General features: G+C 50.4%; 59 protein-coding genes and 1 tRNA gene (2 of these 60 cut by a window edge). 36 read left to right on the forward strand and 24 right to left on the reverse strand.

The genetic code is table 11. The features are described 5' to 3' along the window. On the forward strand, window positions 1–47 hold the end of the coding sequence (locus EKM70_RS01625; protein ID WP_125544642.1) for an aldo/keto reductase. 937 nt of this gene lie to the left of the window's left edge; 47 of the gene's 984 nt are visible here — the last part of the coding sequence; its start codon lies off the left edge, out of view; its stop codon occupies window positions 45–47. A 51-nt stretch (window positions 48–98) separates the two neighbouring features. Here the strand turns inward: EKM70_RS01625 and EKM70_RS01630 are convergent, their stop codons facing one another. Continuing rightward, window positions 99–473, reverse strand: coding sequence for a glycine cleavage system protein H (locus EKM70_RS01630; protein WP_125544644.1), 375 nt, complete (start codon window positions 471–473; stop codon window positions 99–101). A 141-nt stretch (window positions 474–614) separates the two neighbouring features. On the opposite strand from EKM70_RS01630, the gene EKM70_RS01635 reads away from it, so the two are divergent. Next, on the forward strand, window positions 615–1,652 hold the full coding sequence (locus EKM70_RS01635) for a lipoate--protein ligase family protein (RefSeq protein WP_125544646.1): 1,038 nt from the start codon (window positions 615–617) through the stop codon (window positions 1,650–1,652). After that, window positions 1,652–1,966 (forward strand): DUF7671 family protein, encoded by a 315-nt coding sequence (locus EKM70_RS01640; RefSeq protein WP_125544648.1) that lies wholly within the window; start codon window positions 1,652–1,654, stop codon window positions 1,964–1,966. Before EKM70_RS01635 ends, EKM70_RS01640 begins: the two co-directional genes overlap by 1 nt. A gap of 401 nt (window positions 1,967–2,367) precedes the next feature. Here the strand turns inward: EKM70_RS01640 and EKM70_RS01645 are convergent, their stop codons facing one another. Next, window positions 2,368–4,017 (reverse strand): peptide ABC transporter substrate-binding protein, encoded by a 1,650-nt coding sequence (locus tag EKM70_RS01645; RefSeq protein WP_225416355.1) that lies wholly within the window; start codon window positions 4,015–4,017, stop codon window positions 2,368–2,370. Window positions 4,018–4,158: 141 nt separating this feature from the next. Here EKM70_RS01645 and mutY point away from each other — a divergent pair, with 141 nt between their 5' ends. The 5 genes from mutY to EKM70_RS01670 all read left to right on the forward strand — a co-directional run bounded on the left by mutY (window position 4,159) and on the right by EKM70_RS01670 (window position 7,159). After that, entirely contained in the window at window positions 4,159–5,298 is a 1,140-nt protein-coding gene (gene mutY / locus EKM70_RS01650) for an A/G-specific adenine glycosylase (RefSeq protein WP_125544650.1), read from the forward strand. Window positions 5,299–5,425: 127 nt separating this feature from the next. Further along, window positions 5,426–5,746 (forward strand): hypothetical protein, encoded by a 321-nt coding sequence (locus EKM70_RS01655; protein ID WP_125544652.1) that lies wholly within the window; start codon window positions 5,426–5,428, stop codon window positions 5,744–5,746. A 10-nt stretch (window positions 5,747–5,756) separates the two neighbouring features. Further along, a complete protein-coding gene (locus EKM70_RS01660; protein WP_125544654.1) occupies window positions 5,757–6,365 on the forward strand; it encodes an alpha/beta hydrolase in 609 nt (202 codons plus the stop codon). 196 nt (window positions 6,366–6,561) lie between these two features. Continuing rightward, on the forward strand, window positions 6,562–6,765 hold the full coding sequence (locus tag EKM70_RS01665; RefSeq protein ID WP_011668621.1) for a cold-shock protein: 204 nt from the start codon (window positions 6,562–6,564) through the stop codon (window positions 6,763–6,765). 151 nt (window positions 6,766–6,916) lie between these two features. Continuing rightward, window positions 6,917–7,159: a cytochrome b5 domain-containing protein gene (locus tag EKM70_RS01670; RefSeq protein ID WP_125544656.1), complete on the forward strand. Its 243-nt coding sequence runs from the start codon at window positions 6,917–6,919 to the stop codon at window positions 7,157–7,159. A 101-nt stretch (window positions 7,160–7,260) separates the two neighbouring features. Here the strand turns inward: EKM70_RS01670 and EKM70_RS01675 are convergent. Beyond that, window positions 7,261–7,334 (reverse strand) — tRNA-Arg (locus EKM70_RS01675). Window positions 7,335–7,563: 229 nt separating this feature from the next. Between EKM70_RS01675 and EKM70_RS11325 the strand changes: the two genes are divergently transcribed. The 3 genes from EKM70_RS11325 (at window position 7,564) to EKM70_RS01685 (ending at window position 8,749) form a co-directional block, all read left to right on the forward strand. Beyond that, the gene (locus EKM70_RS11325) at window positions 7,564–7,713 is read left to right on the forward strand and encodes a hypothetical protein (protein WP_164506294.1); all 150 of its coding nucleotides are present in this window, start codon (window positions 7,564–7,566) and stop codon (window positions 7,711–7,713) included. 171 nt (window positions 7,714–7,884) lie between these two features. Next, complete coding sequence (locus tag EKM70_RS01680; RefSeq protein WP_125544658.1) at window positions 7,885–8,577, forward strand: NAD(P)H-dependent oxidoreductase; 693 nt, start codon at window positions 7,885–7,887, stop codon at window positions 8,575–8,577. Continuing rightward, window positions 8,570–8,749, forward strand: coding sequence for a hypothetical protein (locus tag EKM70_RS01685; protein ID WP_125544660.1), 180 nt, complete (start codon window positions 8,570–8,572; stop codon window positions 8,747–8,749). Before EKM70_RS01680 ends, EKM70_RS01685 begins: the two co-directional genes overlap by 8 nt. A gap of 66 nt (window positions 8,750–8,815) precedes the next feature. Here the strand turns inward: EKM70_RS01685 and thiD are convergent, their stop codons facing one another. Continuing rightward, entirely contained in the window at window positions 8,816–9,631 is an 816-nt protein-coding gene (thiD, locus tag EKM70_RS01690) for a bifunctional hydroxymethylpyrimidine kinase/phosphomethylpyrimidine kinase (protein ID WP_125544662.1), read from the reverse strand. Window positions 9,632–9,736: 105 nt separating this feature from the next. Here thiD and EKM70_RS01695 point away from each other — a divergent pair, with 105 nt between their 5' ends. Both EKM70_RS01695 and codA read left to right on the forward strand, forming a co-directional pair. After that, on the forward strand, window positions 9,737–10,033 hold the full coding sequence (locus EKM70_RS01695) for a hypothetical protein (RefSeq protein ID WP_125544664.1): 297 nt from the start codon (window positions 9,737–9,739) through the stop codon (window positions 10,031–10,033). A gap of 36 nt (window positions 10,034–10,069) precedes the next feature. Further along, the gene (gene codA / locus EKM70_RS01700; protein WP_125544666.1) at window positions 10,070–11,305 is read left to right on the forward strand and encodes a cytosine deaminase; all 1,236 of its coding nucleotides are present in this window, start codon (window positions 10,070–10,072) and stop codon (window positions 11,303–11,305) included. Between the two features lie 102 nt (window positions 11,306–11,407). On the opposite strand, the gene EKM70_RS01705 is transcribed toward codA, so the two are convergent. Continuing rightward, complete coding sequence (locus EKM70_RS01705) at window positions 11,408–11,881, reverse strand: hypothetical protein (protein ID WP_125544668.1); 474 nt, start codon at window positions 11,879–11,881, stop codon at window positions 11,408–11,410. 270 nt (window positions 11,882–12,151) lie between these two features. Here EKM70_RS01705 and EKM70_RS01710 point away from each other — a divergent pair, with 270 nt between their 5' ends. The 4 genes from EKM70_RS01710 to EKM70_RS01725 all read left to right on the forward strand — a co-directional run bounded on the left by EKM70_RS01710 (window position 12,152) and on the right by EKM70_RS01725 (window position 16,304). Further along, window positions 12,152–12,982, forward strand: a complete 831-nt coding sequence (locus EKM70_RS01710) for a ribonuclease H family protein (protein WP_125544670.1) — start codon at window positions 12,152–12,154, stop codon at window positions 12,980–12,982. Window positions 12,983–13,096: 114 nt separating this feature from the next. Beyond that, window positions 13,097–13,546 carry a VOC family protein gene (locus tag EKM70_RS01715; protein WP_125544672.1) on the forward strand — a complete coding sequence of 150 codons (450 nt, stop codon included), beginning with the start codon at window positions 13,097–13,099 and terminating at the stop codon, window positions 13,544–13,546. Window positions 13,547–13,768: 222 nt separating this feature from the next. Further along, window positions 13,769–14,377 (forward strand): sugar O-acetyltransferase, encoded by a 609-nt coding sequence (locus EKM70_RS01720; protein ID WP_125544673.1) that lies wholly within the window; start codon window positions 13,769–13,771, stop codon window positions 14,375–14,377. Between the two features lie 313 nt (window positions 14,378–14,690). Further along, window positions 14,691–16,304, forward strand: coding sequence for a BCCT family transporter (locus EKM70_RS01725; RefSeq protein ID WP_318531962.1), 1,614 nt, complete (start codon window positions 14,691–14,693; stop codon window positions 16,302–16,304). Window positions 16,305–16,481: 177 nt separating this feature from the next. On the opposite strand, the gene EKM70_RS01730 is transcribed toward EKM70_RS01725, so the two are convergent. Next, window positions 16,482–17,792 carry a DUF805 domain-containing protein gene (locus EKM70_RS01730; protein ID WP_164506295.1) on the reverse strand — a complete coding sequence of 437 codons (1,311 nt, stop codon included), beginning with the start codon at window positions 17,790–17,792 and terminating at the stop codon, window positions 16,482–16,484. A gap of 193 nt (window positions 17,793–17,985) precedes the next feature. Between EKM70_RS01730 and EKM70_RS01735 the strand changes: the two genes are divergently transcribed. Continuing rightward, complete coding sequence (locus tag EKM70_RS01735; protein ID WP_125544679.1) at window positions 17,986–18,444, forward strand: universal stress protein; 459 nt, start codon at window positions 17,986–17,988, stop codon at window positions 18,442–18,444. Window positions 18,445–18,536: 92 nt separating this feature from the next. Next, window positions 18,537–19,214, forward strand: coding sequence for an HAD family hydrolase (locus tag EKM70_RS01740; RefSeq protein ID WP_125544681.1), 678 nt, complete (start codon window positions 18,537–18,539; stop codon window positions 19,212–19,214). Here the strand turns inward: EKM70_RS01740 and EKM70_RS01745 are convergent. Further along, the gene (locus EKM70_RS01745) at window positions 19,168–19,560 is read right to left on the reverse strand and encodes a DUF488 domain-containing protein (protein ID WP_125544683.1); all 393 of its coding nucleotides are present in this window, start codon (window positions 19,558–19,560) and stop codon (window positions 19,168–19,170) included. The genes EKM70_RS01740 and EKM70_RS01745 overlap by 47 nt on opposite strands. Before the next feature lie 52 nt (window positions 19,561–19,612). Here EKM70_RS01745 and EKM70_RS01750 point away from each other — a divergent pair, with 52 nt between their 5' ends. Both EKM70_RS01750 and EKM70_RS01755 read left to right on the forward strand, forming a co-directional pair. Further along, entirely contained in the window at window positions 19,613–20,239 is a 627-nt protein-coding gene (locus tag EKM70_RS01750) for a DNA-3-methyladenine glycosylase (RefSeq protein ID WP_125544685.1), read from the forward strand. A 124-nt stretch (window positions 20,240–20,363) separates the two neighbouring features. After that, a complete protein-coding gene (locus tag EKM70_RS01755; RefSeq protein WP_125544687.1) occupies window positions 20,364–20,567 on the forward strand; it encodes a hypothetical protein in 204 nt (67 codons plus the stop codon). A 72-nt stretch (window positions 20,568–20,639) separates the two neighbouring features. Here the strand turns inward: EKM70_RS01755 and EKM70_RS01760 are convergent, their stop codons facing one another. The 4 genes from EKM70_RS01760 to EKM70_RS11335 all read right to left on the reverse strand — a co-directional run bounded on the left by EKM70_RS01760 (window position 20,640) and on the right by EKM70_RS11335 (window position 22,916). Beyond that, on the reverse strand, window positions 20,640–21,359 hold the full coding sequence (locus tag EKM70_RS01760) for a demethylmenaquinone methyltransferase (RefSeq protein WP_125544689.1): 720 nt from the start codon (window positions 21,357–21,359) through the stop codon (window positions 20,640–20,642). A 135-nt stretch (window positions 21,360–21,494) separates the two neighbouring features. Beyond that, on the reverse strand, window positions 21,495–22,289 hold the full coding sequence (gene map, locus EKM70_RS01765) for a type I methionyl aminopeptidase (protein WP_125544691.1): 795 nt from the start codon (window positions 22,287–22,289) through the stop codon (window positions 21,495–21,497). Window positions 22,290–22,479: 190 nt separating this feature from the next. Continuing rightward, on the reverse strand, window positions 22,480–22,641 hold the full coding sequence (locus tag EKM70_RS11330; protein WP_164506296.1) for a hypothetical protein: 162 nt from the start codon (window positions 22,639–22,641) through the stop codon (window positions 22,480–22,482). Window positions 22,642–22,739: 98 nt separating this feature from the next. Continuing rightward, complete coding sequence (locus EKM70_RS11335) at window positions 22,740–22,916, reverse strand: hypothetical protein (RefSeq protein ID WP_164506297.1); 177 nt, start codon at window positions 22,914–22,916, stop codon at window positions 22,740–22,742. A 202-nt stretch (window positions 22,917–23,118) separates the two neighbouring features. Between EKM70_RS11335 and EKM70_RS01770 the strand changes: the two genes are divergently transcribed. Beyond that, window positions 23,119–24,534 carry an MFS transporter gene (locus tag EKM70_RS01770; protein WP_125544693.1) on the forward strand — a complete coding sequence of 472 codons (1,416 nt, stop codon included), beginning with the start codon at window positions 23,119–23,121 and terminating at the stop codon, window positions 24,532–24,534. A 287-nt stretch (window positions 24,535–24,821) separates the two neighbouring features. Here the strand turns inward: EKM70_RS01770 and EKM70_RS01775 are convergent, their stop codons facing one another. Genes EKM70_RS01775 through EKM70_RS01785 form a run of 3 tightly spaced genes read right to left on the reverse strand, consistent with a single transcriptional unit; the run spans window position 24,822 to window position 26,979 of the window. Next, window positions 24,822–25,262 carry an ASCH domain-containing protein gene (locus EKM70_RS01775; RefSeq protein ID WP_125544695.1) on the reverse strand — a complete coding sequence of 147 codons (441 nt, stop codon included), beginning with the start codon at window positions 25,260–25,262 and terminating at the stop codon, window positions 24,822–24,824. A 23-nt stretch (window positions 25,263–25,285) separates the two neighbouring features. After that, the gene (locus EKM70_RS01780; RefSeq protein WP_125544697.1) at window positions 25,286–26,107 is read right to left on the reverse strand and encodes an SDR family NAD(P)-dependent oxidoreductase; all 822 of its coding nucleotides are present in this window, start codon (window positions 26,105–26,107) and stop codon (window positions 25,286–25,288) included. Then, window positions 26,107–26,979, reverse strand: a complete 873-nt coding sequence (locus EKM70_RS01785) for a quinate/shikimate dehydrogenase (RefSeq protein ID WP_125544699.1) — start codon at window positions 26,977–26,979, stop codon at window positions 26,107–26,109. Before EKM70_RS01785 ends, EKM70_RS01780 begins: the two co-directional genes overlap by 1 nt. Before the next feature lie 148 nt (window positions 26,980–27,127). Between EKM70_RS01785 and EKM70_RS01790 the strand changes: the two genes are divergently transcribed. Continuing rightward, window positions 27,128–28,846 (forward strand): phosphoenolpyruvate carboxykinase (ATP), encoded by a 1,719-nt coding sequence (locus tag EKM70_RS01790; protein ID WP_125544701.1) that lies wholly within the window; start codon window positions 27,128–27,130, stop codon window positions 28,844–28,846. A 189-nt stretch (window positions 28,847–29,035) separates the two neighbouring features. Here EKM70_RS01790 and EKM70_RS01795 read toward each other — a convergent pair whose 3' ends face one another. From EKM70_RS01795 to EKM70_RS01805, 3 genes are read right to left on the reverse strand one after another with little or no spacing between them, the layout of a single operon-like run. Beyond that, entirely contained in the window at window positions 29,036–30,001 is a 966-nt protein-coding gene (locus tag EKM70_RS01795; protein ID WP_125544703.1) for an electron transfer flavoprotein subunit alpha/FixB family protein, read from the reverse strand. 13 nt (window positions 30,002–30,014) lie between these two features. Next, window positions 30,015–30,812: an electron transfer flavoprotein subunit beta/FixA family protein gene (locus tag EKM70_RS01800; RefSeq protein ID WP_125544705.1), complete on the reverse strand. Its 798-nt coding sequence runs from the start codon at window positions 30,810–30,812 to the stop codon at window positions 30,015–30,017. A gap of 11 nt (window positions 30,813–30,823) precedes the next feature. Continuing rightward, window positions 30,824–31,945, reverse strand: a complete 1,122-nt coding sequence (locus tag EKM70_RS01805) for an acyl-CoA dehydrogenase family protein (protein ID WP_125544707.1) — start codon at window positions 31,943–31,945, stop codon at window positions 30,824–30,826. A gap of 512 nt (window positions 31,946–32,457) precedes the next feature. Between EKM70_RS01805 and EKM70_RS01810 the strand changes: the two genes are divergently transcribed. The 6 genes from EKM70_RS01810 to EKM70_RS11435 all read left to right on the forward strand — a co-directional run bounded on the left by EKM70_RS01810 (window position 32,458) and on the right by EKM70_RS11435 (window position 40,486). Continuing rightward, window positions 32,458–34,188: a phospho-sugar mutase gene (locus EKM70_RS01810; protein WP_125544709.1), complete on the forward strand. Its 1,731-nt coding sequence runs from the start codon at window positions 32,458–32,460 to the stop codon at window positions 34,186–34,188. A gap of 191 nt (window positions 34,189–34,379) precedes the next feature. Next, entirely contained in the window at window positions 34,380–35,561 is a 1,182-nt protein-coding gene (locus tag EKM70_RS01815) for a galactokinase (protein WP_125544711.1), read from the forward strand. Between the two features lie 13 nt (window positions 35,562–35,574). Continuing rightward, window positions 35,575–36,576 carry a UDP-glucose 4-epimerase GalE gene (gene galE / locus EKM70_RS01820; RefSeq protein WP_125544713.1) on the forward strand — a complete coding sequence of 334 codons (1,002 nt, stop codon included), beginning with the start codon at window positions 35,575–35,577 and terminating at the stop codon, window positions 36,574–36,576. Window positions 36,577–36,578: 2 nt separating this feature from the next. After that, the gene (locus EKM70_RS01825) at window positions 36,579–38,039 is read left to right on the forward strand and encodes a UDP-glucose--hexose-1-phosphate uridylyltransferase (protein WP_125544715.1); all 1,461 of its coding nucleotides are present in this window, start codon (window positions 36,579–36,581) and stop codon (window positions 38,037–38,039) included. An 18-nt stretch (window positions 38,040–38,057) separates the two neighbouring features. Further along, complete coding sequence (locus EKM70_RS01830; protein ID WP_125544717.1) at window positions 38,058–39,077, forward strand: LacI family DNA-binding transcriptional regulator; 1,020 nt, start codon at window positions 38,058–38,060, stop codon at window positions 39,075–39,077. A gap of 245 nt (window positions 39,078–39,322) precedes the next feature. Beyond that, window positions 39,323–40,486, forward strand: a complete 1,164-nt coding sequence (locus EKM70_RS11435; RefSeq protein WP_191985873.1) for a hypothetical protein — start codon at window positions 39,323–39,325, stop codon at window positions 40,484–40,486. Window positions 40,487–40,634: 148 nt separating this feature from the next. Here the strand turns inward: EKM70_RS11435 and EKM70_RS01840 are convergent, their stop codons facing one another. The 3 genes from EKM70_RS01840 to EKM70_RS01850 form a co-directional block, all read right to left on the reverse strand. Then, window positions 40,635–42,590, reverse strand: coding sequence for a M13 family metallopeptidase (locus EKM70_RS01840; RefSeq protein ID WP_125544719.1), 1,956 nt, complete (start codon window positions 42,588–42,590; stop codon window positions 40,635–40,637). A 148-nt stretch (window positions 42,591–42,738) separates the two neighbouring features. After that, window positions 42,739–43,242, reverse strand: a complete 504-nt coding sequence (locus EKM70_RS01845; RefSeq protein WP_125544721.1) for a MarR family transcriptional regulator — start codon at window positions 43,240–43,242, stop codon at window positions 42,739–42,741. A 317-nt stretch (window positions 43,243–43,559) separates the two neighbouring features. Beyond that, on the reverse strand, window positions 43,560–44,444 hold the full coding sequence (locus tag EKM70_RS01850) for a hypothetical protein (protein WP_125544798.1): 885 nt from the start codon (window positions 44,442–44,444) through the stop codon (window positions 43,560–43,562). Between the two features lie 214 nt (window positions 44,445–44,658). Here EKM70_RS01850 and EKM70_RS01855 point away from each other — a divergent pair, with 214 nt between their 5' ends. The 3 genes from EKM70_RS01855 (at window position 44,659) to EKM70_RS01865 (ending at window position 47,448) form a co-directional block, all read left to right on the forward strand. Then, the gene (locus EKM70_RS01855) at window positions 44,659–45,084 is read left to right on the forward strand and encodes a universal stress protein (RefSeq protein WP_125544723.1); all 426 of its coding nucleotides are present in this window, start codon (window positions 44,659–44,661) and stop codon (window positions 45,082–45,084) included. Window positions 45,085–45,571: 487 nt separating this feature from the next. Then, window positions 45,572–46,657 carry a YibE/F family protein gene (locus EKM70_RS01860; RefSeq protein ID WP_225416356.1) on the forward strand — a complete coding sequence of 362 codons (1,086 nt, stop codon included), beginning with the start codon at window positions 45,572–45,574 and terminating at the stop codon, window positions 46,655–46,657. Then, on the forward strand, window positions 46,654–47,448 hold the full coding sequence (locus tag EKM70_RS01865) for a YibE/F family protein (protein ID WP_125544727.1): 795 nt from the start codon (window positions 46,654–46,656) through the stop codon (window positions 47,446–47,448). Before EKM70_RS01860 ends, EKM70_RS01865 begins: the two co-directional genes overlap by 4 nt. 241 nt (window positions 47,449–47,689) lie before the next feature. On the opposite strand, the gene EKM70_RS01870 is transcribed toward EKM70_RS01865, so the two are convergent. Then, complete coding sequence (locus tag EKM70_RS01870) at window positions 47,690–48,703, reverse strand: peptidoglycan recognition protein family protein (RefSeq protein WP_125544729.1); 1,014 nt, start codon at window positions 48,701–48,703, stop codon at window positions 47,690–47,692. Between the two features lie 231 nt (window positions 48,704–48,934). Next, complete coding sequence (locus tag EKM70_RS01875) at window positions 48,935–49,438, reverse strand: Fur family transcriptional regulator (protein ID WP_125544731.1); 504 nt, start codon at window positions 49,436–49,438, stop codon at window positions 48,935–48,937. 271 nt (window positions 49,439–49,709) lie between these two features. Here EKM70_RS01875 and EKM70_RS01880 point away from each other — a divergent pair, with 271 nt between their 5' ends. From EKM70_RS01880 to EKM70_RS01890, 3 genes are all read left to right on the forward strand, one after another. Further along, entirely contained in the window at window positions 49,710–50,396 is a 687-nt protein-coding gene (locus EKM70_RS01880; RefSeq protein WP_164506298.1) for a VIT1/CCC1 transporter family protein, read from the forward strand. A gap of 15 nt (window positions 50,397–50,411) precedes the next feature. Then, window positions 50,412–51,119: a VIT1/CCC1 transporter family protein gene (locus EKM70_RS01885; protein ID WP_125544735.1), complete on the forward strand. Its 708-nt coding sequence runs from the start codon at window positions 50,412–50,414 to the stop codon at window positions 51,117–51,119. A 97-nt stretch (window positions 51,120–51,216) separates the two neighbouring features. After that, entirely contained in the window at window positions 51,217–52,797 is a 1,581-nt protein-coding gene (locus EKM70_RS01890) for an APC family permease (RefSeq protein ID WP_164506299.1), read from the forward strand. Window positions 52,798–52,916: 119 nt separating this feature from the next. On the opposite strand, the gene EKM70_RS01895 is transcribed toward EKM70_RS01890, so the two are convergent. Continuing rightward, a complete protein-coding gene (locus EKM70_RS01895; RefSeq protein WP_125544739.1) occupies window positions 52,917–53,366 on the reverse strand; it encodes an N-acetyltransferase in 450 nt (149 codons plus the stop codon). 140 nt (window positions 53,367–53,506) lie between these two features. On the opposite strand from EKM70_RS01895, the gene EKM70_RS01900 reads away from it, so the two are divergent. Continuing rightward, window positions 53,507–54,547, forward strand: coding sequence for a lactonase family protein (locus EKM70_RS01900; RefSeq protein ID WP_125544741.1), 1,041 nt, complete (start codon window positions 53,507–53,509; stop codon window positions 54,545–54,547). Window positions 54,548–54,847: 300 nt separating this feature from the next. On the opposite strand, the gene EKM70_RS01905 is transcribed toward EKM70_RS01900, so the two are convergent. Next, a protein-coding gene (locus EKM70_RS01905) for a helix-turn-helix domain-containing protein (protein ID WP_125544743.1) crosses the window boundary here: on the reverse strand, window positions 54,848–55,130 show its 3' portion. Its footprint extends 272 nt past the window's final position; 283 of the gene's 555 nt are visible here — the last part of the coding sequence; the start codon falls outside the window, past its right edge; its stop codon occupies window positions 54,848–54,850.

Consider the following 55,130-nt stretch of genomic DNA (forward strand, 5'->3'; position numbering starts at 1 on the left):
ACGTCTATGACAAGTACATCAAGAATCCCGTTCAATATCGCTGGTAAATAAAAATGACCATTAGCCCGTTTTCAAACGTGGCTGATGGTCATTTTAACTTAATCGGCCTGAAGTTCTAGTACCCAGTTGGCCGCTTGATCGTTGGTATTAATCGCATCCGGGTCGTCCATTAGGGTCTCGTTGATACGTACGACGGTCCCCGCGGTGGGGGTCTGGAAGTTTTGAACGGCCTTGTCGCTCTCGACTTCGAGAATATCGTCACCAGCCTCCAGATGATCACCGCTGAGAATGGGGAGATCCACGAAGCTCAGCGTACCCATTTGTTCTCGGGCGTCGCTAGCGAGCCCCAGTCGGTAGTGGCCTTGGTCACGCTGTTCTAGCCAGACGCCGTCCGTAATGGTGAGATCGGGTGCCGTCTGATGGCGGTGCTGCCACCAGTTCGTGAGTCGTTGCCAAATTGTTTGTGTCGCCATCGCAGTCCGCTCCTTCTTAATCGTGACTTCAGTATAGCCTTTTGCCGCCAGGCCTGACAACTGGAACCACCTGAGAATTGGTGCGGGGAGAGCCGGTATGCTAAACTACGTTTATGAGAATGAGACGAAGGGGCTGACACGATGTTTCTAATTGATACCAATCGCAATGGGCGGGCAGTTACGGATGCGGTTGTAAACCAATCCATTGATAATTATTTGGTCAATGATCTTAAGTTACCGGGTCATGGATTTATGATGTATGTTAATCGGCCGGCCGTGATCGTCGGAATCAATCAGAGCGTGGCGGCCGAGGTGGATTTTCACTACTTAGCGGATCAAAATGTTCAGTTGGTACGCCGAACTTCCGGGGGTGGCGCCGTCTATCACGATGAACGCAATTTAATCTTTGAGCACATCGTAAATGGCGATCCTCAGGATGGCACAACATTTGGCGACTACACCGTCTTCGCCGAGCCTATTTTAAAGGCACTACAGGCTATGGGAGTTCCGAACCTCGGTATCCGCCACAAGAGTAATCTGGTAGTTGGCGAGAAGAAGTTCTCGGGAATGACCATGTTTAAAAACGGAGATGGTTATGCCGCCGGTGGCACTATCATGTATGACCTCAACGTCGCCGCGGCTCACCGGGCACTCTTGCCGGTTACGAAGCATGCCCATCGAGGAGTGGCCTCCAATCGCGTGGCCATTACCAATCTTCGCCAGTATTTGGCACCGGCCTATCGCGACCTGACAATTCAAGAATTCAAGACGGCCCTGCTGTGTCATATTTTTAAGGTAGACCGCTTGGAGCAGATTGAGACCTATCATCTGACGGATCATGACTGGTCGGTGATTGATCAGCGGCTGGCGGAGAAATACCGCACGGACGCCTGGAACTACGGGGCTAATCCGGGGCTACGGGAGTATCGCCGTTGTCGGTTGATAAAGGGCGATCTTCATCTAAACTTTACGCGGCAGGCGGGCCAGTACCGGCGGGTGGCCTTGTTTGGCACGGTGGCCACTCCCGCTGAATTAACAGCGATTGCGGCCGAGTTAACGGGACTACCGGCGACGGTGGCAGCCATTAAACCCATCCTTACCACTGCCGTCGCACAGGGTGTTCTGGCGCCGGGGGATGTTGATCCCGTGGTGGCCGCACTGACTGAGGAGGGAAAATAATGAAGGGCAAGTATGCCGTCAATCAATATGTAGGGGTGCCGGTAGCGGCCAATGCTTCGGGCCAATACGAGATTAAACGGGAACCGGATGGGGACTTCAAGCTGCATTCTTGGCGAACAGGGAAACACAGTAAGGGCAAGTACCAAGGGGTTGGCCAGATCTTTCTGACGGAAAACAACCTCAAGGTGGCCGTAGTGGCTGCTTATCCCGTTCCATTTAAGGAACGCCACCAGTTTACACCGATGCAACGACTGACCAGCGAATTCGTGGGTTCGGACGTTCTTGAATTAGCGCAGGCACAACTAACAAACTAGAGTTCTGAAAGCTATAATCGAATGGATTATGGCTTTTTTAGTTCCTGTTGAATTGGGCCACCTGCGGCTGGGAGAGTTGTTAATGATGGCATTGGCAGGTGCAGCAGGGCCTCATATCGCTTTGCACGGTTACTAGCAGTTTCTTCAGTCAATCATGGCTTGATTTCAGAAGCGCATGGAATCTAGTTAAAAATTGATTCAGAGTAAGACAAAAAATCCTGACCAAAAGTATTCATACCTTTGGTCAGGATTTAATTGTTTCAGGATATCTGTGAATTGGCTAATTTTGGTAGAATTACTGAATTTGGTTATTGGAATTTTACTTTTGAATCCGAGCATTGTCATCATTAAGAAGACAGCCTTGCCTGATTGCCGTCGTATCGATATATCCTGGTTCGAAGCTAATGGACAAAATAAGCACTCTTGAAATTAGACTGTGTGCCGACCGTATTGTAGACGACCCCGTTCAATTTAGGATTGACCAGGTACGTGCTGGCAGGCTGTATCAGTGGCGTGACTCCCTGTTCACTCATGAGGACGCCCTCGGCCTTGAGGAGTGTCTGCCAGCGCTTAGAATTGAAGCTAGGGGCATTGCTGGCTTGATCAATGAGGTCGTCGTAAGTCTCGTCTGACCAGTGACCAAAGTTAGCCGCGTTGTCGGTAGTGAAGAGGTCGAGCATAGCTAGGGGATCGGCATATTGGGCGCGTTGAACGGCGACTGTCATATCGGCAGTTGCTGGGGCATACTCTCGGTTGAGTTCCTCATTTCTGGGTTTTAGGTTAATTGTCAGCCCAGGAAGGGTCGCGGTGAGTTGTTGTTTGAGAATTTTGGCGACCTTTTCACCGGAATAATTGTCTGAGTAGCCGAGGGTCAAAGTGACCTTTTTGAGATGGGTGGCCGCTAAGGCAGCACGCCACTCGGCTTGTGCGGTTTTGGGTAGAAAGGCAAGTGTCTTCTGTTCAGGTTGGGCAGCCGCAAAGTCCGAAGTTCCGCGGACGCCACGACTGAGGCCAGCAGGGACGATCCCCTTGGCGGGCAGTGATGTGGCCCCGTATGAGGCACTGGTCAAAATCTGACGATTAATCGCGTGGGAAATGGCCAATCGCGCCATTCTCTGCCGCATCAACCGATTACTAGTGGCCTGGCCACGTTGCCGGTAGACCAGGTTGACCATCTTTGAGTAGGGCCGCGCCGTATAGTCCGCACTCTTCTCAAAACTCTTGAGATTTGTTTTATTGACGAGGCGGATCTCATCCAATGAGCCGGATTCATAGGCATTCCAGGCGGCTCGCTGGCTCGGATACATCCGGACGTCAATCTGGCGAAGGTAGACGTGCTGACGATCCCAGTAATGGGGATTCGGCACCATATGCCAGTGTTGTACGCTGAAGTCGTGGTTGGCGACCATGAAAGGCCCCGCGTAGACCTGGTACTGGGGCTTGGTACCGTAGCGTTTGCCCATCTTTTTCGCAAACTTTTCGTTTTGGGGCCCGAATAGGGGGAAGGCCAGTCGTTGTGGGAGTTCAGCCATCGGGTGGTCAAGGTGGACGACCAAGGTGAACTTATTGGGCGCACTGACCCCCAATTGGCTGGCTGGTAACTTGCCATTTAGGATGCGGCGGGCATTTTGAATACCGTCAAATAGATCGGCGTTGGGGGCCTTGGTGCGCGGATTCAGCGCGCGTTGCCAGGAGAAAACGAAGTCGTTGGCGGTAATTACGTCACCGTTACTCCAATAGGAGTCTTTCCATAATGTAAAGGTATAGGTGGTTCGACTGGGATTGATCTTGACCTTCTTGGCCAGAGCCAACTCGGTATCGCTGTCGCCCATAGCCGAATAGAGACCTTCGATCGTGTTATTTAGACGACCAAATTGGGTAAGCTTGTCTGTGTCTAGACTGGTGATGGGGTGAGTTGTTGCGAGGGTTAAGTCTTGATTTTTAGTCATGACTCCCTGACTGTCGCTATGGGTATCTGTTTCGTGACTGGACGTGCAGCCGGTCAAAACGATACCGAGCATCAGGATCCCTAAGATTCGCCAATATTTCACGTTTACCCCTCCGATAATGAATGATGGTCTTCTCTGATAATAGGTGAGCGGGACGGTGGCGTCAAGCTGATTTGATTCGGTGACTTGTAGCTCTGTGGGGAATTCGCTAGAATGGGGAAAACAAGTAGAGGAGCTAGACGGATGGAACATTGGTCACCAGAAACAATTGTCGATTTTCGCCGCACTCTCCTGGCGTGGTATGACGCCGAGGGCCGCGACTTACCCTGGCGGCATGGACGGAACCCTTACCATACTTGGATCAGCGAGGTGATGTTGCAGCAGACGCAGGTGCAAACGGTCATTCCTTATTATGAGAACTTTATTGCGACCTTTCCGACGGTAGCTGACCTTGCTCAGGCACCAGAAGCCACCTTACTGAAGGCCTGGCAGGGGCTGGGTTACTACTCTCGAGCGCGTAACCTTCAACGTGCGGCGCGGCAATTAATGACGGATTATCATGGGCAGTGGCCCCAAACGGCGGCTGAGTTGGAAGACTTAATTGGAGTCGGTCCCTACACGGCCAGCGCCATCGCCAGCATTGCCTTTGATCAGGTCGTGCCGGCGGTGGACGGCAATGCTTTTCGGGTGTTTGCGCGGTTGTTAATGATTGACGCCGACATCGCCAAGCCAAAGACGCGTGCCCTCTTTACCGATATTATTCAACCGATCGTGGATCCCCAACGTCCAGGAGCCTTTAATCAGGCAATCATGGACCTGGGGTCGAGCTACATGACCGCTAAGAATCCGGACCCAGAGCAGTCCCCAGTCCGGCGATTCGATGCCTCCTATCGTGCGGGTCGGGTGTTAGATTTTCCAGTGAAGACCAAGGCTCCTCGTCCCAAATTGATGCCCTATTATGGTCTGATTATCCATTCACCAGCGGGGTATTTATTGACCCAACGGAGCAGTCAAGAGATGCTGACGGGTTATTGGAGTTTTCCTCTCGTTAAGCGCGCCGACCTGCGCGACCAGGACAGACCGACCGAGACGACCGAAGAGGCCGATCTAGCGGTCTTACAGGAAAAGTGGGCACAAGAGAATCAACTGACGTTAGACTTAAAACCACTCGGTGGCCGTCAGGTTAGCCATACCTATACGCACCAGCGTTGGCAGGTGAAGCTACTCGTGGCGGAACTGACGACGACACCGACACTGGACTTTCTTCCGGGTCGCTGGGTGGCTGCCGATCACGTGACAGCGTTACCACTACCTAAGGTTCAAGAAAAGATGATGGCCCGCTATGAACAACAGATTGGGCAACCGGTATTCCAAGAGAATTAGTTTCGCTTCGTGTAAAGTTGCAGTATTATCAAAGTAATCAATGATTCGGCGTGGTCAATGACTTTGACCACGATGACTGTTAAGAAATTTGGCATTCGTGTGGGTCGTTACGAGGGGGTACTTAATCATGCAAACTGTGTTTGATGTTCTCAAGTCCATATCTGTGAATCATCAAGAAGTCGAAAGCCATCAGGTGGTTGTAACCGATGCGAAAGGTAAACCTAATGGGTTATTGACCGACTTGCTTCATGATTTAATTAACAATGCATTGCTCTTTGTCTCGCTCAAGGAGATGGCGACTGCGCCAGCATTAATCGAACGGCTGAGAAGCCATACGCCGCTCCCTGACGACGTATTGAGTGAGTACAGTAAGATTCTAACGGAACCGTGTTACGGGTTGAATTTCGCGCCACAGAAGGCTCAAATTGAGCTGATTGTGCGACGGTAGGAGGGATAGCGTGACGGACGACTTAATTGAAACGGCTCCGGGGGCCAATACCGCGCCACCGGTCTTGCTCTTACAGGGAACTGGCGGGACTAATGAAGAAATGTTGACGTTTGGTCGTCGGTTGGCGCCACAAAGCCCGCTGATCACGATTGGTGGTCGGCTGGGTGAAGGCGCCCAGCGGCAGTATTTCCAACAGACCGCGGCTGGTCCCGTTGACCCCCAGCAGGTTGCCCATGAATCGGACTGGTTGGGTGCCAGCATCCGCCAGGTCTGTCAGAACCATCGCTGGGAGGTGGACCAGTTAATTACGGTGGGCTATTCTAATGGGGCCGCGATGGCCGCCTATGGATTGCGGACCGGTGATCTGCCTGGGGCCACGGCGGTTTTATTTCACCCGTTATGGCTCGCTGCTCCCCAGATTGTGAGTCGGCCAAAATTAAATATTTGGTTATCTGCAGGGCAACGTGACCCGCTAGTTTCAGTGGCCACGGTGCAACAAGTTGCGGCGGATTGTCGGCGGACAAAAGCCGCGGTAACCCTTTACCAGACCGGCGGGAGCCACATGCTGACACCGCAGGAAGTCAGCGCCGCTAAAGCATGGTTGGGTGAAAACGATTAAGGGCATGTGCCAAAAAAGATTTAAAAATCGAGCACTTCTCATTTGCTATTTTGGAGAATACCTGTTATTCTATTGATAATGTATTTATGGTTCGGAAGTTTTAAAGGCTCGACGTTCTTATAAGAATGGCTCCTTTTTACCCCAGCTTTCAAATGCAAATAATATTGCGCTATGCGCACACGGAGGTTTCATTCTTATGGAACAAGGTACTGTTAAATGGTTTAACGCTGATAAAGGTTACGGCTTCATCACTTTGGAAAACGGCTCAGACGTGTTCGTTCACTTCTCAGCTATCAACAGTGAAGGCTTCAAGACGCTTGAAGAAGGCCAACACGTATCCCTTGATGTAGAACAAGGCGACCGTGGCCCACAAGCTGCTAACGTATCGGTTGTCGACTAATTTACATTAGCCTAAATCGTGTCGTAAAAACCACTAACTTCGGTTAGTGGTTTTTTTATGCCTATTTAGTTATCGCGTGAAAGGCGAATTACTTGTAAAGTTTGGTTAGTCAGTTTACGATAAGATTAATAAAATTAGGCGGTGATTTTGAATGAGTGAAAAGGTTTTTAACCAAGCAAAGTTAGCCAAATTCGACGGACAGGATGGCCAGCCAGCCTATGTGGCCGTTGATGGTGTGGTCTATGATGTGTCTAACGTTGATGCCTGGCAGGATGGCAAGCACCATGGCAACTTGGCCGGTCAGGAACTGACCAGCGTGATCGATGGCCAATCGCCACACGGTCGTAAGGTCTTGGCAAAACTTCCCGTGGTAGGCAAGTATCAGGACGACTAGGATCTAGTGGTCGGCAAATATAGAGATAGTCTAAATTAGGCGCCGTGAGCGAAAATGCTCACGACGCCTAATTTTAATTCGTTCTGATGATCCCTGAAAGATGTCGCAAGAGAGATTCGAACCCTCGACCTACGGTTTAGAAGACCGTTGCTCTATCCAGCTGAGCTATTGCGACCTAATTGAAGTCTGCTCGACAACTTCTTAATTATAGAGAAGCCAACGCGACCTGTCAATTACTGTTGGGAATTGCCGAGGACCGTTAACCCCCATTTAATTTTGTAGGATTAACTTACTAGCTGGGTGAAATCTCAAGAATTTTTAATTTTTGATCAAAATCGCTTGCAATGTTCCTGTAACATTACGATAATATAACTGTAACCTAAAAGTTGACGGGGGGAATTGCTATGCATGCACTAGTTATTATTTTATTCATTATTGGTTTAGCGGCGGGTGGTCAGTTGTATCTCAACAACCGAGAGGCTTTCCGAAAAAATAGTAAGCATCTCGCTACCCGAAACAAGTTACACGACGATTCTGACCGTCGTTTGATCTAACTGAATTTTCATTTAGCAGTGACCGGAGTATTGATTCTGGTCACTTTTCTTATACGCATTTTTAATGAAAGGGCTAGATTGTCGGGCTAACCGGGCGCCAAGTCCCCAGGCCGTGGTGTTTTGTGATAAAGTGAGGCTACAATCAAGGATAGAAAGGGCGTTTACGTGACAATGAAGACGTTAGTATTGGTCGCTCATCCTCACCTGGCGGATTCGAGCAGTCAGCAATTTCTAAAAGAAAGTCTCCCGGATTCGGGAGTGGTTTGGGAGTGGTTGGATGGTCAGCAGGTCCTTGACGTGGATCAGGAACAAACGCAGTTGCGGCAGGCTGACCGAGTCATTTTTCAGTTTCCGCTTTACTGGTTTGCGGCGCCGGCGAGTCTCAAGCAGTGGGAGGATACAGTTCTGACCCGGAAGTTTGTCTACGGTGATCATCGCTACCCGTTGGCGGGTAAAGAGCTTGGCGTTGTCGTGACGACGGGGATGCCTGGTAAGGCCTTCCAACGCGGCGGGGCCGAGGGCCTCACCTTAGATGCAGCCTTAGCCCCATTAGCGGCAGTCGCACAACGCGCCAAGATGACGTGGTTGCCAACCTTCGCCATTCACCAATTTGGCTACTTAACTGAGACAGAGAAGCTGCAGTTGGTCGTTCGTTATCAACGTTACTTGACGCAGTCTCAGCCGGATAGTTTGACGACGCGTCAAGCGTGGTTTGCCGAACGATTACCAGGCATGATTGATCGACTCCCCGTGGACCAGCAGGCGGCAGGTAAACTAATTGCCAGCGTCTTCGATCAGAAGAGCGCGGACTTAGACCAATTGACGGATACCCTGGCACTGATAAAGGAGCAGAGTGATGACTGAAAATGCAGCTTGGCTAAATGAACAGATTGACCACTTGGCCCAGCAACAGGCTAAGTTTACTGATCGCGCCTTTTGGCTGGCCCTAAAGGACCTGATCGCTGAACAAGATCGACGAGCCGATCAGCTGGGCGGCGAGGTAGACGGCCGGACTTGGAGCCCGGATCAGTGGTAAATGGTCGCCTAAATAAAAGGGCCACGACAATAGTCGTGACCCAAAATTCAACAGGTTTAATCTAGATTAGAAGTCTTGTTTCATGGCAGCCCAGTGGTTAATCGGGCCGAACTTGTGACCAACCTCAACAGGGTTTCCAATTGCCGTGTTCACGAACTGCTTGGCAATCATGATGGCATCCTTCATTGGTGTCGCTTTGGCAAGCTCGGCAGTGATACAAGCGGAGAGGGAGTCACCAGTACCGTTCACCCGGTCGGTGTCATGGTAGGGTTCGCTCAACCAGAAGCTTTCGCCAGATTCTAAGAGGACGAAGTCTTTGACGTGCGTCTGGTTTTCCTTGGCGTGGCTGCCCTTGGCAATGACGTTTTTGGCACCCATCTTTTGCATCTTGCGGGCAGCTTCTTCCATATCGGCATCGTTGTTGATGGTCATTTCAGCAATCTTCTGCGCCTCATAGAAGTTGGGTGTCAGTACCGTCGCCAGTGGCAATAGTTCGGTTCGAAGGGTGTTAAAGGCGCTCTCTTCCAGGAGTTGGTTACCGTGCTTGGTCATGATGACAGGATCCACGACTAGGGGACCGAAGTCAGCAGCCTGATAGTTTTTGACGACATTGCGGATCAATTCGGAATCGGCGAGCATCCCGGTCTTAGTGGCCTTGATGTGGTAATCGTCGGCGAGGTCCTTGAATTCTTGGTCAATGAAGTCCGTCGGCATGGGGACGCTGGCGTGGATGCCGTAAGAATTACCAGCGACACAGGCTGTGATGACTGAGGCACCATGGACGTGGCGGGCAAAGAAAGTATGTAGGTCGGCTTGCATGCCGGCACTACCATCGCTATCAGACCCAGCGATGGTGAGGGCTTGTGGAAATGAGTTGACCATAAGAATGAGACCTCCAGTGTTTTAAGAATGGGTCTAGCATAGCATAAGTGATTGGAAGCACGCTATTAAGTCCCTCTATAAATAAATCTATGAGGAGTGATGACCATGCCTAAAGCCTTACGTCAGTTGATTTTCTGGTGGGTCATGGGGGGTGCCGTGAGCTGGTATGCCATCGTGGGATCGGTGACGGTGGTCTATCGAATCTTTTCCAACGAACCGGTAACTTTATCGGTTGGGATCGGATTATCTGTGATAAGCTTAATAGGGTTAAGTCGTGCCGCCAAGCGTGGTTCAGCGTGGGGGCTCGTACCCTCAACTGTGATCGCCATCGCCTTGCTTTTGGGATTGGTGGCGGATGCCACGTTATTGGGGCTCGGTGCGACGATCCCGGGTTTTTATTAGGTGAAAAATAGAATTGTAGGAGGTCGATTAACGCCCATGTTAATTCAACAAGGTCTTATCGAAAATGCAACACAACCGCAAGATATTCGGATTGAGGATGGCAAGTTTACGGCAATTGCCGATCATTTAACAGCAAAAGATCACGAGCAAGTGATTGATGCGCACGGTAAATTGATTTTGCCACCATTTGTTGATCCTCACGTTCATTTGGACAGTACCATGACGGCCGGTGACCCAGAGTGGAACCAATCCGGAACCTTATTCGATGGTATCCGCATTTGGTCGGAACGGAAGAAGACGCTCAGCATTGAAGACGTCAAAACCCGTTCACGCCGAGCTTTGGAACTTCAAGCCTCGCATGGGGTGCAGTTCGTGCGGTCTCACGTGGACGTCACCGACCCCAACCTTACGGCATTGAAAGCCTTAATTGAGGTTCGTGATGAGGTTAAAGACTTTATTGAATTACAATTAGTGGCCTTTCCCCAAGAAGGGATTCTCTCCTTCCCCCATGGGAAAGAATTGATGGAACAAGCTGCGAAGTTAGGTGTCGATGTGATTGGGGCAATTCCGCATTTCGAATTCACCCGTGAATACAGTGTGGAATCCCTTCACTTCGCCGTTGAACTGGCGCAGAAGTATGGGAAATTAGTCGACGCCCACTGTGACGAAATCGATGACCCAGCTTCTCGTGGCCTGGAAACGTTGGCAACGTTAGCCTTAGAGACTGGCTTGGGCGATCAAGTGACGGCCAGTCACACCACGGCAATGGGCTCGTACAACAATGCCTATGCCTACAAATTGATGCGTCTCTTACAGATGTCACACATTAATATGATCTCTAACCCATTGATTAACACCCACTTGGGTGGCCGCTTCGACACGTATCCTAAGCGTCGTGGTTTGACCCGCGTGAAGGAATTGAACGCTGCCGGGGTTAACGTCGCCTTTGGGGAAGATGACATCAAGGATCCATGGTACCCAATGGGTGACGGGAACATGTTGGATGCCCTGCACATGGGGATTCATGTGACGCAGATGATGGGCTACGATGACATCATGGGGTCTTACAAGTTCGTTACGACGAACGGGGCCAAAGCCATGCACGTCGGGGACCGCTACGGCATCACCGTTGGCAAGCCTGCTAACCTGGTTATTATGAACAACGATAACTTCTACAATGCTCTGAACCAACGTTCCGAGGTACTTTACTCGATTCACCACGGTAAGGTGATTGTGAAGACCGATCCTAAGCAGGTTCATCTGGACCTTTAATCTTAAATTAACCAACGACCTTTTCTGCCTAACGGCGGAGAGGTCGTTTTTTAGTCAAAAAAGGCGCTCCGGAAAACTCCGGAACGCTTGTTTGAGTCACACCTATTTGCGGGTGTGTTTAGTTTTTTTAACAGTAATGACACTGGCCGGTTCGGCAGGTGCCGCTGGTTTACGCTGGGCTTGCTTCATTTCGCGCAATTCGGTCTTCAAGGCTTCAAGCTCATCAACGTGGTGGGCCTTCCATTCTTTGTAAGAACTGGCAGAGTCCGTATCGTTGGGCTTCAAGCCCATGTTGAGCCAGAAGCACGCTTCGGATAAACTAGAAAAGTTGTGAATCCAAAGGGTCTGGCCGTTGTCAGAATCAAAGGCAACGTAGGAACGGTAATGTTTCTTCAGGAACGTGTGACGTCGAATCTTGAAAGCCTCGCGCTTTCTGGTCATCCGGTAATCGGGTAAAATGTATTGGCCGGAGGTGGACAGCTGGGGAAAACGTTCGTCACGTTGTTCTCGCTGATCCTTAAGCATTGCGCGGGCTTGGTCGACGGTGATAAGTGAAGCGTGGATTGGATTCTTCATCAAAAACCCCCTTAAATAATTGAAAAAAATACAGGTACTGACAGTCTCCGGCCAATACTCACACTGTCTAGGTTATCATAATATAAAAGTTATGAAAACAATTTAAGCTTTTAAATTAATCTTTTTTAAGTAATAATAGATTTTCAAAAACTTTCAGGTGAGTTACCGGGGATGATAACGGCACCATAAACTTGGCAATTGTGGATTTACGGGATTGCGGGTAAAGTATGGTAAACTAGCTTAGATTAGTTTGAAAGCGGAGGGATTTAGGTGGCACAGAAATATTATGCGGTGCGTAAGGGTAAGAAACCAGGCATTTATCGCACTTGGCCAGAGACACAGCGCCAGGTAAATGGCTTTTCTGGCGCTCAGTATAAGAGTTTTGGGACGGCAGCCGAAGCACAGGCATTTATGACAGGCCAGGCCGAGGCCAAGTCCACCACGAAGCGGCGTCAGGCGACGCCTACTTCGGCGGCGCCGATTGATGCGGACATCACCGTGTATACGGATGGGGGATCGCGAAATACAGGCAACGTTGCTGGCGGACACGTTCGGGCTGAGGATAAGGCGGCTTGGGCTTATCGAATCGAATTACCTGATCGCGTAGAGAAGGGCTCCGACGGTGAGTTCGGTGCGACCAACAATCGAATGGAAATCATGGCTTTTCAAAACGCGCTGCAACACCTGGTTGATCTGGGTGTGACCGATCAGAAGATTTGCTTTGTTCTGGACTCACGGTACGTGCTGAATGCCGTGACTCAGGGCTGGTTGGCTGGCTGGAAACGTCGCGGCTGGAAGCGTAGTGCGGGGCCATTGGCTAACGCCGAGTTGTGGCAAGAGGTGGACCGCTTGCTACCCCAATTCGCCCACTTGAGTTATCAGTGGACGAAGGGCCATGCGACGAACCAAGGAAACGTTTTTGTGGATCATCTGTTGAATGAAACCATGGACCGGATGAGTGCCGGTAATCAGACGCAAATAAAGGCGCCAGCGACACCAACGACTAAGACGTCAGCGACGCCGAAACATGGCCAGACGATGGCCCAATCGGTTGCCGATCTGAGCCGCAGTTTACAGGATTTTCCATTTCTTGATAATTAAGGGTATAATGAAACCTAAGGAATACATGCGGATAACCTAATTTGGGGGACTAGACTGTTCTGTCAGTCTCGGTTATAGGTTCAAAAAATTAAGTCAGTGAATGGGGTACCGAGGATGCAAGCAAAATTAATTCCATATTTGGAATTTGAAAATGCCAAAGAGGCTATCACCTACTATGAGCGGGTGTTTGGTGCGACTGATGCCTATCGGATTAGCCCGACGGCAGATGAGGTCGAACAATTTGGCCTAGAACCAACGATGAATCTGGACGAAATGACAATGAGTGGTGGATTTCGGGTCATGGGCCTAGATATTCAGTGTGCGGATGCCTTGATGGGGCAACCAACCTCGTCAACCTTAGTATCCTTGATGATTGCGGTTGATGAACAGGATTCAGAAGGGGTTAAGACCCTGACGGATCTGTATCAACGCCTACTCAAATCGGATATCAAAGTGATCAGTCCATTTACGACGCAAAGCGCCGGTGGCAAAATGGGACAGGTGGTTGATGCCTATGGAATCACTTGGATTCTGCGGGAACAACCGATGCTGTTGGATAATTAACGAATTTTAGTGAGTCGTGGTGATATTTGCCATGGCTTTTTTGTTTTGAATGACACTGGTGTTGGTCGTCTACGGCCAGACAGTATGGTCCCCTGCAAGCGTGACAGGTTAGAGACGCGGGGGTATCCAGTGATTGTTATTCGATGGGCCATCACTGTGACTTGATTTGGGGGCCGAGCCACTCGCGTGTTATCATGAAACGCAAGAGGAGTGATTCAAGATATGGCAACGGAACGAGAAAAGATGACGGCGGGACAACCGTATGAACAATTTGACAAGGAACTTATCGCACGGCGGATGGTGGCGCGCAAACAATTGCGGGCGGTTAACCAGCTGGATGACAACGCAGAAAGAAATAACGGTTATCGGCAATTAATCGAAGACACCGGCGACGACTTCTTCGTTGAGGCGGGGTTTAAGTTTGATTACGGTTGGAACATCCACATCGGGAATCATTTCTATGGAAACTATGACATGACGTTCTTAGACACTTGTCCGATTACGATTGGGGAAAATTGTTACTTTGGCCCTAACATTGGGCTCTACACGCCGGTTCATCCCCTAAATGCCATGGCTCGCAAGAATGATGTTGAGATGGGGGCGCCGATTACCATTGGCAACAATGCTTGGCTAGGTGGCCGGGTTACGATTCTTCCTGGCGTTACCTTGGGAGACAACGTGGTCGTTGGTGCGGGATCGGTTGTCACGAAATCCTTTGGGGATAACGTGGTCATCGTTGGTAATCCGGCTCGGGCCATTAAGAAAATTGATAATGGTGAAGCTGGAAATGCCGCTGCGAAGGCTCGCTGGGCAGATAAGCTCGGGGATTAGGTCGAAATGACCGTCGACGTAAATTCTAATCAAATTCTTAGATTCCTATCATGATAGGGCGTGTAACCGCTTTAATTTCCATTTAAAAATCTTATTGTAGTGCTAGATTTTACTAATCATTGCTTCCGCGTATAATAGATTGTGGATATCGCTTTAAGAGATTTGCGAAGGCAATTTGTATACAACCGTTAGGCGCTGTACAGGTGGCTTGTAAGACGACCTGGAAACAGCGCTTTTTTCGTACAATCTCTTCTGAATCGATGCCGCTGAGAGTCCATCGGATTTCTCAGGAATCAAATGAGGAGGATTATTTATTTTAGCGCGTAAAAATATTGATAAGTTAGTATTCGTACCAACCATCGTTTTATTTGTACTCGCGTCATTGTTATTCATTTTGGGCGGTGGCCAGTTACAAGCCACGCTGAGTTCCATCTTGAATTGGATTGATACTCGCATGTCATGGGCTTATATGATGGTGTACGTGGTCAACTTTTTATTTTTTATGTATTTGGCATTTGGTAAATTTGGTAAGGTAAAACTTGGTGATCCAGAGGACAAACCCCACTACAGTAACTTTCAGTGGGGGTCCATGGTTTTCGCTACGGCGATCGATGCTAGTATCTTGATGCTGTCCATCGTGGACCCGTTGCGTTACTTACAACACCCAGCATTTGGATTGAAGCCCTTCTCTGGGCAGGCCTACAGCGCCGCACATATGTTAGGGCAGTTCAACTGGGGGCCTATGGCTTGGATGATGTTTGCTCCAGCCACTATTGCAATTGCTTACGTCCTATACGTTAAGCATGCCAAGGTTCAACGGGTCAGTGCCGCCATCACCAGTCTGCAAGGTGACGGTAAGGGCAAAGTCATTGCCCGGCACGTCGTGGACTTCTTGGTGGTCTTTGGTATCATGGGTGGAATTGGATCGTCCGTTGGGATGGAAATTCCTATTATCTCCAAGGTTTTAAGCCGGCTTACCGGTGTTCAAGACAATTTGATGCTAAAAATTGAACTCTTTATCATTCTGTTTATTCTGTTTGCGGTCACAGTCTTCCATGGGTTAAATGGTGGGATCAACCGCTTAAGCTCCGCTCATATTTGGACGGCGCTAGGACTATTAGCGATTATTTTAATTATTGGACCGACAGTTTACATTTTAAATTCTGAAACAAATAGTATTGGTTTAATGGCTCAGAAGTTTGTGGCCATGTCAACCAACACCTTACCTAATGGGGGGAATAGTACCGCTCAGCAGGAAACCATTTTCTACTGGGGCTGGTGGCTCTCCTACATGCCCGTCATGGGACTCTTCATTGCCCGGATCTCTAAGGGCCGGACGATTCGTCAAGTCCTCGTGGGGATGTTAACGTATGGGGCTTTAGGATGCATGAGTTTCTACGCGATCTTTGGGGGTTACTCCCTGTGGTTACAGCGTACCGGGGCCGTCAACTTGGTTCACATTTTAAATACGCAGGGTCAAGCTGCCGTGGTTGCCACGGTGATTGCGACATTGCCATTTAAGATGATTATCCTGGCACTGTACTGTATCTCTTGTTTCATCTTCTTGGCTACGACGATCTCATCGTCAGCCTTCATCGTGTCGTCCTTCACCAGTCTTCACTTGGATGACGGCGAAGAACCAAGTCGTTGGAACCGGATGATCTGGGTCGTCGTCTTCATCATCTTCTCCTTTGGGATTGTGATGGTTGGGGGCTTCAAGACCGTGCAAACGGTCTCCACGATTGCTGGATTCCCACTGATGTTTGTCTGTGTGCTGTTGTTACATTCCATCTGGCACATGTTGGCTGCCAAGCCAAAGACGGCACCAGTGGTCGTCCCACAGCCAGTGGTTGTTCGCCGGATTACGGTTGAATTGCCTCGTGCCGTTCGCGGGCCAATGATCTTGTCACCGGATCACGCGAGATAGAGTGTGAGCGAACACGTTTCCGAGGCCGCCAGCATCCGGAGCACTCGGCGAGAGTCGAGCCCTTCCATCTGACAGTTCTCGGTAAATCAAACTTAACAAAAACAAGAGTCACCAGCACCTCTCCGTAAAGGAAAGGTTACTGGTGACTCTTTTCGTTTCAAGCTAATTAAGAGGAGACTAGTTTAATTTCAAAGTCGTATCAAAGTTCTTCGCAAAGCTATTGTCGTTCTCGTCATCAGTATCATAGAAGGCGTCCCATTTCAAACGAATGGAAGTGAGACTGGCAACTGACTTGAGGTTTGGCAGGAGGAAGTAGACGTTCCCGTCCTTAATGGTGCCCTTATTGAGATCACCATCAAAGGTGTCACTCAGACTCATGTCGGAATTGACTTGTTGGCCGAGATTAGTGTTCAACGTGGCTTGCGTCGGATAGGCGGCGATGTCGCGACCAGCCTTGATCTTGAAATGAACGGCAACGACACCATTGAAGGCTTTCTGCTGATCACTTTCAGCGAGTTTAACGGCCTCGGCGGTCTTAGCGACCTCGACCTTATCGATGGCAAAAGTAGACTTCGCCCAGCTACTATTTTGGTAAGCCTGGTGGTAGGTCTTCTGCTGACTGAGACGAACTTGGGAATCACGAAGCGTCAGACTCCCGCCTTTCGTGGCATCGTTTGTGGCGGACTCAGCTGGGGTAGCGGTGGTCTGACTGGCAATGACCGCGGTTCGAGTAATCGTGCTCAGCGAGGCATAGGAGCCGGCAAAGACGAGTGACAGTACCGCTAGAATGGTCCAAGGCCACCACGTCCTGGTCCAATGCGGCGAAGCTGGTGAGGTTGTGAAGCGGTTGTCCGCCACGACTGCGGGTTGCGTCAGTAGCACCAGCAAGATAATGGGACCCACAGTGGGAATCAGGGATAGCCAGAGGAAGTGGCCGGACCGGTTGGTGTCATGTAATCGTCGAATGGTAGCCGTGAATTGGATGACGCTCAGGACGGCGACGACCGCCCCAATTAACAGAAAGGCAATCGTTTTCCCCGGAGATAGGACGAGGCCTTTGGAAAAGAAAACCAGACTGAAGAGAACTGTCACAACGAGACTGATCAGCACAATATCCAGATAGAGCCACCAGTAGTCTGCCCGTGAGAAGCGGCCCTTAATTGTAAAGGCCGCTTTGACGCCACGGTCGAAAGCGCTGGCCATATTGGGCCTATCACTCGTCGGCGTCGGTTCTGAGATTGGGGTGAAGACGACGGTTGGGCCCGGTCCTGAGTCGGATTGGGCTGTGTCCGCGTTCGTTTCTAGCGTTGACTCTTGGTCTGAGGTCGTCTTTGGCGCCGAGTCATGTTTTACTGACTTTTCTGGCGCCGAAGAGGATTCAAGATCTGTTGTGGGTTGCTTAGCCCCACAGCTCGGGCAGAACGTGGCTTCGGTGGGAATCTTCTGACCACAGTGTAGACAAAACTTAAAATTGGGTTCAGTTGGCATTGGGGGCACCTCCATAGGCTAGAAACAGGTTGTAAAGGCAAGTTTAATTAAACCATACACTAGCTGGTTTAGAATTAAAAGGTTTAGTTATTGTCTTTGTTTCCTATGTCAAAATTTTACGGGACAGGCGGCTTCTTTCCCGTCAGATATGATACAATGGGCTCGTGTTACCAATCATTGCAGGAGGGGTTTTATGGCAGACGAAAGTAATAATCCACTATTTTTCCGGCGGATATTAATCACGATTGACGAGGACGACCGGCCGTCGACGAGTCGGGCTTTCCGGTTCGCGTTGACGATGGCCCGGGACTATCAGGCTCATCTGGGGATTGCCTCCGTACTTGAGAACAATGATATCAGTATTTATGAGTCCTTGATGCCCGACAAACTCAACCAAAAGCGCGATCACTTGAAGGCAATTGTCCAAGACTATGCCAATAGAGCGAAGGCTTTTGGGGTTGAAGATGTCCGGTCAATCGTGGGTGAGGGTGGCGATGTCGATGACGTCATTCTTCAAAAGATTGTACCGGAATTCAAACCCGATCTGATCGTTTCGGGAGCCGACGTTGACTTTGCCAGCCACGGTCGTCCCGGAGCTATCGGGTTACGCCTGGCGAAGAAGTCCGACGTTTCAGTTATTGTTATTCGATAAACAAATAATGGTTCACCGTCTCGTTTTAGGCGGTGAACCATTTTAGGATCAGTTATAATAGTGTTAGAAAGCGGTTTGAAGGGGGAGAGCACATGCGAAGACCACAACGACCAGGATTCTTATTCGACCTCCACGGTGTCCTAGCCGACTCGTGGCAGTATCACCTGCGATCATGGCAGACGATTGCCACCGAGTTAGACATACCCTGGACGGGAGCGTTATCGGCAAAATTGCCGGGGATGAGTCGATCTGACTCACTGGGGGCCATATTGGCCTCTGTCGGCCGTCAGGGGGACTTTAATGCCCGTCAGCGGCAAATGATCACGGATCATGAAAATGCGCTGTACAAGCAGTATGTGGCCGCTCTGACGCCGGCAAATTGTCTGCCGGGGATTCCAGCGTTTCTCCAGGAATTGACAGCGGCCGGCTATCCACTGGCGGTGGCCTCGGCCTCCACCAATGCTGCCAGTGAGATTGATCATCTGGGGTTGCGGGCGTATTTCCGCTACATTGTGGATGCCCGGAAACTGCAGGCTAGTAAACCCGCCCCGGACGTCTATCTGGCGGCGGCCAAGTTAGTTGACCGTCGCCCCGCGGACTGCGTTGCCTTTGAAGACACGGTGACCGGGGTTCAATCGGCCGTGGCTGCCGGTTGTCGCGTGGTAGGAATCAATCGGCAGTCCTTAGCAGGTGCGACAGTCATGGTCGCGCAAACTAGTGACCTTAGTCTGCCAGCTTTGCAGCGGGCACTCGATCTGCCAGATGTTTAAGTAGAAATTCTTTTAAAATGATAGCCTGGTTGTGTTCCTCGTCCTTGGCGCCGTATAATAAAATCACGTCTTGATCGGGGAGTTGTTCGGCGATCAGGTCTAAGAAGGCCGGTAGCGCTTCGTTGGCTTCAATTTCCGCCACGTAGCGTTTTTTGAATTCTGGAAACTTCTCAGGCTCATGATTGAACCATTTGCGCAACTCAGTTGTAGGACCCATTTCCTTTTCCCATGAGGCCAATTGGGCATTCACTTTTGAAATGCCACGTGGCCAGAGCCGATCAACTAATACCCGGTACCCGTTGAGATCAGCGGGCTTCGTATAAATTCTTTCACACTTAATTGCCATAAGGAATCATCTCCATGATTCCATTCTAACATAGCCAAACGGGAGGTAAATGATGTCAGATGCATTAACAGATTTTTTCACGGGACGGCCGACGCCGCAGATTGCCCAGGACTTACTGGGGCACGAGTTGGTCTATCAAACACCAGCTGGGACCATGAGTGGGTGGATTGTTGAAGCTGAGGCTTATCTCGGTGAACAGGACACGGCGGCCCACGCCTTTAACGGGCGATACACCGCGGCCAATGCGGCGCTTTATGATGCACCGGGAACGATCTACATTTACATCCTCCGCGGCTACTACATGTTCGATGTGGCTACGCAGGCTGAAGGGACCCCTCAGGGGATCTTGATTCGCGGACTTGAACCGCATGAGGGTCTTGATTTGATGCAACAAAATCGGGACAAGCCAGTGCCCGATGTGACCAATGGTCCTGGGAAATTGATGGCTGCCTTGGGGATTCAGTCCAAGGACTTGAACCGCACGATGCTGGGAGCCCAGAACCTGACGATTACGCCAACCGCAACCCGAACGCCCCGAAAAGTAGCGGCGACGTCGCGAGTCGGTGTGTCTGCAGGGAGCTGGCAGGACCGGCCGTTGCGCTTCACCGTAGCCGGTAACCCCTTTGTTTCCGGTAGCCGCAAGCGTGACTGGGACCGCGAAAATCACGGGTGGAAATAGGTTAGGCTGGACTGCATGTACCTAAGGATAACCGCTATGCTCGCCTTTTAAGGACTTAGCGACTATTTTTCAACTTGAACGAAAGGTTGTGTGGGTTAAGCTTTCACAAGAGGAACTGATAGTGATGGATGAAATTACATCTTTTGAATATTCTACGGGGCCCAAGGCCTTGGAATCGAATATTTACGAATACAAGGTTGACGGGAAGAAGGTACTTAAGATTGATTACCCCGATAACAATGGGTTTATCGCGGTGCATAAACAGAATGGCGAGACGGAATATTTTAAGGCGCCGTATATGAAATTTTCTACAACTAAGTCAAATTAAAAATGGGCTCGAATCTTTATCATCCTTGTGTCAGGGATCGTAGAGATTCGAGCCTATTTACTTAGCAGATCTTCAACGATAGGGCTTCGTTCCCCAATGGACCGCAGCGGCCCCAAGATTGAAGCGTTCATAGTGGACTTGTGTTAATCCAGCCGCCTCAAACATCGCCACCAACTCGGTCACGGAGACGAAGCGATGCGTCGAGCTTTGGAGGTAGTTGTAGGCCTGGTAGTGATGAACCAAGCGGCCCATCAGGGGAACCACGTGACCAAAGTAGAGTTGCCAGCCGGCGTGTACCAATCGGTTGTCAGGTTGTGAGGTTTCGAGGCAGACCACCTGGCCGCCGGGCTTGACCACCCGCGCCATCTCACGGAGCACCTGGTTAGCGTCAGGGACGTTACGCAGGCCGAAGCCAATCGTGACGACGTTGAAGCTGTTATCCGGATAGGGCAAATGCATGGCATCACCCTGACGCAAGGTCACGCGGTCTTGCAACCTAGCTGATCGCACCTTGTGGGTGGCTTCCTGAAGCATGACTGAACTGAAGTCCAGTCCGACTACCTGGCCACCTGGGCCCACCGCTTGGGCCAGGGCCAAGGTCCAGTCGCCTGTGCCACAGCAGAGGTCTAAGGCGAAGTCTCCAGGTCGAATCGTCATCAGGTCCATGACACGTTTGCGCCAGATCCGGTGGGTTCCCAGGCTAATGAGGCCATTCATCTGGTCGTATTGTGGTGCGATATGGTCGAAGATCGTTTGGACGGTATCTTCTGATGTTTGGTTGGTTAAGGTCATTTGTGATTGCCTCCTGGCTAGTACGACGTGTTATCAATACCTTCAGTGTAAAACAAAAGAGTGAGAAGTAAGACAAAAGAGTGAGAATCAAAACTGATTCTCACTCCAAATTGAAGGTCTGATTAGATTTTAAAGTTAAAGTTGGTACTTCTTGTCGATCTCGTCGCCTTGAGAGGTGAGGATCTTAGGACCATCATCGGTGATAACCAGGGTGTGTTCGTATTGGGCGGACAGAGACCCATCGGCTGTGACGTAGTAGTCCCAAGACTTGTCGGCGGTTTGGCGCGTGGCAATCTCCCAAGTTCCCAGGTTAATCATGGGTTCGATGGTGATGGTCATGCCGGCCCGTAACCGCAGTCCCTTACCGGCTTCACCGTAGTTGGGAACGTTAGGTTGTTCGTGCATCGTGGGTTGGATACCGTGGCCGATTAACTCCCGGACATCTCCCATGTGCTCCTGACCTTCCGTGTAGGCTTGGATGGCATGACCAATGTCACCGATCCGGTTGCCGACAACGGCTTGGTCGATCCCTAGGTACAGAGACTTCTTGGTGACGTCCATCAGGTGTTGGGCTTCTGGACTGATCTGACCAACCGCGTAGGTCCAGCAAGAGTCACTTTCAAAGCCGTCCAGGTTGACGGTCATGTCGACGGCGACGATGTCGCCTTCCTTGAGTAAGAGCTCCTTACGAGGAATGGCGTGGGCCACTTCGTCGTTGACACTGACACAGGTGGCGTACTTGTAGCCTTCAAAGCCCTTTTCGGAAGGGGTGGCGCCGTGTTCCTCAATGTACTTGTTGGCAAACCGTTCGATTTCCCAGCTAGAAATTCCGGGTTTAATGATGTCGCGTAATCCCTTGTGGACACCGGCTAAAACGGCTCCGGACTCCGCCATTTTTTCAATTTCACGTGCTGATTTAATGGTTATCAACGTGTTACCTCCTCAAAATTTCGTCTGATTACAATCAAGATTGAGTGACTACTTACGTGCGAATAAGTCCGTAAATGTAAGTCGGTAACTCGGAACCAGACATTTTCATACAATACTAATTTACACCTAATTGGTTATTTAGGCGAACCGCGACCTTGATTCGACCAAGCCGAAAGCCTGTGCCGGGCTATTAATCCTGCTGATCAAAGAAGTGAGTTTTAATCACGCGGCCGACGATCAGGATTAACAGGCCTATCAGGGTGAACTTGAAGTCCGTCACGAAGCAATAGACCAACCAAGCCAACAGACTGAATAGAACGATGAATATCAGTTCGTCAATGATGATCCTCATACGCGAATAATTCCTTTCAAGTGTGGTTGACGGCAGAAACGAGCTTGAGACGACCGTCCCAAGCTCGTTTTGCGTCGCGACCTTACTGGAAGGTGGGACTATTCGGCAGTTAGCCGGTCAATTTTGCCGTTGTCAATCTGGGTTAAGATCCGCTTAGCTTCCGTGATACGGGCGTCACAAAGGAAGTTCATGGCGTTGTCTTTTTCGTCCTTAGCGCGGTTCATTTGTTCGGTTAAAAAATTAATCTCGTCATGTAAATAGGCTACTAAGTCCATACTTTACCCTCTCTTTATCGTGTCATGTTTGTGTTCGCAGAGTCGTAACCACCAATTACATTTATTGTACCAAAGTTTACCCCATAAGTAACTCGATTGCTTAGACCAATCACGGGGCGCGTCAGTTTACAGCTCGTGAGAAAAGGACTACGATGGACATCAGTTGATAATGTTTCTAAAGTAGAGAATGGGGAGCGAGCGAATGGAGAAGGCAATTGATTTACAGGGAAAGTCATACAATCATTTAGCGTTCATCTGGACGTTATTGGCAGGAACCTTTACCATGTCGATTAGCCAGTCGTCCTTATCGACGGCCTATCCGACCTTGATGCGATACTTCAACGTACCGGCATCGACGATTCAATGGTTGACGACGGGATTCATGTTGGTGATGGTGGTGATGATGCCCATCAGTCCCTGGATGTTAAATAATGTCCGATTCCCAGTCATGTTTGTCAGTGTTTTGGCCTTATTTGATATTGGAACCTTTATTATTTATTTGGCGCCAAGTTTTGGTTTGATGATGTTAGGCCGGGTGATGGAAGCCATGGCCGTGGGGATTATGTTCCCGTCGTATCAAACGGTGATGTTGCGAATTACTCCGGAAAAACAGCGGGGGAGCGTCATGGGGATGGCAGGACTTGTTATGGGTTCGGCGTTAGCCGTGGGACCGATTATCTCAGGGATTGTGCTGCGTTATACCACGTGGCAAGGGCTCTTTGTGGTCTTTATGGTGATCATCACCATAGTCTTCGTGATTGCCCTCAAGACGATTAAGGACGTCATGCCCCAAGCCACGTCACGCCTGGATTATTGGTCTGTCTTAAGTAGCATTGGTTTCATTGGCATTCTGTATGTCGTCAATCAAATTGGTAAAGCCAATGCCAACTGGGCTCTCATGCTGGGCTTATTAGTAGTCAGTGTTCTGGCGGTGACATTCTTCGTTTGGCGTCAATTTAACGTTGAGACACCTCTTCTGGATTTGCGGGTCCTCAAGACATTTAACTTTGACCTGGCCGTTCTCTTGACGGGGGCCTCCTATATTGCGCTGATCGTCGTGACCATCATCTTCCCTTTGTATTACCAAGAGGTGCTGGGGATTTCACCCTTTGCCTCAGGGATGGCACTGGTGCCTGGCGCGATTGTCCTGAGCCTGTTAAATCCACTGACGGGGAAGCTGGCCGACCGGATTGGTTTTAAGGCCACCATGCTGACGGGGATGAGCATGATTGTCGTCGGCTGGCTCTGGCTGAGTCTGGTCGGTGGTCGCCAATCATTACTGGCGATGGTGCTGACGGCCGCGTTAATTGAAGGGGGCAATGCCTTCGTCATGATGCCCGCGGTTACCTTAGGCGCCAACTCCTTACCAGATAAGTTGATCTCTCATGGGACGGCCGTCATTACCACGGTGCGGCAAATTCTGGGGTCGACTGGAGTTGCTGTGGCAACTTTGGTGTTGGCCACGGTTACCAGCAGCCATGCCAAGGTGGGCAGTGCCACAGCGGCGACGCTTGCCGGGTATCGTGCCGTGTTCCTGACCTTCCTGGGTGTCGCCATTGTTGGCTGGATCTTTGCGGTCATGTTGCGTGACGGCCGGAAGTCGGTTGCTACCAAATAAGTTCAGCACTAATTTATGAAGTTAGCAGATAGTTGATAAATTGGACCCCTTGAGTGGTAATGCTACTCAAGGGGTCCAATTTTTGTCATACGCTTTTTTGACGACAATTGGCTTAAGAATTCGTTGGCCTGTCTAGACGCCATGTTGCTAAAATTGACAGCTTAGAGTTCAGAAATAGGTACCAATTCAAGTTGACGGTCATCTTGATTACTACGATTTGTCGAAGAGGTTATGGACACGATGGATCTTAGCCGCAGGCGGCTTTTTACGCTAGTTTCAACAAGGACCTAATCTACACGTTCAAAGACTTCGCAGAGACAGGGAATCTGTTCGTTAAATGGTTCATCGGATTCGTTCCGGTACTCTTGGGTAAAGACAGCGCGGTGAACGCGACGCCAGTAGGCCAGTGTGCGGTCGCCTTCCCCTTCATGGTAGGCATGCTCGGCCGTGACGTGGTCAAAGGGCATCTCCTCGACCACCTTCGTTTGCGTCACGCAAACCGGTTGATCGTGGCCATCGAGGATAACGTTGTATTCACCCACGGAGGGGCGAGCCTCATCTGGTTCATAGAGCCCCAGGGCAGAGGTCGTGGCAGTTTTCTGGCCAATGGCGACCAGATGCGCGAGATCGTCCGCGTCTTCATAGCCAAAGGGGTAGGCATCGTAGTGGTTTGTCGTTACTTCTGGGTGGCGGGACTTAAAGTCCTGCCAGAATTCGTCAATTGTCATCAGGTGGGTCCTCCTAAAAATTTTTAGTGGGTTTCGGCAAAGCCGCGACGGCCGCCAGGCTTCGGAATTTGGTTTTGCATCATGACGCTGAAGCCACCGTCAATGGCGAGGCTAGTAGCGTTGACGTAGCTCGACCGGTCACTGACCAAAAAGAGAATGGCGTTGGCGATATCGTCGGTTGTCCCGATGCGCTTGCTGGCAGTTAACTTCTTGCGGCCATTTTCAACTTCAGGATCTGCGTAGAAGGCGGCGGACATGGGGGTCTTGACCAGGCAAGGTTCGAGAACGTTACTCCGAATGCCGAACATCCCCCATTCGGCCGCGACCTGCTTGGAAAGCATGTTAACGCCGGCTTTGCTGGTACTGTATGCGCCACTGTAGGTTTCGGGGATGTCGCTGGCAACCGTAGAGATGTGGACGAAGGTCCCGTGCTTCTGGGCGATCATGACCTTCCCAAATTCGTGGGTGATGAGGTAGTAACCATTCAAATTGACGTCTAAGACTTGTTTCCAGGTTGCATAGTCCAGATCTTCAAGAGGATCGAATTTCAAGATGCCGGCGGTGTTGATCACGACATCGACGCGATTGAAAGTTGCTTGGACCTGAGCGACGGCGGCCTTGACGCTACTCTCGTCGGTGACGTCACAGCTGACGGCCAACGTCTGAACGTTGAAGTCCTGAGTCAGTTTCGTCGTAAATTTAGTTGTGGGGTCATCTTCCCGATCCAACACGACGACCTTCGCTCCTTGTTCAGCGAGGGCGGCACAAATCTTGGTGCCCATGCCCCCAACTGCCCCGGTAACGACACAAACTTTATCGCATAAGCCTAACCATTCTGTTGTCATTATTGGTCCTCCTTAAATAGATATTCACGTACTTGTTCGATTGGCATTGCCTGGCCGGTCCACAATTTAAATGCTGCGGCACCTTGATTCAGTAACATGCCTTGCCCATTCAAGATGTGGGCAACGTTGGCCTGCAGAGCGACACGCATGAGCTTGGTTTCACTTGGTGCATAGACGGTATCGAAGACCGTCATGTTGGGGTGGAACCAGGCGGGGTTGGTCACAAGGGCCTGGTCCACGAGCTTGCCCATCCCCAGACCGGTTGCGTCGACGTACAGGTCGCTCTGCGCGATGGCGTCTTGGAAGCGGTCCTGATGATCCAGGAGAGTAAATGTTGCGTGACAGTCAGTTTGTTCGTTGATTTCGGCGGCGATTCGTTGCGCATTAGCCACCGCGCCGTCGTTAATATTAAAGATATTGAGGGTTTTCAAGCCGGCTAGGGCGGCTTGAATGGCGATAGGTGTGCCTGCGCCGCCAACGCCGGCGAGTGTCATCGTCTGACCTTTGAGTGCGATGCCTTCGTCCTTTAAAGCATTGACGAAGCCAATCCCATCGGTGGTGTAGCCGGTGAGGTGGCCGTTGTGATTGACAACGGTGTTCACAGCTCCAATCAGCTTAGCGGCGGGGTCGAGTTCATCAAGCAGGGGGATCACGGCTTGCTTGAAGGGCATTGAAATGCTGGCCCCTAACATCTTAAAGGTGCGGATGGCGTCGATGGCTGCCGTGAGGTGCGCGGGTTCGACGTCGAAAGCCAGAAAGCGGGCGTTGATGTGGTCCGCCTCGAAAGCGAGATTGTGCATGGCTGGGGACTGTGAGTGACCAGCCGGGTGGGCAATGAGGCCCACTAGTGCTGTATGACCATCAATTTCCATGACAGAAGACTTCCTTTCGAAACAAGTTCCATCTCCATCGTAATCCACGGCCAAACGGATTGCCACCGATGTTGCAAGAAGTCACTTTCCTCGGCTCGTAAAGTAAGCTAGAATGGCAAATAAGGATAGATCTGAAAGGAGACCGCTTATGCAAACACCCGAATCATTAAACTTACCGTCATTCTATGCGAACCCGGACCGCAATGTGGCCGTGTTGAACTATAACGAACACTTCATTACCAGTATTTTCGACCTGGTGAATAGTCCCGAATTGGCTGGCTTCGTGAAGTTGTTCTTAGAGGAACAGCGTGATCGCACGCCGGATGCCGCCGATCCCCAAACGACTTTTGATTTAGTTACACCAGATGTGTATCTCGCCACCATCAAGGCCGTTTTGACCGACCGGGTGGATGCGTTTGATCGCTTCAAGCCGGCCGAAATTCTGGCCAGCATCGAAGATCTTTATTCGTACTATCGGACCTATCTCCGAGTAGCCACGATGACGGTCACCCAAAATGACGTTGTGGCTAGTGAGTTCATGACGATTGACCAGCGTTTCAATGACTTGGTTATTCGGTTGTACCGGACGATTGAGGAAAAATTACAGGGCCATCCCAACCACGTTTATCGGCAAGTCAGCGCTGGGTCGAGTGCCTGTGTGCTGTTACGGCGGTTGGCTTGGAATATGCCCGCTGGTTATGAAGGACTGAAGGACATTCGCTTCATCAGCCGGCTGATGTTACGGCCACCAATGATGTTGCATACCAAGAGCAACAAACGTAAGGGAACCTTCACCGCAACCCAAGTGAACCCCATGGAGAACTTTACCGGTACCGAAGATGACTGGTTCTGTTACCCAGCAAAGATTGGGGAGAGTCTGGCCTACCTGTACTTCCACCGCGACTATTTAGCTTCCGGCTTAGCCTTGGCCAACCTTTTCCAGTTGGCAGATAGTACTGAGGTTGCCGCGCACAAACCAGATTTGGTGTTGTTGTTTGGGACCCCCGGGGTTGAGAGTGACACCGATCACGAGAACGGCCACTACTTCTATGACGTTGCCAATGATATTTACGTCGGCCAAGTGCCTTACAATGACCAAACGACTTATTTTGGTTACATGAAGAAGATGTGTCTGACGTTGCATAACCTGCACATGATTGCGCAGAAGCGGTTGCCAATTCACGGGTCCATGGTGAAGATTACCTTTGCCAATGGTCAGACCAAGACGGTGGTCTTCTTCGGTGACTCTGGGGCCGGCAAGTCCGAATCTATCGAGGCGCTCCAAGAGGTGGCCGACGATCAGATCGTCAACATGGAAACCATATTCGATGACATGGGAAGCTTCACATTGAAGGGACAGGATCTTTACGCACAGGGGACCGAAACCGGGGCCTTTGTCCGCTTGGATGACCTCAGTAGTGAAGTGGCCTTCAACAACATGGACCGCGGAATCTACATGAACCCTGAGCAAAAGAATGCTCGGGTTATCATCCCCGCCAATACCTGGCCACGTGTCGTGGCGCACCATCACATCGACATGTGGGTTTACGCCAATAACTACGATGATGCCGTGGGGATTCACCGTTTCGACGACCAGCAAACGGCCGAAGCTACCTTCGTGGCCGGCAAGCGTAAGGCGCTGGGGACGACCGATGAGGTGGGGATGAGTACAACATTCTTTGCCAACCCGTTTGGCCCCGTCCAAGAACAAGCGGCGACCCAGCCCATCATCGATGCCGTCTTCGACCGATTATTTGCCGATGACGTTTATGTCGGTGAAATCTACACCCATTTGGGCAATGATAAGTCCCAGGACAAGTTGAATGAGTCTGCCCGTAAACTCTTAGCGGTTTTGTTGGATCTCTAAACTTTAGGGCTTACTCTTACTAACGAAATTTGCCCGTGATTTTTCGCAAGTTTTCGTGAAATAAATTTATTTATAGTGAATGGCAATGATTGTCGGTCCGCTTCTCGCATGAATTGGGAAGCGGACCGACAATTTTTTGTCTAAAAAAGGACGAGCAATAAGGCTCGTCCTAGGAAAATCAAGCGGTGATTAAACGAATTGGGCCAGTAATGCCGTCATGAAGGCATTAGCGTCACCAACGTAACCATAGTCGGCGACGTCGAAGATTGGCGCATTCGAATCTGAATTGACCGCAACGATGGTCTTAGCAGACTGCATGCCGACTAGGTATTGGACGGCACCGCTAATCCCAAAGTTCAAAATGAGATCGGGATGAATGGTATTGCCACTCTGGCCGATCTGGTCGTCGTGGGTGAAGCGATCGAGGTCGGTCAGTGGACGGGACACCCCGATTCGCCCGCCAAGTTTTTCAGCTAACCGTGTAGCTGTATCAATGGTGGCGGTATTGGCTGCACCACGTCCCAGTGCGACGACGCGACTGGCGTCACCGACCGTCGTGGCTGTATTCACAACGGGAGTGGCCGTCTTAACTTGCAAGCGTTCGACCGGGTGAAAGGCGACAGTGACCGGGGTGAGTTCAGCAGTCCCGGTAGCAGGCTCAGCAACGAAGGTGTTCGGACGCACGGTCGCCATTTGTGGCCGATGATCTGGACAAATAATTTCGCACATAATGTTGTCCCCGTATGAAGGCTTGGTTGCCACTAGTGTCTCGTCGTCGAAGCGCAGATCCAAACAATCAGCGGTTAATCCGGTCAACAACTTGGCCTGTAGCCGTGGGGCGATTGACCGACCCGTGATGGTCGCACCGAATAGAATGGAATTCGGCTGGTATTGCGCCACCAATTGGGCGAGGGCGTCGGCGTGTTCCGCGTCGGTTGCTGTTGGAAACCGGTCGTCACGCACGATGCGAATCTCGTCGGGGGCGTAAGGCTGAAGTTCTGTTTCGAGGTGATCGTTGGTGGCTTCAAAGAGGATCGCAACGGTGTGGAAACGGTCACCGGCTAATTGACGTGCCTTGGTCAGAAGCTGAAAGGTCGTTGGTTCAACGTGGTCTAAGCGGCGTTCCGCGATGACCCATAATTCTGGTTTTGACATAGCAGATTCCTCCTTAGATTAATTGATGGGCCTTCAAGGCCTTAATAAGTTGGCTGGCAGCTTCTGTCGGTGTCCCGGTTAACGAGGTCAGTTCCCGTTTAGTGGGTTTAGGTTCATAGACTTTGGTGACAATGGTTGGTGATCCGGCTTGCCCCAATCGACTATCATCCAGATCGAGATCATCGTGATGCCAAATGGTTAAAGGCTTTTCAAAACTGAGTTGAATGTTCCGCGGCGTGGGGTAACGCGGTGTGTTGAGCTCACTGCGCACCGTAACCACGGCTGGTAATTGCGCCACTAGGGTCTGCTTGGTGTCTTCCAGTAAGCGTTCCGCGGTAATTTCGTTGTCGCCACTTAGGCGGAGACTAGCGGCGTAAGTAATTTGTGGTTGGTGCAGAAATTCTGCAACGATCGGGCCAACCTGACCCGTATCCGCGTCGACGGCTTGGCGGCCGAAGAGCACGAGATCCACCTCACCAATCTGCTTGATGGCCTGGGCAATTACATAACCGGTGGCCAAGGTATCAGCCCCGGCAAAGGCCCGGTCTGAAAGGAGATAGCCGGCATCGGCACCCATAGCCATGCCTTCTCGCAGAGATTCGGCATAATCATCCGGTCCCATGCTGAGCAGCACCACTTTAGCGGGTGTCTGATCGGCGAGTTGTAGGGCCTGTTCAACGGCATTCTTATCGAATGGATTCATGATACCGGCGAGGCCGCGACGATCCAAATTATGGGTCTGCGGATCGATCGTCACCTCGTTGGTTTCGGGAACTTGTTTGATGCAAACAACAATTGTTTTAGGTTTCATGAGGGGACCTCCTACTTGTTAAATTCGGCTTTGGCAATGGCGGAACGCATCTTTTCAACGGTTCCTTCGGCGATTTCCATCGCCCGCGCATCGCGGATCAGATGTTCAACGGGGTACTCGCGACTGTAGCCGTAACCCGCCAAGATTTGCAAGGTGTCATCACCGGCACTAACGGCCGCGCGTGACCCGTGAGCCTTGGCCATAGCGGCTTCCTCACTGTAGGGCTTGCCGGCAGCTTTGAGTTGGTCTGCCCGTTGGTAGAGAAGCTTCGTGGTTTCCTTGCGCATGGCAATGTCAGCGATCTTGCGATGGGTCACCTGTAGGTCGGTGAGGGGCGTCTGGCCAGCCTTACGTTCCTTGGCATAATCCGTGGCGATCTTGAGATCATGCTCCATGATGCCGGTGAGGACGGCGCCCATCAGAATACGGGCGTCATCGTGAGCGGAGTCACCGATGCGGCCACCGTCGCCGAGTTTACCTAAGAGGTGGTCGTCGTCTACGATAATGTGGTCCATGACAATTTCGCCAACCGGCGTGCCGCGCAAGCCGATGAAGTCTTCCCGCTTCCCGAAGGAAAAGCCGGGCATGTCTTGATCAACCACAAAAACGGAAAGCTCTTGTGGGGCGGTCTTCACTAACACGCAGTAAACGGCAGCGAGGCCACCATTGGTAATCATAATTTTATCGCCGTTTAAGACCCAGTGATTGCCTTCTCTGGTGGCCGTGGAACTGATACCTAGAGGATTGGATCCCCCGCTGGCTTCAGTCATGGAAAAAGCAAAGATACGGTCGTTGGCGGTGGGGAGTAATTGTTTTTGGAGGGCGGGCGTCCCAAATTTAAGAATCTGGTCGACCGTCTTGAAGTGACCTTCAAGGGTCACGGCCGTACTGGCGTTACCCCGGGCAATATGGTTCAAAACACTGGCGGTGATTTCGGGACCAAATCCCGCACCACCAAATTCTTGAGGCAACATAATCCCCAGAAAACCGGTGTCTGTGAGGTGTTGAATGAATCCCTCAGGGAAGTCGCCGGCCTGGTCCATCGGCATATCTTGCGGACTAATTTCCCGTTCGGTATAGTCGTCGACCATTTGGAGTAGCAGTTTTTCGGCTGCCGCAGTCGTAGATGACATAAATATTCCTCCTATCAGACGATTGTCTTGTGTGAAACTGAACGTTTCGCCGTAAGTATAGCGAATAATCGATTGATAAGTCCAGGTAATTTACCTGATTATTGCTAGAAAATCGTGAGCGGGGGACTAAACATTTTAGTAAAACATGGTGGCCGCCAGGTGTCGTTTAGGGTAGAATGAAAGCGAATTCATTTTTGAGGCTTAAAAAACCAGCCGCCAAAGATGGGTGAGTTTTGATGAGCTGGGCATGGGTGGTCATTTCAAATTGTGCAGCGCGTGACAAAGTAAATGTTGGATCACCGATTTACTGGATTTTTGTTGGAAATATCCCGGACGCGCTGGCCTCGATGAGCTAAACGGGGTATGATTTTAGATAGGCTCAACGTTAACCGGGGAGGCGTCATCAGGTGGGCCAGAGTTGAGACGGTAATACGGGGCATCTCAAGCCTCGTCCAAGCATTAAAACGATGGCGTTATTAATCAGAATGTATAACTATTAAGGAGAGATAATCATGAGTTGGCAAACAAATTACAAGACTTGGCAAGAACAACCCACAATGATTCCTTATATCCATGACGAATTGACCGCCATGGCTGGGAATAACGAAGCCTTGGAGGCGGCCTTTAGCGGTCCGATGAGCTTTGGGACTGCCGGCATGCGGGGCGTCATGGGACCAGGTATCGGTCAGATGAATGTTTACACGGTGCGTCAGGCGACCGAAGGGGTGGCGCGTTACTTGGACACCTTAGACGATGCCACCAAGCAACGCGGGGTGGCCATTAGTTTTGACTCCCGTTACCATTCACGCGAGTTTGCCCATGAGGCGGCTCACGTTCTGGGCGCTCACAATATTCCTAGTTTTGTCTTTGATGACATGCGGCCCACGCCAGAGTTGTCATTTGCCGTTCGGCATTTACAGACGGCCATGGGGATCATGATCACGGCTAGTCACAATCCTAAGCAATACAATGGGTTTAAGATTTACGGACCAGATGGGGGCCAGATGCCACCCGTTGACTCGGACAAGATTACCGAATTTGTCCGGTCCGCCACCGACGTATTTGCCATTCAGGTGGCCGACGAACGTGACTTACGCCAGAATAAGTTGCTGCGGATTATCGGCGAGGACGTCGACCAATCGTACTTGGCTAACGTGGCCAGTGTGACGATCAATGCCGACCTGATTCAAAAGGTTGGGAAGACCATGAAGCTCATCTACACGCCACTCCACGGGACGGGTAAGGTGATTGGTGAACGCGCACTGCGCGCAGCCGGCTTTGAAAACTTTACCATGGTGCCTGAACAGGCCATTGCCGATCCCGAATTCCCAACGGTTCCATTCCCGAACCCTGAGTTTGCGCAGGCCTTCGATATGGCGATTGCCTTGGGTAAGCAGGAAGGCGCCGACCTCTTGGTTGCGACCGACCCCGACGCCGATCGACTGGGAGCTGCAGTTCGCCAACCGAATGGGGATTACCAACTGTTGACTGGGAATCAGATTGCCTCAATCCTGTTGGCTTACATCTTGAAGGCACGTAAGGAAGCCGGACAGTTGCCAGCTAACGGTCGAGTGGTCAAGTCGATCGTCTCGACGGAATTAGCCACCAAGATTGCGGCCGCTTACGGGATCGAAATGAAGAACGTCCTGACCGGGTTTAAGTTTATTGCCGAACAGATTCACCAGTACGAAACGCAGCACGACCATACCTTCCTCTTTGGTTTCGAGGAAAGTTATGGTTATCTGATCAAGCCATTCGTTCGAGACAAGGATGCCATTCAATCGACGGTGCTGTTGGCTGAGGTTGCGGCGGATTACAAACAACGTGGCATGACGCTGTATGATGGGATTGAAGAACTCTACGCGACCTACGGCTACTATGCTGAGAAGACCACGGCCCAAGAGTTCCCTGGTGTTAATGGGGCGCAACAGATGGCGCACCTCATGACCGAGTTTAGAGAAAATGCGCCGCAGGACTTTGCTAAGGTGGCGATCACTGAGACCGAGGACTTCTCAACCAGTGTTAAGACTTCGGCTACGGGTGAAGCCAGCACAATTGATTTGCCCCAAGCCAATGTCTTGAAGTATTGGCTGGCCGACGGTACCTGGATTTGCATCCGGCCTTCCGGAACCGAGCCTAAAGTGAAGTTCTACATTGGGACGAGTGCCGAGACGGATCAAGCGGCACAAGAGAAGCTAACGACATTTGAAAAAGCATTGACGGCCTACGTGGAGTCAATTTAGAGAAGCGATTCGTAACATGGAGGTTCGGGAGAAAACGCCCGAGCCTTTTTTGAGTCGCGGAGGAAAGGAAACCAAAACTTGATATGACGGTAATGTAAACGCTTTAAATAGTGATTGACAGGCGAGGTAAAAGCGATTATGATTAATTCAGTAAAGTTTTACTAAAATTTTGGATAAGGGAGTTAATCGCCATGGATTTTGCTAGCCTGACAACTGAATACCAACACCACTTCAACGCTTCTCCCCAACGTCTCTTTTTTTCACCTGGCCGAATCAATCTCATCGGTGAATATACAGATTTCAATGGTGGCCACGTTTTTCCTGCAGCGATCAGTTTGGGTACGTATGGTGCGTTTACTCCCCGTCCAGACCGAACCGTTCGGATGTATTCTGCCAACATTCCAGCGGCAGGCATGGTAACCTTTAGTTTAGATGACCTGAGCTATCAGCAAACGGCAGGCTGGACCAACTATCCCAAGGGGATGTTGTATGAGTTAGCTCAGCAGGGTCATTCGATCGAAACGGGATTTGACTTGTACGTGCATGGAAATTTACCAGATGGTGCGGGTCTCTCATCTTCGGCATCAATTGAAATGTTAATGGGTGTGATCTTAAAAAATGTCTATAATTTGGATGTGACGCAATTAGATCTGGTCAAGGCGGGTCAATTAGTGGAAAATGACTATATCGGATTGAATTCTGGCATCATGGACCAATTTGCCGTTGGGATGGGACGTCAGAATCAAGCCGTGTTGTTAGATACCAACACGATGGCCTATCAGTATGCCCCAGTGGATCTGGGCGACTACGTGGTGGTTATCATGAATACCCAGAAACGACGCGAGTTAACGGATTCGAAGTACAATGAGCGACGTCAGCAGTGTGAAGAAGCGTTGCGGCGCTTGCAAGCGAAGCTGTCAATCACGTCACTCGGGGAGCTCAGTGAGCAGCAGTTCGACGAATCTGCCTATCTGATTAATGATGAGGTCTTGATTAAACGGGCCCGGCATGCAGTGTTTGAAAATCAACGAACGATGCGTGCTTTCGCAGCCTTACAGAATCATGATTTGGCAACGTTTGGCCATTTGGTCAATGCCTCACACGTGTCCTTGCATTATGACTTTGCCGTTTCTGGAACGGAACTGGATACCCTAGTAGAAACAGCTTGGAAACAACCGGGTGTATTAGGTGCCCGTATGATTGGGGCTGGATTTGGTGGCTGTGCGATTGCTTTAGTTCAGCAAGATCACGTTGCTGATTTTGAAACAGTCGTGGGTGAGCAGTACGCCGCTAAGATTGGCCATCCGGCGGAGTTTTACCTGGCCGAAATTGCAGATGGACCGAGAGAAGTTCAGAAGTCAGCGTTAATTTAGAGGAGGAATTACCATGACAGTTTTAGTTTTAGGTGGTGCGGGGTACATTGGCTCACACGCGGTTGATCGCTTGATTCAGCGCGGATATGATGTGGCGGTGGTTGATAATCTCGTCACGGGGCACCGAGCAGCCGTTAACGCTAAGGCCCGGTTCTATCAAGGGGATGTCCGTGATAAGGCATTTCTTAATGGTGTTTTTGACCAGGAGAAGATCGAAGGCGTGATTCACTTTGCCGCCTTCTCAATTGTGCCAGAATCCATGGAAAAGCCACTGAAGTACTTTGACAACAATACGGCCGGCATGGTAACGCTCTTGGAGGTTATGAACCAGCACGACGTTAAGCGGATTGTCTTCTCTTCGACGGCGGCCACATATGGTGAGCCTAAGCAGATTCCAATTCGTGAAACGGACCCGCAAATTCCCACTAACCCCTACGGTGAAAGTAAGCTCATGATGGAAAAGATCATGCATTGGGCCGATGAGGCCTACGGGATTAAGTTCATTGCGCTACGCTACTTCAATGTGGCCGGCGCCAAAGCGGACGGTAGCATTGGGGAAGATCATCATCCAGAAACGCATTTGATCCCGATTATCTTGCAGGTAGCTGCGGGCGAACGACAGGAATTGGCAATCTTTGGGGATGATTATCCGACCCAGGACGGGACCAACGTTCGCGACTACGTTCACGTCGTTGACCTGGTCGACGCCCATATTCTGGCATTGACTTATCTCAAGGATCACAATGTTAGCGATGCCTTTAACTTAGGATCGTCGACTGGATTTTCTAACTTAGAGATGCTAGAGGCGGCACGACGGGTAACTGGCCAGCCTATTCCAGCTAAGATGGCCCCACGGCGCGCCGGTGACCCTAGCACGCTGATTGCGGCCAGTGACAAGGCACGGGATGTGTTGAATTGGCAACCACAGTTCGATAATGTTGATGACATTATTCGCACGGCCTGGAACTGGAAACAAAAACATCCAGCTGGTTACGCAGACTTTCAGGAGGCGTAGTTATGGAAGCAACTCTAGAGCAGTTTGTGGCTAAAATTATCGCGGCCCCGACCCCCTTCACCCGATTAGACCGGCAGTACGTTAGCAACCGGATCCTGGCGCTGATCGGGGATGGACCGATTCAATCGGCGACGGGAGAATCAGCAGTGGACTTGGTTGCGGCGCTAGTCGCCACGGCCGTGGAACATGACGTGATTAGTGGCGACGCCAGCTCACAAGATATTTTGGAATCGCAACTGATGGATCTCATGACGCCGCTGCCGTCGACTCTGAATCAAGGATTCTGGGATCGTTATCAGCAGAGTCCCCAGTTGGCCACCGATTGGTTCTATCGGTTGAGTTGCGACAATAACTATATTAAGACGCGAGACATTGCCAAGAACGTGGTCTTCGATGCTGCGACGGCGGCGGGTGACCTGGAAATTACCATTAACTTGTCGAAGCCAGAGAAGGATCCTAAGGCCATTTTGGCCGCGAGAAACGCCCCAACCCAGACTTACCCTTTGGATCAGTTGTGTCTGTCTAACGAAGGTTATCGGGGGCGGTTAGGTTATCCCGCCCGCAGTAGTCATCGCATTATCCGTCTGATGTTAGGCGGGGAGAGCTGGGGATTTCAATATTCGCCGTACGCCTACTTTAAGGAGCACGCGATTTTCCTTTCTGCCGAACACCGGCCAATGGTCATCAATCAACGAACAATTACAAATTTACTTGAAATCATCCAACAGTTTCCAACTTATTTTGTTGGTAGTAATGCCGACCTGCCCATCGTGGGGGGATCCATGTTGGCCCATGACCACTATCAGGGGGGAAAGCATGTTTTCCCAATGATGAAAGCCCCAATCGATCGACCGGTTGATTTGGGAATAGTTGGTGTCACCGCTGGCGTGGTAAAATGGCCCATGACCGATATCCGATTACGGAGTGCGACCCCGGCGTCACTAGTTGCGGCAGCTGATCGCATTATGACAAAATGGCTGACTTATTCCGATGAATCCGTTGATGTTCGCGCCTTTACGGAGGGAATCCGCCACCACACAGTGACTCCGATCGCTTGGCGTGACGGATCAGCTTACGTGTTGGATCTCGTTTTGCGGGATAATCAGACATCAGCCAAGTATCCGGATGGCATCTTTCACCCGCACCAGGATGTTCAACACATTAAAAAAGAAAATATTGGTTTGATTGAAGTTATGGGCCGGGCTATCTTGCCGGCTCGCTTGAAGACAGAATTGGCGGAAGTCGCCAAGTATGTCTGTCACCAGCCCAACCATATCGCGGCTTATCATCAGCCGTGGGCGGATGCACTCCTGGCGCAGCATGCCTTTAACCCAGACAATGCGACGGCGTTAATCAGAGCAGCCGTCGGCCGGGTTTTCGCTCGGGTGTTATCGGATGCTGGGGTCTTTAAACAGGACAGTCAGGGGCAAGCCGCGCTCGATCGTTTTATAAAGCAGTTATAATTTGAGGAGGAGACTATTATCGCAGCCACACTGAAAGACATTGCGAAATCCGTTGGGGTATCTTTAGCGACGGTTTCACGCGTGTTAAATTATGATCGGACCTTGTCCGTGAGTGATGCCACACGAAAACAGATTTTTGAGGTGGCCGCGGACCTCAATTACACGAAGGTCAAGCACCACGCAGCGCTTCCCGATAAGCAGCTGAAAGTCGCCATTGTTCAGTGGTACTCGAAGTCCAAGGAACTAGACGATTTGTATTATATGGCGGTGCGTTTAGGACTCGAAAAACGTTGTGAGCAACGCCATATCATTGCGACAAGAACGTTTCAAAATGATTTACAAGCTGTCGACCCTGATGCGGATGCCATCATTGCGATTGGTAAATTCAGTGGCCCGCAGGTTGCGACGTTAGCCAAATTGACGCCGAATCTAGTCTTTGTCGATCAAGATCAGCTGGCTCAGGGCTATGACAGTGTTGTGACAGACTTTGAAGATGCAGTTCGCCAAGTAATTGACTTCTATTGGGAACATGGCCAGCAGCGTATCGGCTTATTGTGTGGGAGTGAGTGGACGACAGATGGTCAATTAGAGGTTACCGATCCTCGTTATCTCGCATACAAACGGGAACTTCAGGACAAGGAAGCCTTTGATCCCAAACTGGTCTTTACGGGGGACTACACCACGCATTCCGGTTATCAACAGATGGAAACGGCCATTATGAGCTTGGGAGACGATCTACCCTCTGCTTTCTTTGTCACCAATGACCCCATGGCGGCGGGTGCGCTGAAGGCCCTACGAGAAAGTAAGATTGAGGTTCCTCAGCAGGTCAAACTATTTAGCTTCAATGACACGACCATTGCCAAGTACGTCTTTCCGGAACTCAGTAGTGTTCATGTGAACACGGAACTCTTAGGAGCGTCAGCGGTTGACTTGGTGGCTGATCGCCTGCAATCCGGGCGGACGACCCCCGTACGCCTGACGATTGGCACGCGGCTAATTTTACGTGAGAGCACGGCCGATAACGATAATGAGAATTAATGGGATTAATTAAAATAGGAACCTGTAAGGATAATTACTTACAGGTTCCTATTTTTAGATCACTTTTAAGCAAGTTCCCCGACACGTCAGGGTATAGATGCCGAATCCTACCAGAATATGGCGGCGACTCAGTCACGAATAGGTAGTTTAACAAACCAATCCGCCAAGTAACCATTTACATATAAACGTGCTAATTTATAGGTGTTGCGGGGATGTCGTAGAGACTTGGTTAGGAGGAAAGGAAAATGCGAAAGACTATCAAGGCGTTGTGGCTGTTTGCAGCCTCAGGCTTGGCGCTAATCGCTTGGGTCGAGGTACCCGTAAACGCTGATGCAAAGGTCATCACGGGCAGTGGAACCAGCGCGGCTGATGCCACAATCGTGACGGATCCTACCGGTGTTGTGATGTCTCATACGGAAGTTTTACCCTCAAGTGGGGTTTACGATGTGAAATACGAGTGGAAGATTGCCAATGATGTTTACGTGGCCAAGGGGGATAAGATGTTCTTCTACGCCCCCTTGAACGTTCGGGTTGATCGGACCCGGTCATTTGCCATGGCTAGTTATAACGGAACAGCAAAAGTAGGGTCAGTTACGGTTACCATGGATTCACACGTTGGTGTGGCAACCTTCAATAACTACTTTTCGACGCATAGGTCTGATAAGGAAGGCTGGATTAGCTTTGAAGTTCGTGGCGCCGGTGAAGGCGGGGATGAAGAGACTCCTGGCGTTGAGGAACCCGGAACCGAAGAGCCTGGGACTGAAGAACCCGGAACTGAAGAACCTGGAATCGAAGAACCTGGAACCGAAGAACCCGGAACTGAGGAACCTGGAACCGAAGAACCTGGAACCGAGGAGCCTGGAACTGAGGAACCCGGAACTGAGGAACCCGGAACTGAAGAGCCCGGAACTGAGGAACCCGGAACTGAAGAGCCCGGAACTGAAGAGCCCGGAACTGAGGAACCCGGAACCGAGGAACCTGGAGAAGAGATTCCTGGCGTTGAAGAACCAGGCCATCCTGGCACCGAAATTCCAGAACCAGAATATCCTTGGGTTGAAGTTCCCGGGACGGAACACCCCGGTGAGGAAGTTCCTGGTGAGGAGATTCCCGGCGAAGATGATCCTGAAGTGACGGTTCCTGGTGGTGAAGAATCAGGATCCACAGTCCCAGAACATCCTGGGACCACAGCGCCGCAGAAACCAGTCGTTCATCGTCCAACGACGACGTATACTGGTGGTCAAGGGGCCACAGCTCCTGTCACCGGTGCATCGTCGTCTTCAACCAAGCCGGCGACCTTACCCCAAACCGGTGATCGGCGTGCGACTAGTGCTGAAGTGACCGGGTTAGTCGTGTTATTGGCAACGCTAGTCATTGCTGGTGCCGCTGGCTTGCGGTCAAAGAAAGATTAAACTTGTTTCCCCCAACCGTTAAATAGCAGTCCAGACGCTAACCGGCAACTGTCGGGTACGTGCTATTTAGCTTACCAAAACCATATGGACAAAAAACGTTGCGCTAGCTTGAAAGCCGGCACAACGTTTTTGATTTTAATGTTTTAAATTACCAGATCTTAACGCGGTCTGCTGGGGCCAAGTACATGGCATCACCAGGTTGCACATTGAAGGTCGTGAAGAAGTCGTCGAGGTTCTTGACTTGGACGTTGGCCCGCAACTTAGCGGGGGCGTGCACATCAATGGACAACAGGAGTTGCATGTATTCGGTCGTAGCCTTCATCCGCCAAACGTTGGCCCAGTTGATGAAGAAGGCCTGTAGGTCGACGTCATCGGCTGATTCGGCGGCTTCCAGCGCACAGCTTAAGCCACCACCATCAGCGATGTTTTCGGAAACGGTGAGCTTTCCGTTGACCTTCTGGCCGGCAAATTCGATGCCGTCAAATTCTTTGATCATGGCCTGTGCCAGGTCTTGGAAGTGCGCCAGATCGGCTTTGGTCCACCAGTTGTTGAGGTTCCCAAATTCATCGAATTGGGCCCCGTTGTTATCAAAGGCGTGAGAAATTTCGTGAGCGATGACGGCCCCGATCCCACCGTAGTTGGCACTGCTGGATTGGTCCAGACTGTAGAATGGTTTCTGCAGAATGGCTGCGGGGAAGACAATTTCGTTATTGGTTGGAGAGTAGTAGGCGTTGACGGTGTTGGCACTCATTTCCCAACGGTCACGGTCTACGGGGTGACCCCAGTGGCCGAATTCGTCAGCCAGAGCTAACTCGCCGAAATGTTGAATGTTATCGAATAGTGATTCGGTGGTATCGACGTGGAATTGTGAATAGAGTGGGTCGATTTGGTCAGGGTACCCAACCTTGATTGTCAATTTTTGTAATTTGACAATGGCTTTTTCGCGGGTCGCCGCACTCAACCAGTCGTTAGTCTTGAGCCGTTGTTGGTAAACATGGGTCATTTTCAGAACCATGTTGCGCACGTCGGCCTTAGCGGTTTCACCGAAGTATTTCCGACCGTAGTAGTCCCCGACAACTTGGGAGAAGTTCCCGGTTGCCAAGTAAAAGGCGGCTTTTTCTGGTGAGCGGGCTTCTTTCTTACCTGAGAGGGCACGGCTGTACGTCCCCCCAACCTGCCGGTATTCCTCGGTCAAGACGCCCGTGGCATCGAAGACGGTGCCTACCAGCATCCAACTCTTCAGGTTCTCAAAGTTAGCCGGTGTCAAAAGATCATTAGCCGCATCGAAAAAGGCCGGTTGTGGCAAGATGACTTCTGTTGGTGTGTCTTTTAAGACGGCGGTGAAGGCAGGGGTCAGGTCCAATTGGCTGACCTGGGCGTCAACGTCGCTGAGCGCGCGAGGGTTGTACATCTTCACGTAATCGGCAGCTTCCTCGGAAGACTTTACGTGAGGGGCAATCTGCGCGTCGAAGACCTTGGCTTGTTCGACAATAGTTGCGGCTTTTTCGGCGGTGTAGCCATTAAGCTCGAGCAGTTTCGTTGCCGTTTGCGTGAAGATAGGCAGGAGTTGCTTGGCTGCTGCATTGTCGGGTTCATAGTAGGTTTTGTCAGGCAGGAAGAGGTCCGGTGCGTCCACGAAGAGGGCGTAACGGCTGGTATCTTTCATGTCGGGTTCCACGCTAATCGTGATGGGAGTTGGAAGTCCCTTCTGATACCATTCTGCCAAATGATCACTGAGATCGGACCAGTTTTGGAGGGCTTCGATTTTAGCCAACCAAGGCTTCAAAGGTGCCGTGCCCGTGGCTTCTCGTTTCTCGGCGTCGCTCGTCATGGCGTAGAGCTTTTTGAACTCGGCCATTTCGGGATTGGCGGGCTCGAGTTTACCGGCTAAGAGGTCGGCAAAGTCGCTCATTAAGGTCTTTTCGATGCCGTCAACCAGATCCATGAAACCACCAGTCGAGGCATGATCACTCGGAATAGTGGCCGTTTTGGCCCATTCACCGTTGACAGCTTCATAAAGGTCTTGTTTCAAGAGTGCTGAATTGACTTCACCAGCGGTCGTTCCGTTGGTAGAAGGTTGTGCTGAGAAATGGTTAAATCGCATACAAAAATCCTCCTTAAAATTAGTCGTTAGACACAGGTTAACCCATTTGCCTTTAAAAGGGAATTTTTTTATCATCATTTTTTAATAAAAGAGATCAAAAGCAATATTAACGGGGTCAAGACGCTCCGCCTTGACCCCGTTAATTGAGCTATTCGCCACCTAAAGCTTTGCGCTTAGCATGGAGTATCGGCCGCCGGAATTTCGGTCGAGTCCGATCCCAAATGGCGATGTTCTGTTGATATTGCGTGAAGAAGTCGTTGATGTTCGCGGGCTTCATATTTGCTGGGATTTCCTCCCAAGTCCGTGCACTTTGCAGGAAGGCTTGACGGATGTCGTGTTCAACCGTGACGCCTTTAGTGGTCAGCCGAAGGTACTTGACTCTGCGATCATCCATCTTGGCTTCTTGTTCAACGAATCCGTCGAGCAGGAGTGCCCGTAATTTTCGAGCCGCTGCCGAACGTGTCGTGTGTGTAGAGTCAGCCAGTTCACTTAACGTGATGTTTCGTTGTTCGTGGATTTGTTTCAGTAACAGGTACTGTTCGAAACTAACCGAGTATTGGCCGGTGATCTGTTCGGCCGCGTTGATCATGACTCGAAAAATTTCGCGGTACTGCCGTAAGAACGCTTCGAATACCCTTTCTTCGTTTTGCATGATACTCCCCCCTTGAAAACACTAGTGCTGGCATAACAATCTTTGCGTGACGAAATGACCACGCAACTTCACTACATCAGCATACCGTTATTATGCCGCCTCAATGGGTGGGATAAAAATGATTGCGCTTAGACACGAATAGTTTGGCCTATTCAGTTTGTAATCTCAATTGTCGCTTCTGCGTTGGTTAAGCGATTTGAGAGGTATGGAATTGGCGCAGGAAACGAACGTGACCGGTCTGGCTTCTTATAATTGGGGACTTCAGCGCAAACAAAAAGTCCGCGAAGTTTGTAGTCTTCGCGGACGCATTTAAGTTGTTATTTTGTCATGTAGATGTAGAGCGTATCGGTTGAGAAACCGGTGTTGAATTTGACACCCTTAGAAGTGATGGTCTTGGTGGTCGTAGAAGAACTATTCTTCTTGGCGTCCTTCAAGACTTTCTTGAACTTCTTCATCACCGTCTTCGGTTCCGTGTCCAGGGTCGTTCCGAGTAAGGCAAAGGTGGTGCCGAACTTCTTTTGGCCAGTCTTTGCCTTCATCTGTTTGATGGGGGTCATCAGGGCTAATCCCATCAGCTTGCCATCTTGAACGTTGGCTCGAACCGTGGTGTACTTGGTGTCAACCAGGTTCTTGAGACCATCCTTAGTCGTGGTTGGCAGGAGCTCATCTTTGGCCTGGCGTTTAGCCGTGGCCATCTTGGCTTGTAGCTTTTTAGCTGCGGCTTGTTGCTGTTGAACAGCCACCGCGGCGGCTGCCGGGTCTGTTTGCGCCAGGGCAGTCAATTTTTTCTTGGCTGTGGCTTGGGTCTTCTGGGCCTGTTGCAACTGTTTTTGCGTCTTGGTTGGCAGGTAGCTGGCAATCATCATCTGATTGTACTTAGCCGCAAACTTCTTGTAGTTTCCCAAGGACTTAACAGGGTAGACAGTCACGGACCTCTTCGCGTTCCCAGCACTGATCTTGACCGACTGTTTGGTCGTGGCGGCAGGAACCTGGAAGAAGTAAGTGCCACTCTTGACGGCGACGGACTTCTTGGCTTGATTATCAATCTGGTAGTTGACGCGTTTGGTTTTGGCCGTGCCTTTGATAACAGCGGTCAAAGCGGTTGGGCGGTAGCTACTCTTTTTGGTGGTTAGTTGGTCGTTTGAGCAGCCTGCGAGGGTTAGTGCGAGTAACCCTAGGGTGCCCAACAAAAGCTTCTTCATTATGTTATCCATCCCTCTAATTAATTTACTTGATACATCTTACCACAATCCGAATAAAAAGCGAGAATGAGAATTGGCTAACATTTTGACACGCTCTCTAAGAGTCTCGTGATAAATGGCTCAAAAGCCTTCCATACCGGGCTTTTTCCTGATATGATGAAGTTGTTGAAAGCGATACCACATATATGGTTTACTATGGAAAGGACGGGTTATGATGTATGAACGCATTTTAGTACCAATGGATGGGAGCAAGAATGCCCATGCTGCTTTGGACGAGGCTATTAGGTTAGCGCAAAAGCTGGGTGCCAAATTGTTCATCGTGGCCGTCGCCAGTGATCAGACATATGCCCACTATGGCGCGGAATTTGGTAATGAGATTGTGACACACTTCAAGAAGGCGGCCTCCAAGTTCTTAGATGGCGCCGTTCAGGAAGTTAAGGACGCGGGTATTCCCGTTGAAACTCACTTCATGACGGGTCTCGCTAAGCCATCCATCGCGCAGACATTTCCAGAAAAACTCCACACCGATCTCACTGTTATCGGCCGTTCTGGAGTTCACGGATTAGGCCGAGCCATCATGGGGTCAACCACGAGCTACGTGGTGCACCACTCAGAGACCAGCGTCTTGGTCGTTGATTAAACAGATTATTAGGTAAGGGTCTGGGATAAATCCTAGGCCCTTTTGCGTTTTCAATTTGGCGCATAAAAAAAGAGACCGGAAAATTCCGGTCTCTTTTCAGTCAAAACGTGTGGTTACTTCTTATCCTTTAACCAACGTTGTAAGTTTGAAATGTCGTCGCGGCGCTTCCGGTCCTTTTTACGGTTAACCTTCCGCCGGCCTTGTACGCCATTTGGATGTGCTTTTCTCATTGTATGAACCCTCGCTTAATTAAAATAACAATCGACTGTTATTGTACTGTTTTTTTTCAGGGAATGCAAGGCTTCCGGCGTAATCCTTGATGATTAACACCCTAGTAAGGTTGCTAGAGTAGGGATTACTGTGATTTTATTAAAGTTTATATGGAAGGAGAAGCCGCCCCTGAAAGAGTGTTATATTGAATGATAACACGGCAAGTTGAGAAGGGACAGGGAATATGCAAAAAAGATTACATAGGAGTCGGACGACGATGCTTGTCGCCTGGGTGGTGGTGATTGCCATTGGCGGATTGCTCGTCTGGGTGACCCAACACAACGCCCGGTGGTATCACGAACCCATCGTGCAGGTCACGCAGGTCCAGGCGCGGCCGGGAACAACCGTGGAAGATGACTTTCACAATCAGGATGTTCAGACCAAACAGGTTCTGACTGCGCGGGTTCTCAACGGCCAGTATGCCGGTAAGACGCTGACGCTAAACAATGTTTACTCGCGATCGAAGGCGATGGACCAGCGTTATCGCGTGGACAGTCAACTCTTCGTCACCTTACATCACCACCACGGTGATCTGAGCGGAACCGTGAAGGACTTGAAACGTGATGGGCCGCTGGTCTTGATGCTGTGGGTTGTCGTGGGATTGCTCTTACTCATCATGCAGTTCAGTGGCTTCATGGCCTTTCTCAGCGTGGCTTTGAATGGCGTACTCTTCCTATTGGCCATTTTTCTAAATGGATCGACTCAGGGAGCCCGGGTTCTCTGGATCTTTGGGAGCCTGGCGATTGTGTTTGCCGCCTTGACCTTGTGGTTGGTGTTGGGAACAACACGGCAAATGCTAATCACGCTGATGACGACGCTCGGTGGGACTGCCTTAGCGCTGCTGATTGCACTGTTAGTCTTTCATTTCACCCATGAAAAGGGGATGTACTACGAGGCCATGGAGTACGTCACGCAACTTCCTCGACCTTTGTTCTTAGCGGAAACGTTGTTGGGGTCGCTGGGGGCGGTCATGGATGAGTCGACCGATATTATATCGTCTCTATTTGCGCTGAAACGGGAACGCCCGGAACTAAGTGCGGCGCAAGTCTTCAAATCCGGTCGGCAGATTGGAAGCACCATCATGGGTTCATTAATTAACGTCCTCTTCTTTATCTTCGTGGCGGATACCTTTCCCATGGGAATTCTGTATCTGCGAAATGGGAACAGTTGGGGGTACACGTTTGCGATGAACATGTCGATGGGAGTTGTTCAAAGCCTCATCAGTGGCATTGGGATTGTTTTGGCCGTTCCCCTGGCTAGTTTCCTGGCCAGTCGGTTGATGACAAAGAAGGTGACACTATGAGTACCATCACTGTGTTAGGTTTAGTTCTCTTATTATTAATGGCTTTGGTTGGTGGTAAGGCGGGGATCCAGTCCTTCTTGGCGTTAATCCTAAACTTTGGGCTGTTGTTCCTTGCAATGGTCTTAGTAGCCTTCCAATTTCCGGCGCTAACGGTGACCTTAGTGGTTGGCCTATTGGTATTGGCCCTAACCATCTTCATGAGCAGTGGGGACGACTTGTCCAGTACCGTGGCTTTTATTGCTTCGGCTATCGTGCTTGTCGGGCTAATCTTGGTGATCGTTCCCGTCGAGCATTGGGCCATGGCCCAGGGATTCGGTCCCGAGGATAGTGAAGACCTCGAGGGCCTTTCCGTCCTAGTCGGGGTCAGTTTTACCCAGGTTGCCATCGCCACGGCAATTCTAAGCACCCTAGGAGCTATTGCAGAGGCCGCTATGGCAATTGCCGCAGGATTAGGCGAAATCCTAGAACAACACCCTCAGGTGGACACTAAGAGCCTCCTACGGGATGGTATCGATGTGGGTAAGCAAATTATCGGGACCACCTTCAATACCCTGTTCTTTGGGTTCTTCGGGGGCTTTTTGGCGCTGTTCATCTGGTTTACCGGTGTGCACTATTCATTTGGGGAGATTCTAAATGACAAGGTCTTCGTGGCCGAGATTCTCATGATTCTCTTTGCCATGGTCAGTGTGATTCTGACGGTGCCAATCACCACCTGGGTTATGGCCCGGGCAGTGGCTGGTCAACGGCGCCACCAGGCAGCTGTTATGACCAAAAAGGATGATCGGAAATAGACAGTGAGCTTTAAAGTTATTATGCGTTACAGTAGCGGTGTGAAATTAAGCCACAAACCATTCAATTAACAAGAATGGCTTGTGGCTTTTCTGTGCCCTTAGAGTGGGAACGTCTGATTGCCAAAAGTGATTACGATCTCAGCCGGAGGACACCAGACGACCTTCTGGTTCTAGGCTAAATAAAAAGGACGTTACCCTCGGCTAGAGAGGTAACATCCTGATTTAATCTTTAATTTAATGACTAGTTGTTAGAACTTGAGGAGCTAGATGCACTGGCGGAAGTAGCGGTCGCCGTTTCGACGTCCTTAACCCCAGTTAAGTTGCCACTGTATACCCAGTAACGGGTCTTGCTGTTCTTAGAAGGCCGGATACGGTACCAAGTGGTTGACTTGTACTTCTGACCAACTTGGTCGATGTAGTAGGTCTTACCAACTTTAGGTGAAATCTTGGACCAGCTAAGTTTCTTAACGTTCTTAGCGGCACCCTTTAGCTTGTTGTAAAGGCGGAAGTTCTTGTACTTCTTGCTTAACTTACCTTGCTTGTTGACGTTGGTGTAAGTCGCACTGACCAATTTTACATGACTCATGTTCATGTCATTGTAGTACTGTCTAACCAATTGATAGAAGGCAGCCATGGTGTACTTCTGACCGAAGTACTTGCGACCATTTGCGGCGTAATAACCAATTGGATCGGTATGGCTGGAACCGCCGAGCTTCTTAGCTACGGAGGCGTGAGACCAGACCGTTCCCTTACCGTCGTAAGCCGCGTCGTTAGGCTTTAAGTTGTATTCATTTAAGAGGTAGGCGGTGTACCAGGCAGCATTGTTAACTTCCTTGGCAAAGGCCTTCTTGCTGTGAACTTCAACTTGTTCGAATTGAACGTAACGCGCATTACCTGGGTAACCGACACCCCAAGCGAGGTAGTCCGTGTTCGCGATGTTAACAATCTTTGACGCATCCACGAAACTGTGAACGAAGGCGTTTTGGTAGTTACGTTTCATGTAAGCGACTTCGTTAGTCAGTGTGGAAGAAGGGTTGGCCGTTTCGTGAACGACAACACCTTCGGGCTTACCCTTACCATGCCGGTACTTGTACTTAGGGAACCCTTTCCAAATGGACTTCGTCACCTTAGCGTGACCAATGTTCTTGCTGCTAATATAATCGTTTACTTTGGAACTAGCATTGGCCGTGGTTGACGTGGCAAGAACTCCCGTCGCCCCTAAAACAGCCAGAGCTGTTAAAACTACTTTGTGCATCTTCACCCTGATCATCCCTCAAATCTTTTTAGTCATTACGCAACCAGTTGACTGGTTGCTCAGTCGATATTCTTCGTTATCAACTATAACCATAATTTTTAGCCCCGACAACCGGCTGACGGGGTAGGCACCGTAATATTACGATGGTAATAATGACTCTATCGGGGTTTGATCGAGGTGTTTTCAAATAGATTAAAACTTAGCGACACCTGTAATGTAGCTGTAACATTGCTATGACAGCGGTTTCGCCTGATCGGCCGACCATTTTGAACCGTTGGTATTAAGGTGTAACTTTTGCTGACATTCTGGACAAATGCCATAGACTTCTACGTGATTGCTGGTAACCAGGTAGCCAGTTTGCGCACTGGCCGCTTGATTTAGCGCATGCTCAATCCGCGGAAAGTCGGGAGCAAAGACGTCAGTAATTTTGCCACAATTTTCGCAGATGACGTGATAGTGAGGTCGGCCAAAAAAGTCGTAACGTAGGCCACCATTGTCATTGGGGAGCTCGATCACGATACCGAGTTCGACGAAGAGATTTAACGTATTGTACACCGTGGCCATACTGAGATTAGGCAGTTGGTCCGTGAGGGCGGAAAAGATGGTCTCCACCGCGGGGTGATTGTGATGCGTCACCAGGTACGTCAGGATGACTTGCCGTTGGGGTGTCACGCGCACGTGGTGATCCTTTAAGGTTTGTAAGGCCTGGTTGAGTAACTGGGTCTGATTAGCCATACTGATCCCTCCTTTAATTTATAATCACTCTAGTTTGCCTCTATTAAACCACACTTTGACTGAATAGCCAGTTAAAAGCTTAAGAGAAGCAGGCGTGATGCTTCGTGATTTGGACTTTGAAACAAGTGATTTACTTTTGGCGAAATGAGCGTACAATGAATTTGAATTTAGTTAATAATAATTCTAAAGTAGAATCAAATGTTACTCACACCTAACTTTTAATTCTAAGAGTGTTAAACTGAATTTAAGACATATCTGGGGGCAGAGAATAATGACAAAAAAGAAAAAGTCAGCAACATTGGCCGAACGGATCAACGTTTTACGAGCAAGCGTGATGGGGGCCAATGATGGGATCCTCTCCGTGGCGGGCATCGTCGTGGGGGTTGCGGGTGCGGCTACGAGTAGCTTCGCAATCTTTATTTCTGGGATTGCGGGCATGATCGCCGGTACGGTATCCATGGCGATGGGGGAGTACGTCTCCGTTAATACGCAGAAGGACGCCCAGCGTAAGGCAATTGAAACCCAAACCGTGGCTTTAGATAATGACTATGACAGCGAGTATAACTTCGTGCGTGATAAGTATGTGGCCACTGGTATCAAGCCGGAACTGGCAGACCAAGCGACCAAGGAAATGATGGCGGAGGATCCCGTGAAAACCACGGTGCGCGAGCGTTTTGGTTTTAACGTGGGGGAATATACCAATCCGTTCTCTGCGGCGATTGCCTCGATGATTTCATTTCCGACGGGGTCAATCTTACCGCTGGTCTCGATTAGTTTGTTGCCGAAGAGCTGGCGGATTGCCGGGACTTTCGTGGCGGTCATCATTGCCCTCTCAATTACGGGGTATGTGGCTGCAATCTTAGGAAATGCCGATCGCTGGCATGGGACTCGCCGCAACGTGATTGCGGGGATCTTGACGATGCTGGTAACGTATGGCATCGGGCACTTGTTTGCATAGGGGAGGCGGACAGTTATGGCAACGAATGAACAAGCACGTGTTAAGAAGCAAAAGCAACATCAAACGATGGATGAAAAATTAAATACCTTGCGAGCCGGTGTCTTAGGCTCGAACGATGGGATCTTAACTGTTGTTGGGGTGCTCTTCAGTGTGGCGGCCGCGACCAGCAATCAATTTACCATTTTCATTGCGGGCCTGTCAGACCTGTTAGCCTGTGCCTTCTCGATGGCTTCGGGCGAGTATGCCTCCGTTAGCACGCAAAAGGATACGGAAAAATCGGCGGTAGCCCAGGAAGCCAAGTTACTCGAAACTAACTTTGACGATCAAGTTGCCGCGGTACAAAAGTTCTATGAGGAGCGTGGCGTGACGCCGGAGACATCGCTGGCTATCGCCCAAGACCTGATGCAAAAGGACGCCCTCGCCACGGTTGTGAACGTCAAGGATGACATTCAGTTGGGGCATTACATGAATCCTTGGGATGCCGCCTTTTCTTCACTCTTTGCGGCTGGTCTAGGGGGAACCTTCCCACTGATCGCCATGACCCTGTTCTCAGTGACTTGGCAGTGGCCCGCAACCATCATCGCCGTTATTTTATCGGTGGCCTTGACTGGGTTTCTGAGTGCTAAATTAGGACATGGATTAGTTAAGACAGCCATTATCAGAAACGTTATTGTGGGAATTATTACCATGTTCATTCACTATTATGTGGGACAACTCTTCTAAGTAAACTATTGCTGCTTTCTTAGCGCATTGCCAGATACCAAGTGTACAATGGGCCAATATCTTTTTTTGAAAGTGAGGAATTTGGTTGAAGCGCAAGATGAGTTTATTTTCTTTAGTCATGCTAACGCTGAGTGCCATCATTGGTTCGGGTTGGTTGTTTGGTGCGGGTATGGCCGCCCAGATCGCCGGCCCGGCTGCCATCCTATCTTGGATTTTGGGGGCCATCATCATTGGCCTGATTGCATTGAATTATATTGAATTGGGGACGATGTTTCCTACGAGCGGCGGGATGAGCCAGTATGCGGCCTTCTCTCACGGCCCCTTGTTGGGGTTCGTTGCCGGCTGGGCCAACTGGTTGTCGTTACTGACAATTATTCCAATTGAAGCCGTAGCGGCTGTGCAGTACATGAGTTCTTGGCCGTGGTCCTGGGCCAACTGGACGCGGGGTTTTTTAAAGAATGGCGACATTACGAATCAGGGACTGCTGATTGTGTTCCTGTTCATCCTAGCATTTACGTTACTAAACTTTTGGTCAGTTAAATTACTGACGCGATTTACGAGTTTTATCTCCATTTTCAAATTGGGGATTCCAACGTTAACAATTATCGTGTTAATGGCGACTGGTTTTCAGTCCGGGAATTTTGGGCACACCGCGGGCTTTATGCCTAACGGGAGTGCGGCAATTTTCTCTGCGACGACGGCTGCGGGGATTATCTTCTCGTACAATGCCTTTCAAACGACGATCAATATGGGAAACGAGATTGAGCACCCAGAACGCAACATTCTCTGGGGGATTGTGATTGCCTTTAGTATCAGCGCGGTTATCTACACGATGCTTCAGGTTGCCTTCATTGGTGCGGTTCCAGGACACTATTTGGCCCATGGCTGGCAAGGGGTTAATTTCGAATCACCCTTCGCTAATCTGGCGATTCTGATGAACCTGGGCTGGCTGTCGACTCTGCTTTATTTGGATGCCTTCGTGTCACCATTTGGGACCGGAGTTTCCTTCGTGGCGACCACCAGTCGGGCTTTAGCGGCCATGACCGGAACCAAACACATGCCTACCAAGCTGGGTGAATTGAATCGAAAATATCAGACGCCACGCCGCGCCATGGTGGTGAATATGATTCTGGGAGTCGTTCTAGTAGCGGGCTTTCGGAATTGGAGTGCCTTGTCCAATGTCATTTCGACGTCGACGCTGATTGCCTATCTGACGGGACCAGTGACGGTGACTACGCTCCGACATAATGCGCCGGAATTTAGTCGGCCGTTTAAGCTCTGGGGCTTACAACTGTGGGCCCCACTGTCTTATGTTTTGGCGAGCCTGGCCATTTACTGGGCTAAGTGGCCAACAACGATTGAGGTCTTTGGGGTTATTGCCCTGGGCCTCATCTGTTACGTGTACTACGAATTTCGACAACCTGCCGGCTGGACAGCCCTACGTGCCAGCTTGAAGGGGAGTCGATGGTTGTTAGCCGAAATGATTTGGCTCACCATCATGTCGGCCGTGGGCAGTCATGAATTTGGGGGTCACGGCTGGTTCCCTTATCCGCTGGATTTCTTGGCGGTCACCCTGGGTAGTTTAATCTGTTACTATCTTGGCGTTCATGATGGCTACCAGAGTGAATCTTTCGGGATTGCGCAGGAGCTGAATCAGCGTGTGACAGAAACTGAATAAACGTCTGACAAGAGGCGGTTAGGTGAAGCTAACCGCCTCTTTTGTACGCTCTGGCGATATTAAAAAGCGAGACCGGGTAATTTGGCGTTTGTCCCGGTCTCGCTTTATTTTTTAAAATTTTAATGTTGGGCGCGCCAGATCCATTGCTGGTCTTCGCGTTGAAAACCCACCGCCGTTAACGCCGTCTGGGCTAGGCGGTGGTCATCGACTAGGGTGAGCTGGGTTAGTTGTAATTCATCGTGACCAAAGGCAATCAAGCGACGCAGGATTTCTTCCTGATCGGTCGGTGTGAACTTGGGACCGACGACCTGGAGCGCGCAGCGGTGAGCCGGAATTTCGAGGTCGGTGAAACCGCCCCAGCCCGTGAGTTTATGTGTTTGCCGCCGTTCGATGCCCCACGTGAGAGCCGTGCGGTTCATTGTGGCGTGCATGGTCGCATTGACCCAGTCGGCGGCAGTCGCCAGATCCTGACTGGTCAGGGTGGCAACGTTCTTTAATTTGAATTGGGTGAGCCAGTCGAATCGAAAACTAGGCGTAAGGAGCGGGTGGTAACCTTCGAAGCTAGACATCTTCAAGTGAGTCCTTTCTGAACCAAATTACTCCTATTGTACCGGTAAATTGCACGGTTGGCTAGGGACTTATTCGGTGTATACCAGTCAGCTGTGCTATACTTGAAAGTAGATATTGGTAAGTTGAAAGGGGTAGCACAATGACGGAAGATTTTTATATTGGAACTTACACCAAGCGGATTAGCCGCGGAATTTACCGGGTAAGCGTGGATACCAAGAAGCCAGAGCTCACTGACTGTGAGTGGTTAGCCTCGGCAGGTAGTCCAACTTACATCGCTAAGGCCGACGCCAAACGTTTGTACGTCATCAACAAGAAGGAAACCGATGGCCAGACACAGGGTGGTTTAATCATCTATGATGTCTCCGAAGAAAAGCCCCGGGCCATTCAACAAGTGCTCACCCATGGGGCCTCACCGGCATACGTTGCCGTCGATGAAGATCGTCAACTGGTGTATACCGCGAATTATCATCGTGGTACGGTCACGGTTTACGCGGTTGCTGATGACGGAACGTTGTTGAAGACGGACCAAGTTGTGGACGATGATCCAGTCGGCCCAGCACCAGAACAGGCTGATGGCCCACATCCACATTTTGCCAACCTGACACCGGACAACCGGTTAGTGGCTTGCGATTTGGGGACCGACCGGGTTTACCTGTATGACGTATCCGACGATGGTAAGTTGTCGGCTGTTAGCACGTTAGAAATGCCTGCCGGCTTTGGCCCACGGCACATCGTGTTCGATGCTTCCAAGAATGTTGCCTACCTGGTTGGTGAGTTGAGTAGCAATGTTGCGACGCTGGCTTATGATGCCGCGGCTGGTAAATTTACAGTTAAGGGGATTGTCTCCGCTATTCCTGATGACTGGACGGCCCATAACGGTTCCGCTGCTATTCGTTTGAGTAGCGATGGTCGCTTCCTCTACGTGTCTAACCGTGGTCAGAACACCCTGGCCGTCTTTAGCACTGACGATGAAGGTCAGTTAACACGGATTCAGAATATCTCAACGGAAGGTGACTTCCCACGTGACTTCAACTGGACCCATGATGAGAAGTTTGTCATCGTCGTTAACCAAAACTCTGACAATGCTTCCCTGTACACCCGTGATGCACAGAGTGGTCAATTAACCTTGGTTCAGAAGGACTTTATGGTTCCTGAAGGGGTTTGTGTTTTACCTGCCTAGGTTTTTAGGCGGATGTGTTATCAGCGCCTTCGGGCTAGTGAAAATGAGTCCGGAACGCTGTGGGCGCACGCACGGAGCCGAAGTGCGGTCTCCGTGCTTAGGTTCGAGCCTCTGCGAGTCTCAAACCTAGCAGTTTCCTAAGCGACAAGGTTCGTCACTAAGGAAACTCCCACGGCTGGGCTCATTTTCACCAGCTCTGCGGCTGATATTAGTTTAAAACCAAATGCAAAGACGTCGTGCAATTATCTTGAAGATAACTGTACGACGCCTTTTTCAAATCTAAATGTTTAAAAATGGTGTTTAATATTGGTGTTTCTGGGCAACGTCTCGCATGAGGTGCCAAGCCTTGTACAACGCGAAGAAGACACTTTCAACGATAAGAAAGCCCCAGGAATCTAAGCTGGGCGCGCCCCAAAAGGTTGGAATTAAAATTAGAACAATCACGACGCCAATTAAAGTTGACTTGATCTGACCTGCGGAATAGGCAGCAGGCTTAGTCAAGAAGGGATACAAGATGATCCCGAGCATACTGACAATGGCTAGTACCTTAAGGAACCAAGCTAGACGAATCGTTAATAGAAAC

The organism is Levilactobacillus lindianensis (genome assembly GCF_003946095.1).
GTDB lineage: Bacteria > Bacillota > Bacilli > Lactobacillales > Lactobacillaceae > Levilactobacillus > Levilactobacillus lindianensis.

What these genes read in the sequence shown, in the direction of transcription:
- EKM70_RS01760 (WP_125544689.1), bottom strand. Translation starts at nt 21,359, where the DNA reads ATGACCTTAACCAACCAAACATCAGAAGATACCGTCCAAACGATCTTC.
- EKM70_RS01885 (WP_125544735.1), top strand. Translation starts at nt 50,412, where the DNA reads ATGGCAACGAATGAACAAGCACGTGTTAAGAAGCAAAAGCAACATCAA.
- EKM70_RS01790 (WP_125544701.1), top strand. Translation starts at nt 27,128, where the DNA reads ATGCAAACACCCGAATCATTAAACTTACCGTCATTCTATGCGAACCCG.
- EKM70_RS01685 (WP_125544660.1), top strand. Translation starts at nt 8,570, where the DNA reads ATGACTGAAAATGCAGCTTGGCTAAATGAACAGATTGACCACTTGGCC.
- EKM70_RS01630 (WP_125544644.1), bottom strand. Translation starts at nt 473, where the DNA reads ATGGCGACACAAACAATTTGGCAACGACTCACGAACTGGTGGCAGCAC.
- EKM70_RS01870 (WP_125544729.1), bottom strand. Translation starts at nt 48,703, where the DNA reads ATGCACAAAGTAGTTTTAACAGCTCTGGCTGTTTTAGGGGCGACGGGA.
- EKM70_RS01795 (WP_125544703.1), bottom strand. Translation starts at nt 30,001, where the DNA reads ATGTCAAAACCAGAATTATGGGTCATCGCGGAACGCCGCTTAGACCAC.
- EKM70_RS01770 (WP_125544693.1), top strand. Translation starts at nt 23,119, where the DNA reads ATGGAGAAGGCAATTGATTTACAGGGAAAGTCATACAATCATTTAGCG.
- EKM70_RS01860 (WP_225416356.1), top strand. Translation starts at nt 45,572, where the DNA reads ATGCTTGTCGCCTGGGTGGTGGTGATTGCCATTGGCGGATTGCTCGTC.
- EKM70_RS01740 (WP_125544681.1), top strand. Translation starts at nt 18,537, where the DNA reads ATGCGAAGACCACAACGACCAGGATTCTTATTCGACCTCCACGGTGTC.
- EKM70_RS01680 (WP_125544658.1), top strand. Translation starts at nt 7,885, where the DNA reads ATGAAGACGTTAGTATTGGTCGCTCATCCTCACCTGGCGGATTCGAGC.
- EKM70_RS01730 (WP_164506295.1), bottom strand. Translation starts at nt 17,792, where the DNA reads ATGCCAACTGAACCCAATTTTAAGTTTTGTCTACACTGTGGTCAGAAG.
- EKM70_RS01895 (WP_125544739.1), bottom strand. Translation starts at nt 53,366, where the DNA reads ATGTCTAGCTTCGAAGGTTACCACCCGCTCCTTACGCCTAGTTTTCGA.
- EKM70_RS01855 (WP_125544723.1), top strand. Translation starts at nt 44,659, where the DNA reads ATGTATGAACGCATTTTAGTACCAATGGATGGGAGCAAGAATGCCCAT.
- thiD (WP_125544662.1), bottom strand. Translation starts at nt 9,631, where the DNA reads ATGGTCAACTCATTTCCACAAGCCCTCACCATCGCTGGGTCTGATAGC.
- EKM70_RS01755 (WP_125544687.1), top strand. Translation starts at nt 20,364, where the DNA reads ATGGATGAAATTACATCTTTTGAATATTCTACGGGGCCCAAGGCCTTG.
- EKM70_RS01815 (WP_125544711.1), top strand. Translation starts at nt 34,380, where the DNA reads ATGGATTTTGCTAGCCTGACAACTGAATACCAACACCACTTCAACGCT.
- EKM70_RS01665 (WP_011668621.1), top strand. Translation starts at nt 6,562, where the DNA reads ATGGAACAAGGTACTGTTAAATGGTTTAACGCTGATAAAGGTTACGGC.
- EKM70_RS01670 (WP_125544656.1), top strand. Translation starts at nt 6,917, where the DNA reads ATGAGTGAAAAGGTTTTTAACCAAGCAAAGTTAGCCAAATTCGACGGA.
- EKM70_RS01775 (WP_125544695.1), bottom strand. Translation starts at nt 25,262, where the DNA reads ATGACAATTGACGAATTCTGGCAGGACTTTAAGTCCCGCCACCCAGAA.
- EKM70_RS01785 (WP_125544699.1), bottom strand. Translation starts at nt 26,979, where the DNA reads ATGGAAATTGATGGTCATACAGCACTAGTGGGCCTCATTGCCCACCCG.
- EKM70_RS01705 (WP_125544668.1), bottom strand. Translation starts at nt 11,881, where the DNA reads ATGAAGAATCCAATCCACGCTTCACTTATCACCGTCGACCAAGCCCGC.
- EKM70_RS01845 (WP_125544721.1), bottom strand. Translation starts at nt 43,242, where the DNA reads ATGCAAAACGAAGAAAGGGTATTCGAAGCGTTCTTACGGCAGTACCGC.
- EKM70_RS01890 (WP_164506299.1), top strand. Translation starts at nt 51,217, where the DNA reads ATGAGTTTATTTTCTTTAGTCATGCTAACGCTGAGTGCCATCATTGGT.
- galE (WP_125544713.1), top strand. Translation starts at nt 35,575, where the DNA reads ATGACAGTTTTAGTTTTAGGTGGTGCGGGGTACATTGGCTCACACGCG.
- EKM70_RS01655 (WP_125544652.1), top strand. Translation starts at nt 5,426, where the DNA reads ATGCAAACTGTGTTTGATGTTCTCAAGTCCATATCTGTGAATCATCAA.
- EKM70_RS01880 (WP_164506298.1), top strand. Translation starts at nt 49,710, where the DNA reads ATGACAAAAAAGAAAAAGTCAGCAACATTGGCCGAACGGATCAACGTT.
- EKM70_RS01805 (WP_125544707.1), bottom strand. Translation starts at nt 31,945, where the DNA reads ATGTCATCTACGACTGCGGCAGCCGAAAAACTGCTACTCCAAATGGTC.
- EKM70_RS01850 (WP_125544798.1), bottom strand. Translation starts at nt 44,444, where the DNA reads ATGAAGAAGCTTTTGTTGGGCACCCTAGGGTTACTCGCACTAACCCTC.
- EKM70_RS01865 (WP_125544727.1), top strand. Translation starts at nt 46,654, where the DNA reads ATGAGTACCATCACTGTGTTAGGTTTAGTTCTCTTATTATTAATGGCT.
- EKM70_RS01810 (WP_125544709.1), top strand. Translation starts at nt 32,458, where the DNA reads ATGAGTTGGCAAACAAATTACAAGACTTGGCAAGAACAACCCACAATG.
- EKM70_RS01900 (WP_125544741.1), top strand. Translation starts at nt 53,507, where the DNA reads ATGACGGAAGATTTTTATATTGGAACTTACACCAAGCGGATTAGCCGC.
- EKM70_RS11330 (WP_164506296.1), bottom strand. Translation starts at nt 22,641, where the DNA reads ATGAGGATCATCATTGACGAACTGATATTCATCGTTCTATTCAGTCTG.
- EKM70_RS01800 (WP_125544705.1), bottom strand. Translation starts at nt 30,812, where the DNA reads ATGAAACCTAAAACAATTGTTGTTTGCATCAAACAAGTTCCCGAAACC.
- EKM70_RS11335 (WP_164506297.1), bottom strand. Translation starts at nt 22,916, where the DNA reads ATGGACTTAGTAGCCTATTTACATGACGAGATTAATTTTTTAACCGAA.
- EKM70_RS01840 (WP_125544719.1), bottom strand. Translation starts at nt 42,590, where the DNA reads ATGCGATTTAACCATTTCTCAGCACAACCTTCTACCAACGGAACGACC.
- EKM70_RS01780 (WP_125544697.1), bottom strand. Translation starts at nt 26,107, where the DNA reads ATGACAACAGAATGGTTAGGCTTATGCGATAAAGTTTGTGTCGTTACC.
- EKM70_RS01635 (WP_125544646.1), top strand. Translation starts at nt 615, where the DNA reads ATGTTTCTAATTGATACCAATCGCAATGGGCGGGCAGTTACGGATGCG.
- EKM70_RS11325 (WP_164506294.1), top strand. Translation starts at nt 7,564, where the DNA reads ATGCATGCACTAGTTATTATTTTATTCATTATTGGTTTAGCGGCGGGT.
- codA (WP_125544666.1), top strand. Translation starts at nt 10,070, where the DNA reads ATGTTAATTCAACAAGGTCTTATCGAAAATGCAACACAACCGCAAGAT.
- mutY (WP_125544650.1), top strand. Translation starts at nt 4,159, where the DNA reads ATGGAACATTGGTCACCAGAAACAATTGTCGATTTTCGCCGCACTCTC.
- EKM70_RS01720 (WP_125544673.1), top strand. Translation starts at nt 13,769, where the DNA reads ATGGCAACGGAACGAGAAAAGATGACGGCGGGACAACCGTATGAACAA.
- EKM70_RS01695 (WP_125544664.1), top strand. Translation starts at nt 9,737, where the DNA reads ATGCCTAAAGCCTTACGTCAGTTGATTTTCTGGTGGGTCATGGGGGGT.
- EKM70_RS01640 (WP_125544648.1), top strand. Translation starts at nt 1,652, where the DNA reads ATGAAGGGCAAGTATGCCGTCAATCAATATGTAGGGGTGCCGGTAGCG.
- EKM70_RS01745 (WP_125544683.1), bottom strand. Translation starts at nt 19,560, where the DNA reads ATGGCAATTAAGTGTGAAAGAATTTATACGAAGCCCGCTGATCTCAAC.
- EKM70_RS01875 (WP_125544731.1), bottom strand. Translation starts at nt 49,438, where the DNA reads ATGGCTAATCAGACCCAGTTACTCAACCAGGCCTTACAAACCTTAAAG.
- EKM70_RS01735 (WP_125544679.1), top strand. Translation starts at nt 17,986, where the DNA reads ATGGCAGACGAAAGTAATAATCCACTATTTTTCCGGCGGATATTAATC.
- EKM70_RS01825 (WP_125544715.1), top strand. Translation starts at nt 36,579, where the DNA reads ATGGAAGCAACTCTAGAGCAGTTTGTGGCTAAAATTATCGCGGCCCCG.
- EKM70_RS11435 (WP_191985873.1), top strand. Translation starts at nt 39,323, where the DNA reads ATGCGAAAGACTATCAAGGCGTTGTGGCTGTTTGCAGCCTCAGGCTTG.
- EKM70_RS01715 (WP_125544672.1), top strand. Translation starts at nt 13,097, where the DNA reads ATGCAAGCAAAATTAATTCCATATTTGGAATTTGAAAATGCCAAAGAG.
- EKM70_RS01750 (WP_125544685.1), top strand. Translation starts at nt 19,613, where the DNA reads ATGTCAGATGCATTAACAGATTTTTTCACGGGACGGCCGACGCCGCAG.